Below are 57,671 nucleotides of genomic sequence, written 5' to 3'. Positions count from 1 at the left end.
TCGTCCAGGCCGGTGGCGCGCAGCGCGGCGGTCGCCTCCTCGTCGCCCTGGCGCAGCAGGCCGCGTACCCGGGCGCCGATGGCCCGGCCCAGCTCGACCGGACGGCCCGGTTGGTCGCCCTTCCAGAACGGCATCTTCGCTGCCTGGCCGGGTGCGGGGGAGACCAGCACCCGGTCCGGCGTGATCTCCTCGATCCGCCAGGACGACGAACCCAGCAGGAAGACGTCGCCCACCCGGGACTCGTAGACCATCTCCTCGTCCAGCTCGCCGACCCGGGCGGCGCGTTCGGCGCCGGCCAGGAAGACGCCGAACAGCCCCCGGTCGGGGATGGTGCCGCCGCTGGTCACCGCGAGCCGTTGGGCGCCCGGCCGGCCGGTCAGCAGGTCGGTGGCGCGGTCCCAGACCAGGCGGGGACGCAGCTCGGCGAAGGCGGTCGACGGGTACCGGCCGGAGAGCATGTCGAGCACGGCGTGCAGCGCGGAGTCGGGCAGCTCGGCGAAGGGCGCCGCCCGGCGGACCACCGTCGCCAGGTCGGCCACCGGCCACTCGTCCAGCGCGACCATCGCCACGATCTGCTGGGCGAGCACGTCGAGCGGGTTGCGGGGATGGTGCAGCTCCTCGATCGCGGCGTCGCCCATCCGCTCGGCGACCACGGCACAGGAGAGCAGGTCACCCCGGTGCTTGGGCAGCACCACGCCACGGGACACCGCGCCGACCTGGTGCCCGGCCCGGCCGACGCGTTGCAGGCCGGCGGCCACGCTGGGCGGCGCCTCGATCTGCACCACCAAGTCGACCGCGCCCATGTCGATGCCGAGTTCGAGGCTGGAGGTGGCGACCACGGCCGGAAGCTGACCGGCCTTGAGCGACTCCTCGATGTGCCGTCGCTCCTCGCGGGAGACGCTGCCGTGGTGCGCGCGGGCGATCACCGGTGGGACACCGGCCACCGCCCCGGCCTGGGCCATCATCTCCGCCGGTGTCCGCACCGGACGCCCGGTCGGCGGGATCGCCCCGTCCGTGGTCTCCTCGCTGCTCTCCTCGACGGCGAGCTCGTTGAGGCGGGCGCAGAGCCGCTCGGCGCTGCGCCGGGAGTTGGTGAAGACGATGGTCGAGCGGTGAGCTCGGATCAGCGAGTAGACGCGTTCCTCGACGGCGGGCCAGATCGACGCCGACCGGGGGCGGCCGAGGTCGTCCTCCGGCTGCTCCTGCTCGTCGAGGCGGGTCATGTCCTCCACCGGGACCTGGACGCTCACCTCGATCGTCTTGGCGCTGGCCGGGGCCACCACGTCGACCGGGCGGGCACCGCCGAGGAAACGGGCGCACTCGTCGACCGGTCGGACCGTGGCGGAGAGCCCGATCCGCTGCGCCGGGGTGGGCAGCAGCTCGTCGAGACGCTCCAGGGAGAGCGCGAGGTGGGCACCGCGTTTGGTGCCGGCGACCGCGTGCACCTCGTCGACGATCACCGTCTCGACGCCCCGCAGTGCGTCCCGCGCGGCGGAGGTGAGCAGCAGGAACAGCGACTCCGGGGTGGTGATCAGGATGTCCGGGGGAGTCCGGGCGAAGGCCCGCCGCTCGTCGGCCGGGGTGTCGCCGGTCCGCATGCCGACGGTGATCTCCGGCGGAGGGAGCGCGAGCCGGGTGGCGGCCTGCCGGATGCCGGCCAGGGGGGCGCGCAGGTTCCGTTCGACGTCGACCGCGAGCGCCTTGAGCGGGCTGACGTAGAGCACCCGGCACCGGTGTCGGGGGTCGTCCGGGGCCGGCTCGCGGGCCAGCCGGTCGAGCGACCAGAGGAAGGCGGCGAGGGTCTTGCCGGACCCGGTCGGTGCCACCACCAGGGCGTGCCGCCCGGCCGCGACCGCCGTCCAGGCACCGGACTGCGCCGCCGTGGGCGCGGCGAAGGCCGCCCCGAACCACTCCCGGGTCGCCGGACCGAAGCGGGAGAGCACCCCTGTCGACCTGCCGCTGGAATCCGCCACGACCCCATCCTGCCTCCGGGGACCGACATCCTCGGGGTACGCCGGCGGAGAGTATGTCTGTTTAAGGCGTTGCAGGCGTCATGACCGTAGAATCCGTTAAGTCTTACTTAACTGCTTGCTTGCGTCCTGCAACATAAAGTAACTTCACTCGCGGTGTAGTGCACGGCGAGGAGGTCGGATGGACGTCGAGGAGCGGAGTCCAGCGTCCGGCACCGACGTCCTGATTCGCAAGGTCGACAGTCATGTCGCCACTCTGCGCACCGGCCTGCACGGCCCCGATCTGGAGCTCGCCGAGCGTCTCGCCGTCTGCCTGCGAGAGCTGATCGCCTCGACGGCCCAGGCCAGCGCCGCCGACCGGGCGCGGGTGCGGGTCGCCGTGCACTATTTCGTGCTCCGCCGGGAGAGTCGAGGGCGGCTACTCTCCGTGCGCTCGCTCGCCGCCGCACAGCGACTGGTCAACAAGGCGGCACGGCAACTCGGTCGGCCGGACCTGACGGTCGAGACCCGCGCCGGGCAAGGCGGGTGACCCGGCCCGCCTGCGGTGCCGGCGCAGTCCCGCCTCGCCCGACCGTCGTCGAATCTCCCGGTCGACCTCTTGGTCGACCCGGCTGACCACTCTTCGTGACCTTCGCGTGCCGCCTCCAGGTGCCTCTGATCGTCCTTTGCTCTGCTTCAACCCACGCAATGCGTTCTGAGCTGCACTGCTCTGGCTGCGAGTGCCGATGTCGACCCCGATGATCGCCACGAAGAGTGACTGTTGCGTGGGTTGAAGCAGAGCAAAGGGGGCCAAGGGGGGTTGGGCGAAGCCCCGGCGCCCGAGGATGTCCTGCCGGGTCGATCTCCCTGGTCGCACCGGACAAAGGTGAATATGGGCTTTTTTCGGCAAAACTGTCTATCGCGCCCCGGAGATGTCGTCTGATCGCAGGTAGGCGCCGTGCACGCGGAACGGGCGCCGCTGCCACCTCGACCGGGAGCGCGCGTGCTCGTACTGCTGATCCTGCACTTCGTGGCGGCGCTGGCGGCACCGCTGCTGGTCCGTCGGTGGGGTGCGGACGCCTGCTACCCGCTCGCGCTGGCACCGGCCGCCGCGTTCGGCTGGGCGGTGTACCGCACCCCCGACGTGGTCGACGGCGGTGCGGTGGTCGAGACGTACCCGTGGATCCCGAAGCTCGGTCTCGACCTGGCCTTCCGCACGACCACCCTGTCCTGGGTGATGACGCTGCTGATCGGCGGCGTCGGCGCGTTGGTGCTGGTCTACAGCGCGCGGTACTTCCCGCCGCCGGCCGTCGGTACGGCCCAGTTCGCCGGGGTGATGGTCGGCTTCGCCGGGGCCATGCTCGGCCTGGTCTTCGCCGACGACCTGCTGCTGCTCTACGTCTGCTGGGAACTCACCACGGTCTTCTCGTACCTGCTGATCGGGCACAGCGCCGAGCGGCGTTCCGCCCGCTGGGCCGCCGCCCAGGCGTTGAGTGTGACCACGTTCGGCGGCTTGGCCATGCTGGTCGGGTTCATCATGCTCGGGCACCACGCCGGCACCTACCGCCTGTCGGAACTGTCGCAACACCCGCTGCCCGACGGGGCGTACCTGGTCGTCGCGGTGGTGCTGATCCTGCTCGGGGCGCTGTCCAAGTCGGCCCTGCTGCCGTTCACCTCGTGGCTGCCGGTGGCGATGGCGGCGCCGACGCCGGTCAGCGCGTACCTGCACGCGGCGGCGATGGTGAAGGCCGGCGTCTACCTGCTCGGCCTGCTCGCCCCACTGCTCGCGCAGGTGGGTCCGTGGCGTCCGGTGGTGCTGGTCGCCGGGCTGGCCACGATGGTGATGGGCGGCTGGGCCGCGCTGCGGCAGAACGACCTGAAACTGCTGCTGGCGTACGGCACGCTCAGCCAACTCGGCCTGGTGGCGGTGGCGGTCGGGCTGGGCACCCCGGACGCCGCGTTGGCCGGCGTGGCGATGCTGGTGGCACACGCCCTGTTCAAGGCGGCGCTGTTCCTCGTCGTCGGCATCATCGACCACGGCGCGCACACCCGTGACCTGCGCAAGCTGTCCGGCCTGGGCCGGCGTACCCCGTTCCTGGCGGTGGTGGCCGGACTCGCTGCCGCCTCCATGGCCGGGGTGCCGCCGCTGTTCGGCTTCGTCGCCAAGGAGGCGATCTTCGCCTCCTTCACCGACCGGCCGGTGGCGCTGGCCGTCCTGGTGGTCGGCACCGTCCTCACGGTCGCCTACAGCATCCGGTTCCTCTGGGGCGCGTTCGGCACCCGTCCCGGGCTGGCCCCGACCGAGGTGGACCGGATCCCGGCGGCGATGCTGTGGCCACCGGCCGTGCTCGCCGGGGCGGGGCTCGTCGCCGGGCCGGCGGCCGGCGCGCTCGACCACCTGATCCGCCCGTACGCGCGACTGCTCGGACCGGTCCACGCGCACCTGACGCTCTGGCCCGGCGTCAACCTTGCGCTCGGCCTCTCCGCGCTGACGCTCACCGGGGGCGCGGTGCTGTTCCTGCTGCGCGGTCCACTGTCCCCGGTGCTGGCGCGGCTGCGGTCCCCGGCCACCGGTCAGCAGGGCTACGAGTGGCTCATCCACCGCTTCGACCGGACCGCCGTGGACGTCACCAGCGTCACCCAGCGGGGTTCGCTGCCGCAGTACCTCGGTCTCATCCTGATCGTGCTGTCCGCCGTGCCGGGCGGAGTGCTGCTGGTGATCCGGCCGTGGGAACAGTCCCTGAAGCTGTGGGGCTCGCCCGCGCAACCGGTGGTGCTGCTGGTGATCGCGATGGCGGCGCTGCTCGCCGTCGGGGCCCGCCGCCGGCTCACCGCGATGCTGCTGGTCGGGGTGACCGGCTACGGCACCGCGATGTTCTTCGTGCTGCACGGCGCGCCCGACCTGGCGCTCACCCAGTTCCTGGTGGAGACCGTGACCATCGCGGTCTTCGTCCTGGTGCTGCGTCGCCTGCCGGAGCGCTTCTCGGTGCGCCCGTTGCGTCGCAGCCGCTGGATCCGCCGGTCCATCGGGCTCCTGGTCGGCCTCACCGTGGCCGGGCTCGCGCTGACCGCCACGGCGGCCCGGCACACCCGCACCATCTCCGAGGACTTCCCCCGGCTCGCCGTCGAGCAGGGGTACGGCCGCAACGTGGTCAACGTGACGCTCGTCGACATCCGGGCCTGGGACACGTTGGGCGAGCTGGCCGTGCTGGTGGCCGCGGCGACCGGGGTGGCCAGCCTGGTCTTCCAGCAGTCTCGCACCGGCCCCCGGCCCCGCCGCCTCGACGCCGACCGGGGGGAGAGCCTGGCCGGGCGGCCGGTGTGGCTGCGCGGCGGCGCCACGCTGATCGAACGCAACCGCTCGATCGTGCTGGAGGTGGTCACCCGGCTGATCTTCCACACCGCCGTACTCTTCTCCTTCTATCTGCTGTTCTCCGGCCACAACGCGCCCGGCGGCGGCTTCGCCGGTGGCCTGGTGGCCAGCCTGGCGCTGACCATGCGCTACCTCGCGGGCGGCCGGTACGAGTTGGCCGAGGCCGCGCCGGTCTCCGCCGGCACCGTGCTCGGCGCCGGGCTGGGCCTGGCGGTCGGCGGCGCGGTGACCTCCCTGCTGGCCGGCGGTGCCGTGCTGCAGAGCGCGCGGATCGACCTCTGGCTGCCGGTGATCGGCGACTTCTATCTGATCACCTCGCTCTTCTTCGACGTCGGCGTCTATCTGGTGGTGATCGGGTTGGCGCTGGACGTGCTGCGCAGTCTCGGCGCCGAGGTGGACCGGCACATCGAGGCGGCCGGTGGGCCCGAGGGCGGGCTCGCCGTCGAGCGTCGGGGCGGCACCCGATGAGCGCCGGGGCGAACCTGGTCTCGTTCGTGGCGATCGGAGTGCTGGTCGGCTGCGGGGTGACGCTGCTGCTGGAGCGCAGTCTGAGCCGGATCCTGCTCGGCATCATCCTGATCGGCAACGGCGTCAACCTGCTGATCATCTTCGGTGGCCGGTCCGGGCGGGCTCCGGTCGCCGGGGTCACCGAGCCGGATCGGATGAGCGACGCGCTGCCCCAGGCCATGGTGCTCACCGCCATCGTCATCACCTTCGGGTTCACCGCCTTCCTGCTCGCCATCAGCTACCGGAGCTGGTATCTGACCGGTGACGACGAGGTGCCCGACGACCTGGAGGACCAGCAGATCGTGCGCCGGGCGGCGCGTCGGGAGGTCTCCACCGCGGACCTCGGCGGGGAGCCGCCGGAGGCCGACCCCGAGCAGGTCGACGCGCCCGCGCCGTGGCAGCGCCGCCGCGAGGGGGGCCCGGGATGAGCCGGTACGCGTCGAACCGCCCGCGTCGGGGGCACCGATGACCGCCCTCGTGCCGTTGCCGGTGCTGCTGCCGTTGCTGGGCGCGGCACTGACCCTGCTGCTGGCGAAGTGGCCGGTCCCGCAGCGCATCGTCAGCGTGTTCTGCCTGGCCGCCACGCTGGTGGTGGCGGTACTGCTACTGCTGCACGCCTACCGGCACGGACCGCTGGTGGTGCAGATCGGCGCCTGGCCGGCACCGGTGGGCATCGTGCTGGTCGCCGACCAGTTGGCCGCCCTGATGCTGGTGGTCTCCTCGGCGGTGACCCTGTGCGTGCTGCTCTACTCGATCGGCCAGGGCCAGGCGGAGACCGGCGAGTCCGCGCCGCTGGCCATCTTCCACCCGACCTATCTGGTGCTGACCGCCGGCGTGACGAACGCCTTCCTCGCCGGGGACCTGTTCAACCTCTTCGTCGGGTTCGAGATGCTGCTCGCCGCCAGCTTCGTCCTGATCACGCTCAACGGCACCCGGCTGCGCATCCGCACCGGCTCGACGTACGTGGTGGTCAACGTCCTGGCCTCGATGATCTTCCTGATCTCGGTCGGCCTGGTGTACGCGGCCACCGGCACGCTCAACCTGGCCCACCTGGCGGCCCGCTTCGACGGGCTGCCCGAGGGGGTACGGCTCAGCCTGCAACTGATGCTGCTGCTGGCCTTCGGCATCAAGGCGGCGGTCTTTCCGCTGTCGGCCTGGCTGCCGGACAGCTACCCGACCGCCCCGGCCCCGGTCACCGCCGTCTTCGCGGGCCTGCTCACCAAGGTCGGCGTGTACGCGATCATCCGGACCCAGACCCTGCTCTTCCCCGGCGAGCAGGCCGACCGGGTGCTGATGGTGGTGGCCGGGCTGACGATGCTGGTCGGCATCCTCGGCGCGGTGGCCCAGTCGGACCTGAAGCGACTGTTCTCGTTCACGCTGGTCAGCCACATCGGCTACATGATCTTCGGCGTGGGGCTCAGCACCGTCGCCGGGCTGGTCGGGGCCATCTTCTACGTGGTCCACCACATCACCATCCAGACCACGCTGTTCCTGGTCGCCGGCCTGATCGAACAACGCACCGGCAGCACCGACCTGCGTCGGCTCGGCGGACTGGCCCGGCTGACGCCCCTGCTCGCCGTGCTCTTCTTCGTCTCGGCGATGAACCTCGCCGGTATTCCGCCGTTCTCCGGGTTCCTCGGCAAGCTCGGGCTGCTCCAGGCCGGCGTGGCCGTCGGCGGCGCCCTGCCCTGGACGCTGGTGGCGGTGGGCACGCTGACCAGCCTGCTCACCCTGTACGTGGCCAGTCGGGTGTGGAACCTGGCCTTCTGGCGTACGCCCTGCCAGACCGTCGAGTCGACCGCCCCGCTGCCCGCGCTGACGGTCGGCGCCACCATCGCCCTGGTGGCCCTCGGAGTGTCCCTGACCGTGGTGGCGGGCCCGCTGTTCGACGTCACCACCGGTGCCGCCGTCGACCTGCGCGACCGGACCCCCTACATCCACGCCGTGCTCCCGGACGGCCCGCCGTGACCGGGACCGACTTCGACGGCGGCCCGTCCGACGGACCGGGTCGGGACGTACGCGGCCGGGCGGGCCGGTGGCGGGACCAGGCCATCGCGGTCGGCTGGCTGGTGCTGGTCTGGAACCTGCTCTGGGGCGAGTTCACCTGGGGCAACCTGCTGGGCGGGATTCTGGTCGGCGTGGCGGTGCTGGTGTTCTTCCCGCTCCCGCCGGTGACCTTCGCCGGGCGGCTCCGGCCCCGGGGTCTGCTGGTGTTCGGGGGCCGTTTCGTCGTCGAACTGGTCCGGGCCAGCCTGCACGTCGCCCGGATCGCGGTGCAGCCCGGGTACGTGCCCCGCTCGGCCATCGTGGCGGTCCGGCTACGGGTCCGCACCGACCTCAACCTGGCCCTCACCGCCGAGGCGCTCTCGCTGGTGCCGGGCACGTTGATCGTGGACGTGGAACGGGCCAGCGCGACGCTCTACGTGCACGTGCTGGACGTACGCCGACGCAGCGACCTCGCCGACGCGCGCGAGCAGGTACGCGCCGTGGAACAGCGGATCATCGAGGCGGTGGGGTCGACGGCAGAGGTCCGCCGCCTACGCGCCGACCCGGCCGACAAGGAGTCCCCGTGAACACCGTGCTCATCGTCGTACTCGCCGGTCTGCTGTCGGTGACCGCGCTGCTCGCCCTCGCCCGGCTCTATCGGGGACCGTCGCTGCTGGACCGGGTGATCGCCGCCGACATGCTGCTGGCCACCATGATCGGTGCGGTCGGCGCGGAGGCCGCGATCAACCGGCACGCCACCACGCTGCCGGTGCTGGTGGCGCTCGGCCTGCTCGGCTTCGTCGGTTCGGTGTCGATGGTCCGCTTCGCCGTCCGGGAGAAGCCGTGACGGCCGCCTGCTCGACCGGGTTGTCGGCCGTGAGCTGGCCGACCGGGTTGTCGGCCGCGGCCTGGTTCGACGGGGTGACGTCGGGTGCCGTCGCCGACTGGCTGGACGGGGTGACACCCGGTGCCGTCGCCGACTGGCTGGGCGCGACCAGCCTGATCGCTGGCGCGCTGCTGAGCCTGGCCGCCGCGATCGGGGTGGTGCGCTTCCCGGACGCGCCGACCCGGATGCACGCGGCCACCAAACCGCAGGTGCTCGGCGTCCTGCTCCTGCTGCTGGGGGTGGGACTGCGGCTGCGGACCGTCTCCGACCTGGGGATGATCGCGTTGGTCGGGGTCTTCCAGTTGGCCACCGCGCCGGTCGCCGCGCAGATGATCGGCCGGGCGGCGTACCGCAGCGGACGGCTGGACCGGCAGCTGCTGGAGGCCGACGATCTCGCCGACCGGTGAGCCGGATTTCGGACGTAGCGATCAATCCGGCACCTTGCGTCTTGCCCGCCGGGGCGGCGCCCAGCAACCTCTCGCAATGACGGGCATCGATCAAGTGGCCGTCCTCCGGCCACCCGTGCACCCACGGTCGGCCGGTGCTCGCCCCCGAACCGGGAGGATCCATGAGACCCCGCACCCTCCGTGCCGTCGGGCTCGCCGCGGTCGTCGCCACCGCGACGGTCGCCGCGTCGGCCCTCGCGGGCGCGCCCGTGGCCGTCGCCGCGCCGATCACCGCCGCCGTCGCCGCGCCCGACATCTCCCTGACGAACGTCAAGGGACACCTCAACCAGTTCCAGTCGATCGCGACCGCCAACGGTGGCAACCGGGCACACGGCCGACCCGGCTACCTCGCCTCGGTCAACTACGTCCGGGCTCAGCTCGACGCGGTCGGTTACACCACCGCCGTCCAGTCGTTCACCTACAACGGCGCCACCGGCTACAACCTGATCGCCGACTGGCCCGGCGGTGACCCGAACGCGGTCGTGATGACCGGGGCGCACCTGGACAGCACCACCGCAGGGCCCGGCATCAACGACAACGGCTCGGGCTCGGCGGCGATCCTCGAGGTGGCGCTCGCCGTCGCCCGGACCGGGTTCACGCCCGACCGGCACCTGCGGTTCGCCTGGTGGGGCGCGGAGGAGTTGGGGCTGCGTGGCTCGCAGTACTACGTCAACAACCTGCCCACCGCCGAGCGCAGCCGGATCAAGCAGTACCTGAACTTCGACATGGTCGGCTCACCCAACGCCGGCTACTTCGTCTACGACGGGGACAACTCCGACGGGGTGGGCTCCGGCCCCGGCCCGGCCGGCTCGGCCCAGATCGAGCAGACCATCCAGGCGTACTTCACCTCGATCGGCGTACCGACCCGGGGCACCGACTTCGACGGACGCAGCGACTACGGCCCGTTCATCAGCGTGGGCATCCCGGCCGGCGGCACCTTCACCGGCGCCGAGGGCACCAAGTCCAGCGCCCAGGCGTCACTCTGGGGCGGCACCGCCGGGCAGGCGTTCGACCCCTGCTACCACCGGGCCTGCGACACGCTCACCAACATCAACGACACCGCGCTGGACCGTAACGCCGACGCCATCGCGTACACCGTCTGGACGCTGGCCCAGGTGGCGACCCCACCGCCCGGCACCACGGTCTACAGCGACACCTTCGAGACCGCCACCGGCTGGACCGTCAACCCGGCCGGTACGGACACCGCCACCGCCGGCCGGTGGGAGCGCGCGGACCCCGCCGCCACCAGTAGCTCCGGTGTCGCCACCCAGCTCGGCACCACCGTCAGCGGCAGCTTCGACCTGGTCACCGGCCCGCTCGCGGGCAGCAGCGCCGGAGACCACGACCTCGACGGCGGCGTCAGCACCGTCCAGTCCCCGACGATCACGCTGCCGTCCACCGGCACGCTGACGCTCTCGTTCTCCTGGTACCTGGCCCACCTGAACAACTCCAGCAGCGCCGACTACCTACGGGTACGCGTCATCGGCACCAGCACGGTCACCGCGCTCAGCGCGACCGGCGCGGCCACCAACCGGGCGGCGTCCTGGCAGACCGGCAGCGCGGACATCTCGGCCCTGCGCGGACAGACCGTCCGAATCGTGATCGACGCCGCCGACGCCAGCACCGCCAGCCTGGTCGAGGCCGCCGTCGACGACGTCCGCATCGTGCAGAGCTAACCGCCCGGGTGTAAGGAAGGGCCCCCTGTTAACGCCTCCGGTATAGCAGGGGTCCCCTCCTAACATCCGAACAGCGGAAGCTCGATCCGGCGGACGCCCCGGACGCCCTGGCCCGCCACATCGCCACCCCGGCGCACCGCGCCCACCGCCGCCTGACCGATCGGAAAGAGCGTGGCAGCACAGCTGTTCGACACGCCGTGCGCACAGCAGCTGCACTGCCACGCACGCCGAGCACCGCACGCCGCACGCCACACGCCACACACCGAGCACCGGGCGCTGAGCTCCGCGCGCTGCGTCGGGTGGGGCGGCCCGACGGCGGCGTGCCACACGGTCGGGACAGTGCCTCCACAGCCCGCGAGCGGGGCGTCCCCGCCGGTAGAATGACGGGATGATCGACTCTTCTGCCCAGGAGGGCAGCAGTAGCCAGCCGGGTAAGCCCCGGCATCCACACGACCCGACGACCCCGGGAGCCCTGAGCCTCCCGTGTTGATCACCGTCGGTCTCGTACTGATCATCGTTCTGACCATCGCGACGGGCTACTTCGTTGCGCAGGAGTTCGGCTACGTCGCGGTCGACCGGGGCAAGCTCAAGCAGAGCGCCGACGAGGGCGACCAGGCGTCGGCCCGTGCCCTGGAGGTCACCGGACGGCTGTCGTTCATGCTCTCCGGCGCGCAGCTCGGCATCACCGTCACCACACTGCTGGTCGGCTACCTGGCCGAGCCGTACCTCGGCGCGGGCCTGGCCGAGCTGCTCGGCGTCTCCGGCGTCTCGACTGCGGTCAGTCTGCCGCTGTCGGTGGCGCTGGCCCTGGTCATCGCGACCGTGGTGCAGATGGTGGTCGGCGAGTTGGCCCCCAAGAACCTGGCTATCGCCCGGCCCGAGCCGGTGGCCCGGGCCCTGTCCCGTTCCACCCTGGTCTACCTGGCCGTCGCCGGGCCGGTCATCAAGCTGTTCGACCGGGCCGCGGTACGCCTGCTGCGCCGGGTCGGCATCGAACCGATCGAGGAGCTGCCCAGCGGCGCCACGCCGGAGGACCTGGAGCAGATCATCGCCGAGTCCCGGCAGGGCGGTCACCTCGACGCCGAGATGTCCGAGCTGCTGGACCGGGGGCTCGACTTCCGGCAACTGACCGCCGGTGAGGCCATGGTGCCCCGGGTCGACGTGCACACCGTCCTGGCCCACGAGCCGATCAGCCGGGTGGTCGAGCTGCTCGACACCGGCCGGTCCCGTTTCCCGGTACGCGGCACCGAGGGCGTCGACGACCTGGTCGGCGTGATCGGCATCGCCGACGTGCTCGGGGTGCCGCCGGCGCAACGCGCCACCACTCCGGTCAGTACGGTCGCCGGTCCGCCGCTGCTCGTACCCGAGACGTTGCCGCTGCCCATCGTGCTGGACCGGCTCCGGTCCGGGCACCGGCAGCTCGCCTGCGTGGTCGACGAGTACGGCGGCTTCGCGGGCGTCATCACGTTGGAGGACATCGCCGAGGAGCTGGTCGGCCCGATCCGCGACGAGGACGATCCGCCGGAGCGGGCCCCGGCGCGGCAGGAGGACGGCTCGTGGGTGGTGCCGGCACGCTGGCGCATCGACGAGGTCGCCGACAGCACCGGCATCGCTCTGCCCGAGGGCCCCGAGTACGACACCCTCTCCGGGCTGGTGATGCGGGAGCTGGGCCGGGTACCCGAGGTCGGTGACCGGCTGGAGATCAGCCTGTTGGCCGACGGTGAGCACGGGCCGGGGCCGCGTGCCCTGGTCGAGGTGCTCGCGGTGGACCGGCACGTGGCCGACTCCGTCCGGCTCCAGCTCACCGGCGGCCCCGAGGAGGTGGGCGCGTGAGCACCGGATTCGCGCTGATCACCTCGGTGGTCCTGCTGGCACTCAACGGGTTCTTCGTCGCGGCCGAGTTCGCGCTGGTCGCGAGCAAGCGGTACCGACTGGAGCAGGCGGCGGCCGGCGGCGGCCGGGCGGCGAAGGCCGCCCTCGACGGCGTACGCGAACTGTCGCTCATGCTGGCCGGCGCGCAACTCGGCATCACCCTGTGCACGCTGGGCCTCGGTGCGTTGGCCGAGCCGGCGATCGAACGGCTGGTGGGGCCGCTGCTGCACGCCGTCGGCCTGCCCTACGGCGCCAGCCACGTGATCGCGCTGATCTTCGCGCTCAGCCTGGTCACCTTCCTGCACCTGGTGGTCGGCGAGATGGCGCCGAAGTCCTGGGCGATCACCCACCCGGAGCGGTCCGCGCTGCTGCTGGCCCTACCGTTCCGGGCCTTCGCCCGGGTGGCCCGGCCGGTGCTGTCGGTGCTCAACGCGGTGGCCAACGCGATGCTGCGGCTGTTCAAGGTCAACCCGCAGGACCAGTTGGCCCAGGTGCACGGCCCGGACGAGTTGCGGATGCTGCTGGAGCAGTCGCACGAGCACGGGCTGCTCGGCGCCGCGCAGCACGAGCTGCTGACCAGCATGCTCCAGTTGCAGGCGACCACGGTGGCGCAGGTGATGGAGCCCTTCGACCGGATGGTGACGGTCCGTCGGGAGGACCCGGTGGACCGGATCGAGCAGGTCAGCCGGGACAGCGGCCGGTCCCGGATGGCGGTCCTGGACGCCGCCGGTGACGTCTGCGGCCTGGTGCACGTACGGGAGGCGGTGCGTGCCACCGCCGTCCGGCCGGACGCCCGGGCGGCGGACCTGATGAACGAGGCGATCACCCTGCCCGGCACGGCCACCGTGAACGAGGCGGTGGCCGTGATGCGGGCCCGCCGCTCGCAGCTCGCGCTGGTGCGCAACGGCGGGGGTCCGGCCCGGCCGGTCGGCTTCGTCGCCCTGGAGGACCTGCTGGAGGAGGTCATCGGGGAGTTCGACGACGAGACCGATCCGATCCCACGTGCGGTGCGCCGCCTGAGGTAGGAGCGACACGGATGCGGCTGACGGGGGTGTCACCGGAGTCGGGCGGTACGGGCCTGACGGTGCAGACCGCGCTGGCCAATCCGAGCACCCGCCCCGGCCTACGCCTGCCGGGGCGGGTGAACCTGATCGCCGGTGCGGTCGACGTGCCGGTCCTGCACGTCCGGCTCGGCCTGGTCAGCTCGGTCGAGCCGGACGACCCGGAGGCCCCTCGACGGCTGGTGCAGTTCCACCAGGCACAGGTGGCAGACGCGCTGGTGCTGCGGGCGGGCCGGGCGCGGTCGATCCCGTTCGAGTTCCCGCTGCCGTGGGAGACGCCGGTGACCACGTACGGCGGGGTGCCGCTGCTCAGCCTGCGGATGGGGTTGCGTACCGAGGTGGCGCTCGACCCGGCGCTGGACCAGGGCGCGATGGTGCCGGTCTTCGTCCACCCGCTGCCCACCCAGCAGCACGTCCTGGCCGCGCTGGACACGCTGGGATTCAGCGTGCGCCAGTCGGGGCTGGTCGACGGGCGGCTGCCCGGGGTGGAGCAGACCCTGCCGTTGCACCAGCGGTGGGGTTTCTGGGTCGGGCCGCTCTACGCCGGGCCGATCACCGAGTTGGAGGTGATCTTCGTGGCCAACTCCGCCGGCCTCGAGGTGATCCTCTGGTGCGACCGTCGGCTGGCGCTGGCCGGGATCACCCACACCAGCATCAGCCGGTTCCGCATCTGGCACGCCGACGCCGATCAGCGCGACTGGATCTCCGTCGTGGACGGTTGGCTGCGTCAGACGATCAACCGGCACGCGGCAGCGGCCGCACAGGCCGACTGGTCGGCCACCATCACCGAGTCCGCCCACGTCAGTCGCCCGCCCGACCGGCCGATCGCCCCCGGTTTCGGCCTGGGCGGCACGGCCGGCGGCGCGGGTGTCGGTGGAGGCGGCGGCGACGGCACCTGACGCTCGCACACGCTCCTGGGTTGCGGCGCCCTGCGCCCGACGGTGTTAGGAGGGGTCCCCTGCTATACCTCAGGCGTTAGCAGGGGACCCCTCCTTTCACAAAAACCCGCACCCCGCACAAGCCGCACCCTGCATCCGCGTCACTCAGCCCTGCGCGAGCTTGAAGCCGAAGCCGAGGAACAGCGCGCCCACAGCGGTGGTCGCCCCGGCCGACAGGCGGCGACGCCTGCGGAACTGGGTGGCCAGGAACGTGCCCGCGAAGATCAGCGCGGTCAGGTACAGCAGGCTGGTCACCTGCGCGATCAGACCGAGCAGCAGGAAGGACAGCGCCGGCCAGGCATACGTGGGGTCGACGAACTGGATGAAGAACGAGACGAAGAAGAGGATCGCCTTCGGGTTGAGCAGGCTGATCATCATGGCCTTGCGGAACGGGCTGCGCATCTCCGCCGGCTTCGCGGCGTCGATCAACCGCGGCGTGTCCGGGTCGTTGCGGTCCCGCCAGCGCCGCCAGGCGCCGCGCAGCATGGTCACCCCGACATAGGCCAGGTACGCGGCACCCGCGTACTTGATCACGAGGAAGACCGGCGGGTACGCCTTGAGCAGCGACGCCACCCCGGCGGCGGAGAGGACCATGAGCACCGCGTCGCCGACCAGCACCCCGCCCGCGGCCCGGTACCCGACGCCCACCCCGCGTCGGGCAGCGGTGGAGAGGACGAAGAGCGAGTTCGGTCCGGGCAGCAGGATGATGGCGACGGTGCCCAGCACGTACGTCCAGATGTCGGTGATCCCCAGCACGCTCGACATCATCCGGCCGCGCCGGCGCCCGAGAGAAGCCTTTCCCGAAGCCTGACCTGTGCGTTCGGCCACTCGTCGGCGGTCATCGAGTACTGCACGGTGTCCCGCCACGAGCCGTCCGGCCGCTGCCGGTGCTTGCGCAGCACGCCTTCCCGGGCGGCGCCGAGCCGCTCGATGGCCCGCTGCGAGCGCTCGTTGCGGATATCGGTGTGCCAGACCACCCGGATCGCGCCGAGGTCGTCGAAGGCGCGGCCGAGCAGCAGCAGTTTCGCCTCGGTGTTGATCCCGGTACGCCACCAGGGCCGCCCGAGGTACGTGTAGCCGATGGCCAGCGACCGCCGGTCGTCGTCGATCTCGTAGTACGAGGTGGAGCCGACGACGGCCCCGGTCACCGCACACCGTTGCGCCCAGGCGACCCGCTCGCCACGGTGCTGGGCGGCCAGCGCCGTCGCGATCTCGTCGCGCAGCGCCTCCGGGTCGGCCGGCTGGGGAACGCCCAGGTGCCGCCAGACCTCCGGGTCGACGGTGGCCGCGTACAGCTCGTCGGTGTGCGACACGTCCAGCGGTTCCAGCCGGACGTGCGCGCCGCGCAGCTCGGCCGGTTCGTGCCAGGGCGTGCCAGCCGGCCGCAGGTACGCCGGCACCGGCGCGGTGACTCCGGCGTCGGGTTGCGGCGGCCCGGCGGTCAGCCGCAGCGGCACCACCCCGGCCCAGTAGGGCAGCGCCAGGTCGTCGGGTTCGTCGCGGACGCCGCCGGTGCGGGTGCGGACGGAGACCTCGCGTAGCGGCAGGGCCAGCAGGGCGGTCTCGGCCAGCTCCCGCCGGCTCGGCGGGCGGCTCTGCGCGGCGCGGCCGGTGCCGATCTTCTCCATCAGGGCGGTGAAGACCTCGGCCCGCAGGTCGGTGTCGGTGACCAGGTGGGCGGTGCCGTGCGCGATCACCGAGCGGTAGTTGGCGCTGTGGTGGAACTGCGACCGGGCGTAGACCAGGCCGTCCAGCAGGGTGACCGCCACGCACACCGGCAGGCCGTCGCCACGGGCGGCGAGCAGCGGACGGCTGCCGGTGGAGCCGTGCAGATAGAGGGTGTCGCCGACGCGGACGTGCAGGGTGGGCAGGACGCGGGGCTCACCGTCCACGGTGAAGGCGAGCGCGCAGTGGTACGCCTCGTCGAGCACCGCGTGCGCGGCGTCGCGGTCGTAGCTCATCCGCTCCCGGGAGCGACTGGCGGTGGTGCGGGGGGTCGGCGAGTACATGCTCCCACCTTTGTTCTAGTACAATCTCTTGTTTGTGTCAGCACGATATCAGGTGACCGGTGCGACGGCCGCCGAGATCTCGGCCAGCATCGAATCGGGCATCCGCCATGCCGCCCTCGTCCCCGGCGATCCGCTACCGCCGGTCCGCACGCTCGCCGCAGACCTGGCGGTCAGCCCGGCCACCGTCTCCCGCGCCTACGCCGACCTGCGCCGACGCGGCCTGGTCGCCACCGCCGGCCGACACGGCACCCGGGTACGCCCCCGCCCGCCGGTGGCCGCCCGCCGCGCCGCGCTGCGTCCACCTCCCGCCCCCGGGCTACGCGACCTGTCCGCCGGGCAGCCCGACACCCGACTGCTGCCCCCGCTCGGTCCGCACCTGGCCCGGCTGGCCGAATCCGCCGGCACGCCGGTCGGCTACCCCGACGTCGGCGTGCTGCCGGAGGTCGCCGAGGCGGCCCGGGCGCGACTCGTCGCCGACGGGGTCCCCCCGGCCGAGGTGACCCTCACCGGCGGCGCGCTGGACGGCATCGAGCGCCTGCTCGGCGCGCACCTGCGCCCCGGAGACGCGGTGGCCGTGGAGGACCCGGGCTGGGCCAGCCTGCTGGATCTGATCGCCGCGCTCGGGATGCGGCCGATCGGCGTACCGGTCGACGACGACGGGCCGATGGTCGCCGGGGTGGCCGCCGCGCTCGCCGCCGGAGCGCGGGCGCTGGTGGTGACCAGCCGGGCGCAGAACCCCACCGGCGCGGCCGTCTCCGCCGACCGGGCCGCCGCGCTGCGCGCCCTGCTCGCCGAGTACGCCGACCTGCTGCTGATTGAGGACGACCACGCCGCCGAACTGGCCCGGGTGCCGCTGCACCCGCTGGCCGGCGCGACCGGCAGTTGGGCCTTCCTCCGCTCGGTGAGCAAACCGTTCGGTCCCGACCTGCGGCTGGCCGTGCTGGCCGGGGACGAGACCACGGTGGCCCGGGTGGCCGGGCGGGCCCGGGTCGGTGCCGGCTGGGTCTCCACCGTGCTGCAACGGCTGGTGCTTGCGCTCTGGCAGGACCCGGCGGTGGCCGCCTCCGTCGCGCGGGCCGCCGACAGCTACGAACGGCGGCGCGACGGGCTGATCGCCGCCCTCGCCGCCCGGGGCCTGCCCGCCCACGGACGTAGCGGCATCAACGTGTGGCTGCCGGTGGCCGACGAGACCCTCGCCGCGACCCTGCTGCGGGACGCCGGCTGGCTGGCCGCCCCGGGCGCGCTCTACCGCATCGCCGGCCCGCCCGCGCTGCGGATCACTGTCAGCCCGCTGGACGAGGAGGACCTGCCGGCACTGGCCGACGCGCTGGCCCGCGCCGCCCGCCCCGCCCCACCCGCCGGTTTCAGCGCCTGACCGATCTGCCCGGGACCTGCCCGTACGGTCGAACCGCCGGCCTCGTTCGCGTGGCCCGCGCCACACCGGGTAGAACAGTCGACATGTCCGACACCGACACCGCGCCCGGCGCTCAACGGTTCATCCCGCCGCAGGCCGACACGCTCGACGACCTGCGCGCCGCCGCGGCCGGCTGCCGGGGCTGCGAGCTGTACCGGGACGCCTCGCAGACCGTCTTCGGTCGGGGCGACGCCCACGCCCGGGTGGTCTTCGTCGGCGAGCAGCCCGGCGACCTGGAGGATCAGAAGGGCCTGCCGTTCGTCGGTCCGGCGGGCCGACTGCTCCGCAAGGCGGTCGACGACGCGGGTCTGGACCCTCGACAGATCTATCTCACGAACGCGGTCAAACACTTCCGCTTCGAGCTGCGCGGCAAGCGGCGCATCCACCAGACGCCGGACCGGGTGCACATCACCGCCTGTCGGCCCTGGCTGGTCGCCGAGTTCGCCCGGCTGCACCCGGAGATCGTGGTGGTGCTCGGGGCGACCGCCGCGAAGGCGCTGCTCGGCCCGACGTTCCGGGTCACCCGCCAACGTGGCGAACTGCTGCCCTGGCCGGCCGCCGCCCAGCACCCCGAGGACTTCCAGCGGGTCCCGGTGGACAGCGTCGGGCACACCGCCGACGCTCCCGCCGCCCGGCTGCTGGCCACCATCCACCCGTCGGCGGTGCTGCGCGCCGACAACCAGGACGTCGCCTACGACGGCCTCGTCGCCGACCTCACCGTGGCCGCTCGCGCACTCACCCGTTGACCGTCCGGCGGTGCCACACTTGCCGCCATGCGTCAGCATCTCTACGAACGCGACCACGACGAGTTCCGTGAGCTGTGCCGGGCCTTCCTGGCCCGGGAGGCGGTGCCGCACCACGACCGGTGGGAGGCGGACGGGATCGTCGACCGGGAGGTCTGGCGCAAGGCCGGAGCGGCCGGGCTGCTGGGCACCGACGTGGACGAGGCGTACGGCGGTGGCGGCCAACGCGACTTCCGGTACAACGCGGTCCTGGTCGAGGAGATCGTCGCCGCCGGGTGTTCCGGGCTCGGCTTCGGCCTGCACAACGACGTGGTGGCGCCGTACCTCAGCGAGTTGACCAGCGACGAGCAGCGGCAGCGCTGGCTGCCCCGGTTCTGCTCCGGCGACCTGGTCACCGCCATCGCGATGAGCGAGCCGGGCGCCGGCTCCGACCTGGCCGGCGTCCGCACCACGGCGGTACGCGACGGCGACTCGTACGTGCTCGACGGGCAGAAGACGTTCATCACCAACGGCGAACTGGCCGACCTGGTGATCGTGGTGGCCCGAACGGCCGACGAGGGCGCGCACGGGCTGAGCCTGCTCGCTGTGGAGGCCGGTACCCCCGGCTTCTCCCGAGGCCGCCGGCTGGCCAAGGTCGGTCTCAAGGCCAACGACACCGCCGAGCTGTTCTTCGACGCCTGTCGGGTGCCGGTGGCGAACCTGATCGGCAGCGAGAACCAGGGCTTCTACCACCTGATGGCCAACCTGCCCCGGGAACGGCTGAGCATCGCGGTCGCCGCCGTCGCCGCCGCCGAACGGCTGCTCGCGATCACGCTCGACCACGCCCGCACCCGGGAGGCGTTCGGCCGTCCGATCGGGCGGTTCCAGCACAACCGGTTCGTCCTGGCGGAGATGGACACCGAGGTCACCATCGCGCGGACCTTCGTCAACCACTGCGTCGCCGAGTTCGGTGCCGGCCGACTGACGGTGGCCGACGCGGCGAAGGCCAAGTGGTGGACCACCGAGTTGCAGAACCGGGTCGCCGACCGGTGCGTGCAACTGCACGGCGGCTACGGCTTCATGCTGGAGTACCCGGTGGCCCGGGCCTGGCTGGACAGCCGGGTGCAGACCATCTACGGCGGCACCACCGAGATCATGAAGGAGATCATCGGGCGTGAGCTGGGGCTGTGACGACGCCCGGGCGATCGCCGTCGTAGGGTGCGTCAGGATCGGCACCCCTCACCGAGGAGCGGTTCGTTGGCCACCGACCTGAGCACACCGGCGACGGCACCCGTCGACGTCGCGTCGCTCCAGCGGCGCACCCTGCGCCTGCTCTGCAGCACCCAGGTGCTCGGCGGGATCGGGGTGACCATCGGCTTCGCCGTCGGGGCGCTGCTCGTCGCCGAGATCGCCGGCACCGCCGCGGCCGGTCTGGCGCAGAGCGCCGCCGTGGTCGGCGGTGCGCTGCTGGCCGTACCGATCACCCGGATCATCACCGGGCACGGCCGTCGGCCGGGCCTGGCCGTCGCGTACGGCGTCGGCGCGCTGGGCGGGACGCTGATCGTGGTGGCCGCGGCGACCCGGTGGATCCCGCTGCTCTTCCTCGGCATGCTGCTGTTCGGCGGTGGGTCCGCGGCCAACCTCCAGGCCCGTTACGCCGCCGTCGACCTGGCCGCGCCGGCTCGCCGCGCCCGGCACCTGTCCCTGGTCGTCTGGGCCACTACCGTCGGCGCGGTGGCCGCCCCGAACTTCGCCGCGCTGGCCGACCGCGTCACCGGTGGCTGGGGGCTGCCCGCGCTGTCCGGCCCGTTCGCGTTCAGCGCCGTCGCGTTCGTGCTCGCCGCCGGCGTACTCCTGGTGCGGTTGCGGCCCGACCCGCTGCTGACCGCGCGCCGTCTCGCGGCGGCCGTCCCCGACGGTCCCGGCGAGGTCGGTCCCGAGGCGGCCGGTGCGCGGTCCACCCCCGCGCCGCCGCCCGGTGACCCGGTGACGGCCGAGCCCGTGCCCGTGCCGGCGCCGTCGGCCCGGCGCGGCGCGGGGATGCGCGCCGCCTGGTCGGTGGTACGCGCCCGCCCGGCCGCCCGACTCGGCGTGACCGCCGTGGCGGTCGGCCACCTGGTGATGGTGGCCGTGATGGCGATGACCCCGGTGCACCTGCGCGAGTTCCACCCGGTGGACGAGGTGCTGCCGGTGGTGGGGCTGGTGCTGAGCCTGCACATCGCCGGCATGTACGCGCTCGCGCCGGTGGTCGGCTGGCTCGCCGACCGGCTCGGCCGCCGCGCGGTGATCCTCGGCGGGGTCGGCACGCTGCTGGCCGCCTGCGCGGTCGCCGGCACCGCCGGGCATCACACCGCCCGGCTGGTCGTCGGGCTGGTGCTGCTCGGGCTCGGCTGGTCGGCGACCATGGTGGCCGGTTCCACGCTGCTGTCGGAGTCCGTGCCGGACGCGGTACGCCCCAGCACCCAGGGCCTGTCCGACCTGCTCATGGGGCTGGCCGGTGCGCTGGCCGGCGCGGTCAGCGGGTTTGTCGTGCAGGTGTCGGGATATCCCGTGCTGACCCTGCTGGCGGCGGTCGCGGTGGCCCCCCTGCTGGCGCTAGCGTTGCGTCCGGTGCCGGTGGGCGCACCGGACGAGGAGGACTGATCGACGTGCGGCTGACCGACTTCTGGACGCGGCTGGAGGAGGCGTTCGGCCCCGGGTACGCGGCCAGCATCGCCCGTGACCAGGTGCTGGCGCAGCTCGATGGGCGGACCATCGAGCAGGCGCTCGCGGCCGGAGCCCAGACGCACGTGGTGTGGCGTGCGGTGGTCGCCGCCTATCCCGACCGGGTGCCCGCCCGGCTACGCTGAGCAGCCGATTCGTTACTTCCGCGTGTCCCTTGCCGACTCGTACACCTGTTCGGCTATTGTCCACAGCGGGGTGCTCGTCCACAGATCACGGCCCGTCGGCTGGTTTTCTGTCGGACCCAGCGCCTAGCGTGTCCCGCGTGACGCGAAGCTCAGGAAAGACGCCGGCGAAGGCAGGGGTGGCAACGATGGCGGCAGGGCCGGACCGGGAGAAGGCACTCGACCTTGCTCTCGCTCAGATCGATAAACAGTTCGGCAAGGGCTCGGTGATGCGGCTGGGGGAGCGGCCGGTCATCCAGACCGCGGTGATCCCCACCAGCTCCATCGCCCTCGACGTCGCGCTCGGTGTCGGCGGCCTGCCCCGAGGCCGAGTCGTCGAGATCTACGGCCCGGAGAGCAGCGGTAAGACCACGGTCGCCCTGCACGCGGTGGCCAACGCCCAGCGGGCCGGCGGCATCGCCGCGTTCATCGACGCCGAGCACGCGCTCGACCCGGAGTACGCCAAGGCCCTCGGCGTCGACACCGACGCCCTGCTGGTCTCCCAGCCGGACACCGGCGAGCAGGCGCTGGAGATCGCGGACATGCTGGTCCGCTCCGGCGCCATCGACATCATCGTGATCGACTCGGTCGCCGCGCTGGTGCCGCGCGCCGAGATCGAGGGCGAGATGGGCGACAGCCACGTGGGTCTGCAGGCCCGGTTGATGAGCCAGGCGCTACGGAAGATCACCGGTGTGCTCAACAACACCGGCACCACCGCGATCTTCATCAACCAGCTCCGCGAGAAGATCGGCGTCATGTTCGGGTGCATGTCGTACTCGACCCGGGTCACCCTGGCCGACGGCACTCAGGAGAAGATCGGCAAGATCGTCAACCAGCGGATGGACGTCGAGGTCCTCTCCTACGACCCGGAGACCGACCGGGTCGAGCCGAAGCGGATCGTCAACTGGTTCAACAACGGTCCGGCCGAGCAGTTCCTCCAGTTCACCGTCGCCAAGTCCGGCGGCAACGGCCGGGCGCAGTTCGCCGCCACCGCCAACCACCTGATCCGGACCCCCGGTGGCTGGCGCGAGGCGGGCGAGGTGATCGCCGGTGACCGGGTGATGCTGGCCGAGGCGCGGCGCCTCAGTGAGCAGCAGTGGCAGGTGGTGCTCGGTTCGCTGATGGGCGACGGTGCCCTCTCACCGAACCGCCGGGACCGCTCCGGTGTCCGTTTCCGCCTCGGTCACGGTGCGCAGCAGGTCGACTACCTCGACTGGAAGGTCTCGCTGCTCGGCAACATCGGGCACTCCCGGCACACCGACTCCCGAGGCGCGGCTTTCGTCGACTTCACTCCGCTGCCGGAGCTGGACGAGCTGCGTCGGGCCGTCTACCTGGGTGACGGCAAGAAGTACCTGAGCTGGGACTACCTCAAGGCGCTGACCCCGCTCGCCCTCGCGGTGTGGTACATGGACGACGGCTGCTTCACGGTCCGGTCCAAGGGCGTGCAGGAGCGCACGGCCGGCGGTTCCGGCCGGATCGAGATCTGTGTCGAGGCGATGGCGGAGGGCAGCCGCGATCGGCTGGTCGAGCACCTGCGTGACGCGTACGGCATGGACGTGAAGCTGGTCTCCCGTGGGGCGCGGCAGACGGCGTCGATCATCTTCACCACCGAGTCGTCGGCGAGGTTCCAGGAGTTGGTCGCTCCGTACGTGCCGGTGGCGATGGAGTCGAAGCTGCTGCCGCGGTTCCGTGGCCGGTACGCCGTCGAGCCGCAGTTCGTTCCGGCAGAGCTCACGCCGGTCCCCGCGCGGGTCATCGACGTGCGGGTCAAGCCGAAGACCCGCTCCATGAACCGGTTCGACATCGAGGTGGAGGGCAACCACAACTACTTCGTCGACGGGGTCATGGTGCACAACAGTCCCGAGACGACGACGGGTGGTCGGGCGCTGAAGTTCTACGCCTCGGTCCGGCTCGACGTGCGCCGCATCGAGAGCCTCAAGGACGGCACCGACGTGGTCGGTAACCGCACCCGGGTCAAGGTCGTGAAGAACAAGGTGGCCGCGCCGTTCAAGCAGGCCGAGTTCGACATCATGTACGGCAAGGGCATCTCCCGCGAGGGGTCGCTGATCGACGTCGGCGTCGAGCAGGCGATCATCCGCAAGTCCGGCGCCTGGTACACGTACGACGGTGACCAGCTCGGCCAGGGCAAGGAGAAGGCCCGCGAGTTCCTCCGGGAGAACCCGGACGTGGCTGCCGAGATCGAGAAGAAGATCCTGGAGAAGCTCGGCGTCGGAGCCGGCGCGGGCGATGCCGCCGGTGGCCCGGAGCTGCCGCCGGTCGACTTCTGATCTGACTCATGGCAGGACGACGCGCGCGTACGGGGCGAGGCTGGGATGCCAGTCCGCCTCGTACGGCCGACGGCACTCCACGTCCACGCCGGGGTCGCCGCGCCGCCGGTGACGAGTCCGGCCCGACCTCCGGTCCGCTCGACGAAGAGACGGGCTCCGGCACGCCGTCGGGCGACGCAACGGCGGGTGGCCGAGGAACGACCCCACCCCGCGACGAGTCCGAGGTGGCTCGGGAGATCTGCCTGCGGCAGCTCGCGGTGCGTCCGCGCACTCGCGCCGAGCTGGCCACCGCGCTCGCCCGACGGGGCATCTCCGAGGAGACCGCCGTCGGAGTCCTCGACCGGTACGACGAGGTCGGCATCATCGACGACGCCGCGTTCGCCCGGGCCTGGGTGAGCAGCCGGCACGCCGGCCGTGGGTTGGCCCGCCGGGCGCTCGCCAACGAGCTGCGCCGACGCGGCGTGGACGGCGACACCGCCAGCGAGGCGCTGGACGAGTTGGACGAGACCACCGAGGCGGAGACCGCGCGGGCCCTGGTCGAGCGGAAGCTGCGCACGGCCCGAGGCGAGCCGGACGCGGTGTTCCGACGGCTGGTCGGCATGTTGGCCCGCAAGGGCTATCCACCGGGCGTGGCGATCCGCGCGGTGAAGGACGCTCTGGCGGCGCAGAGCGCCGAGGCGGCCGAGTTCGCCGAGCGGCTCGACGCGGACGCCCTGATCGACGCCGAGGGGGACACGGCGGGCGGTCCGGGCGACTGACCGCAGGTTCGGCCGATCATCGGCGGCGTTTGTCCGCTGAAGTCCGACTCTTCGGTGGCTCAGGGTGACTGTGCAACTTCTCTCCGTCCGGGTGGTTTGATCATGACTTCTTGACCGGAGGGCGTTGGAGTCCTAGCCTCGCCATAAAGGCTCACATTGCCCGACCGGCGCAGGCTAAGCGCACAACATAGATCTCGTAACAGAACAGCATCACTTTGGCCGGTTTCACCGGCTGCATACGTCGACCGCGGACAGGCCGGTCCGGGGCGACGCGACAACTGCACCCGGCCCGCCGACGGTCCCAGCGACCGTCGGCGGAGGAAGCCATCCCACGGCCATGCGCTCCGGTCGGGCGTCCAGAGCCGTAGGAGCGTGCCCACCGGCATGCTGCTGCGGCGCGACGTTCAGGGGAGGCGCGCCATGTCGAGGCGGTACGGGTCCATCGGGTGGCCGGCATGAGCGGGGGAACGGGCGCACCCGCCGAGGCGGGTGCGGGGGCCATCGACGACGGTGAGCAGAGTTCAGGGTCGTCAGGGGAGCAGCCGACGCGCCGCATCGCGGCGAGCGGTGACGCAGCCTGGAGGGCTGCCGGATGAGGGGCCTGGACGTGGTGCTCCTGGTCGCCGTCCTGCTGCTGACCGTGGTGGTGCTCGGCGCGGCCTTCCTCGGGCTGCGGGTGCTGCGCGGCATGCAGTCACGTCCGGCGCCGGAGGATCCCGCGTACATCGCGGAGAAGGACCGTCGGGAGCAGTCGCTGGCGGCGTTGCGGACCGCCGCCGACGAGGTGAACAGCACCATCGACGTGGCCAAGTCGGCGGCGTCGGCGGCGCGCGCCGAGGCGGCGGGGGCCAAGGCGGAGGCGAAGTCGGCCCGGGCGGAGGCCCGCCGGGTGCTCGACGACGCCCGGGCCGAGGCGGACGCCGTGTTGGAGCGGGCGCACAAGCAGGCCGAGGCGGACGCCGAGCAGTTGCGCACGGCGGCCCGGCGCAGCGGTGAGCGGGAGGTGGCGGTGCTCGCCGCGACCACCCGGGAGCAGGCCGCCGAGGTCGAGCGGCGGGCCACCCGGATGGACGAGCGGGAGCGGCTGCACACCGAGGAGGTGGAACGGCTCGCCGAGCGGGAGCGTCAGCTCACCGCCGCGAATGCGGCGTTGGCGACCCGGGAGGCGGCGCTGGCGGTCCGGGAGACGGAGCTGACCGAGGCGGAGAACCAGCGGCGCCGGGAGTTGGAGCGGGTGGCCGGCCTGACCGCCGACGCGGCCCGCACCGAGTTGGTCGAGGCGATCGAGACCCAGGCCAAGCGGGAGGCCGCGCTGCTGGTGCGGGACATCGAGTCCGACGCCCGGTCGACGGCCGAGCAGCGGGCCCGGCACATCGTGGTCGACGCGATCCAACGGGTGGCCAGCGAACAGACCGCGGAGAGCGTGGTCAGCGTGCTGCACCTGCCGGGCGACGAGATGAAGGGTCGGATCATCGGTCGGGAGGGCCGTAACATCCGGGCCTTCGAGTCGGTCACCGGCGTCAACCTGATCATCGACGACACCCCCGAGGCGGTGCTGCTGTCCTGCTTCGACCCGGTACGCCGGGAGGTGGGCCGGCTGACGCTGGAGAAGCTGGTGCTCGACGGCCGGATCCACCCGCACCGGATCGAGGAGGTGCACGACCTGGCCCGCCAGGAGGTGGACCAGCTCTGCCGGCGGGCCGCCGAGGACGCCCTGGTCGAGGTCGGGATCACCGAGATCCACGACGAGCTGGTCACGCTGCTGGGACGGCTGCGCTACCGCACCTCGTACGGGCAGAACGTGCTCAAGCACCTGGTGGAGACCGCGCACATCGCCGGGGTGATGGCCGCCGAGCTGCGTCTGGACGTGCCGCTGATCAAGCGGTCGGCCTTCCTGCACGACATCGGCAAGGCGCTCACCCACGAGGTGGAGGGCAGCCACGCCATCATCGGCGCCGACGTGGCCCGCAAGTACGGCGAGAGCGAGGACGTGGTGCACGCCATCGAGGCGCACCACAACGAGGTGCCGCCGCAGACCGTCGAGGCGGTGCTCACCCAGGCCTCCGACGCCTGTTCCGGGGGACGGCCGGGGGCCCGGAGGGAGAGCCTGGAGGCGTACGTGAAGCGGCTGGAGCGGATCGAGGAGATCGCGGCCGGCAAGCACGGCGTGGAGAAGGTCTTCGCGATGCAGGCGGGCCGCGAGATCCGGGTGATGGTCAAGCCCGACGACGTGGACGACATCGGCGCGGCGGTGCTGGCCCGTGACGTGGCCAAGCAGGTCGAGGAGGAGTTGACCTACCCGGGGCAGATCCGGGTGACGGTGGTACGCGAGTCCCGGGTCACCGAGATCGCCCGCTGACGCCGATGGCCGGTCGGTGGCTTCTCGCCTCCGACCGGCCATCCGGTTGGGGTGGTGCTTGCTGACCGGGGTCAGGTGGCCGTGCCGGCGACCGATACGTCCTGGCCGAGGCCCGGCTCGGCTCGGGCCGGGGTCGCTTCATCCTTCGGCGTGTTCTTGATCGCCCGACGGCCCTGGGCGAGACGCCGCTGGGCGTACTCGGCGAGCTTCGACAGCAGGTAGTTGACGGCGATGTAGATGACGCCGACGACGAAGTACACCTGGATCGGGTTGTCCAGCACCTGGATGATGAAGCTGCTCTTCCGGAGCACCTCCTCGTAGCTGATGATGAAGCCCAGCGAGGTGTCCTTGAAGACCACGACGAGCTGGCTGATCAGCGCCGGGAGCATGATCCGGAACGCCTGCGGCAGCAGGATCATCCGGGTCGCCTGGAACGAGGTCAGACCGATCGCGTCGGCCGCCTCGCGCTGGCCGCCGGGCAGTCCCTCCATGCCGGAGCGGAGGATCTCACCGATGACCACACCGTTGTAGATGGTCAGGCCGATCACCAGGTACCACAGGATGCTGCCCAGGTCCACGCCGAGCACCGGCAGGCCGCTGGCGCAGAAGAAGATCGTGATGACGACCGGCAGTCCCCGGAACACCTCGACGAAGAACTTGGTCACGCCGTTGAGCACCCAGCTCAGCCCGCGTACGGCCAGGGCCACCGGCGGCGCCAGGGTGGTGAAGCGGCGGCGCATCAGCGCCTTGAGCTGCACCCGCAGGATGGCGAGCAGGGTGCCGAAGACCAGCGAGCTGACGATGGCGAGCGCGGCGGCGATCAGGGTCGCCCGGAAGCCCTGGCCGAGCTGGGTCCACACCTGACCGAAGACCTCGTTGCTCGGGTCGATCAGCGGTCCCCACTTCTCCATCGCGAACTGCTCGCGCTCGTCGAGCGGCCGGTAGACGAGGAAGTAGGCACCGGCGACGGCCGCGACGGCGGCGAGCACGCTGGAGATGATGGTGACCCGGCGGGCGCGGGGACCCGGAGCGTCGTAGAGGACGGACATCGTCTGGTTGCTCATCGGGCCACCGCCTGCCGGCGCTCGATCCGGTCCAGCATCAGGCCGAGGGGGACCGTGAGGATCAGGTAGCCCAGGCTGATGCCGATGAAGACGGGGATGATCGGCAGGCCGCCCACGCTCGTGAGCGCCTGGCCGCTGGCGGAGAGGTCTCCGGCGACGCCGAAGAAGCCGGCCAGCGCCGAATTCTTGATCATGGCGATCAGCACGCTGCCGAGCGGCACGATCGCTCCTTTCCATGCCTGGGGCAGGACGACGAAGCGCAGGTTCTGCGTGAAGGTCAGTCCGATGGCCCGAGCCGCCTCGGCCTGGCCGCTCGACACACCGTTGACACCGCTGCGGACCGCCTCGGCCACGAAGGCGGCCGTGTAGACGCTCAGCGCGATGAACGCGAACCGGAAGTACGGGAGGTCGGTGCCCATGCGCTGGAAGATCGAGTCCAGCCCCGGGATCCGGAGGAAGTCGGCGTTGGACCCGAGTGCCGGGAGACCGAACGCGGCGAAGAACATGACGATCGTGAGTGGACAGTTGCGCAGCACCGTGACATACGTTCCGCCGAGCCACCGCAGTGGAGGCACCGGCGAGATCCGCATGACGGCCACGAGGACGCCGAGGATCAACGCCCCCGTGGCCGAAAGGATGCAGAGCTGAAGAGTGACAAAGAATCCACTGCGAAAGACGTCGAAGTTGTCGACGAGGACGTTCACGAAATCACCCTTCAGCTAAGGGATCAGTAGCGGTTGACGGTCGGGATCTTCGGGTCGGCCGAGTCGACCTTGCCCGCGGTGTTCTTCCAGGCCTCCAGGTAACGGCCGTCGGTGAAGGACGCCTCGAGGGTGTCGTTCAGGAAGGTGCGGAAGTCGTTGTCGCCCTTCTTGAGGCCGATGCCGTACGGCTCCTCGGTGAAGGTCTCACCGGCGAGCTTGAACTGGCCCTCGTTCTGCGACATGTAGCCGGTCAGGATCACGTTGTCCGTGGTGATCGCGTCCACCTGGCCGCCCTTGAGGGCGTCGAGGCACTTGGTGTACACGTCGAAGACGACGAGCTGCTCGGCGACGTTGCTCAGGTACGGCTCGATGTTCTTGGCCGGGGTCGAACCCTGCACCGAGCAGACCTTCTTGGTGGTGGTCTTGAACGAGTCGGGGCCGGTGATCTCGCTCTCGTCGGCCCGGACCAGGATCGTCTGGCCGGCGATGTAGTACGGCCCGGCGAAGTCGATCCGCTCCTTGCGGGTGTCGTTGATCGTGTAGGTCGCGATCACCAGGTCGACCGCCGACTCCTCGATCCGCTGCTCGCGGACCGCGGACGGGGTCTCGACCCACTCGATCTTGCTCTCCGGGATGCCCAGCTCGGCGGCGATGACCTTGCCGATCTCGACGTCGAAGCCCTGCGGGTCGCCGTCGAGGCCCTTGAGGCCGAACAGCGGCTGGTCGAACTTGGTGCCGATCTTGATGGACTGGGCCTTGTTGAGGCGCTCCATCGTGCTGCCGGCGGCGAAGTCCTTGGTCTCGCCGGTGGCGGCCTCGTCGGCGTCGTCCCCGCCACAGGCGGTCATGCCGAGGGCGAGGGTGGCTGCCGCGGCAAACGCCGCTATGCGCTTAATACGCATTTTTCATCTCCTTCTTCGACAAAGCTCCGCCGCCGGGGGGACGACGTGCTCTTATTCGGTCGGACTAGTGAGTGAGGATCTTGGAGAGGAAGTCCTTGGCCCGGTCGGTCTTCGGGCTGGCGAAGAACTCGTTCGGGGTGGACTCCTCGACGAGCTTGCCGTCGGCCATGAAGATGACCCGGTTGGCGGCGTGCCGCGCGAAGCCCATCTCGTGGGTGACCACGACCATGGTCATGCCGTCCCGGGCCAGCGAGGTCATCACGTCCAGCACCTCGCCGACCATCTCCGGGTCGAGTGCGCTGGTGGGCTCGTCGAAGAGCATCGCCTTGGGCTGCATGGCCAGCGCGCGGGCGATCGCGACGCGCTGCTGCTGACCGCCGGAGAGCTGGGCCGGGTACTTGTCGGCCTGGTTCGCGATGCCCACCCGGTCGAGCAGGGCCAGACCCCGCTCGCGGGCCACCGCCGGCTTCTCCTTGCGCACCTTGACCGGGCCGAGGGTGACGTTCTCGAGGATCGTCTTGTGCGCGAAGAGATTGAAGGACTGGAACACCATCCCGACCTCGCTGCGCAGCTTCGCCAGGGCCTTGCCCTCGGCCGGCAGCGTCTGGCCGTCGAACGTGATGGTGCCGGAGTTGATCGGTTCAAGTCGGTTGATCGTGCGACACAGGGTCGACTTGCCGGAGCCGGACGGGCCGATCACCACGACCACCTCGCCGCGGTTCACCGACACCGAGACGTCGTCCAGTACATGCAACGGCCCGAACCACTTGTTGACCGAGTCCAGCACGATGAGCGGTTCGCCCGTCGTCACGTCGTCCACCGTCCCCCTCATTGCTTTGAGGGCCGGATGACCCTCGGTTAGCGGCCACTGTAGGCGGGGCGACATGTCGGTAGACAACTCAGTTGGTCACGGAGCGGTAACACCGACCCGGATCCTGACCTGAAGTCCGAAATTGCCGGTCAGCGGTGGTGCTCACGCCCAGTGACGGAGATCATGGGCTGATGACTGAACGGGTGCGGCTGACGCGGTACGCCCGAGGCGGCGGATGCGCATGCAAGATCCCACCGGGCGAGCTGGAGGCGATGGTGGCCGGGCTCGGCCCCGCCGCAGGCGCGGCCGACCTGCTGGTCGGGCTCGATCACGGCGACGACGCCGCGGTGGTCCGGCTGGACGAGCGGACCGGCGTGGTGACCACCGCCGACTTCTTCACCCCGGTGGTGGACGACGCGTACGACTGGGGTCGGATCGCCGCCACCAACGCGCTCTCCGACGTGTACGCGATGGGCGGCACCCCGTTGGTGGCGCTCAACCTGCTCTGCTGGCCCCGTGACGTACTGCCGCTCGAATTGGCCCGTGAGGTGCTGCGCGGCGGCCGGGACGTGGCCCAGGAGGCCGGCTGTCACCTGGCCGGCGGCCACAGCGTCGACGACGACGGCCCCAAGTACGGGCTGGCCGTCACCGGTCTGGTCCGGCCGGAGGAGCTGATCACCCTCGACGGCGGGCGGGCCGGGCTGCCGCTCTCGCTGACCAAGCCGCTCGGCGTCGGCGTGCTCAACACCCGGCACAAGAACACCGGGGAGAGCTTCCCCGAAGCGGTCGCCGCGATGACCACACTCAATCGGGACGCGGCCCGGGCGGCGGTGGCGGCCGGGGTGCGCTGCGGCACCGACGTGACCGGATTCGGTCTGCTCGGCCACGCGTCGAAACTGGCCCGGGCCAGCGAACTCACCGTCGTGATCGACACCGCCCGGGTGCCCTTTCTGGCCGGTGCCGCCGAGGCGGTGCGCGACGGGTACGTCAGCGGCGGCTCCCGCCGCAACCTCGAATGGGTGACCCCGTGGACCGACTTCGGCGCGGTCGGTGAGGCCGAGCGACTGCTGTTGGCCGACGCGCAGACCTCGGGCGGTCTGCTGGTGGCCGGCGAGGTGCCGGGCGCCCCGGTGATCGGCGAGCTGAGGCCGCGCAGCGAGCATCGGATCGTCCTACGCTGACGGCGGGCCGAGGCCCGGAGCCCTGCTCTGATCCGCGGCGAGCACCAGGTGCGCTGCGCCGGCCCGGCGAGCCGCTGCGTGGGAGCGCGGACCATACCCGATAAACTGTCACCTTCCCGCTACCCACAGCGATCCGGCGACGGGAAATTTTGCCCAGAATGGTCACAGACCGGTAACTTGCCCCCGGCTTGGGGCAAATGCCCCCCACCATCGTCAGTAAGGCCCGATCCGGAGGCCGGTGGAACGAGCACAGCGAGGAGGCGGCATGACCGAGCTGTGGAACTGGAGAATCGACCAGGTACGACCGGCAGAGGTCTACCCGGCACTGGCCGAGGCGCTCGGTCGGGTGGTCATGCCCCTGGCCGTGGCCGATCCGGCCCGGTTGCCAACGTACGCGGTGATCTGCGACGTGTGGCAGGCACCGGGGGAGTTCGCCACGATCGTGGACTGTTACGGCGTACCCGACGGGTTGCCCGAGTTGCCCAGCGTCGCGGCGCTGGCCCGGCTGCTCGACCGCAACTGCCTGCTGCGCGACGACACGCTCGACGAGACCCGGCACCTGCTGGTCGCTCCCGACGGCAGCATCCGGCCGGTGCACTTCGACGTGCGGGAGACCGACGACGGAGAGGTGCTCAGCGAGCGTCGTCTCTGCACCGAGGCCGACGCGCGCTGCCGGGGCTGGTCCCGGTGCCGGGGCTCGCGGTGGACCCCGGACTCGGTGAACCCCGCCCTCGCCGCCGCCTGAGGTGTAAGGAAGGGCCCCCTGTTAACGCCTCGTGCATAGCACGGGCCCCCTCTTAACGGCACGAGCCGTCAGCGCGAGGGTTGCCGTTAACAAGGGACCCTTCCTCTACCGCAGGCGTTAACAAGGTGCCCTTCCTTGCACTGCCAGCCAGCGATGTGCGGCGTCAGTTGGGGCGGGCGCCACGGACCACGAGTTCGTCGAGCAGCGTGCGGGTGGCGGCGGCGACCGCGGCCACCGCGGCGTCGAACGCGGCGGCGTTGTGCGCCGCCGGCGCCCGGAATCCGGAGATCTTCCGGACGTACTGCAACGCCGCGGCCTCCACGTCCGCGTCGGTGACCTGCGGGGTGTACGGCTCACGCAGAGTCTTGATGCTCCGGCACACGGCTCCTCCTCGTTCCGACCGTTCCACGGGTCCGGCTACGCTTTGCACGTCATGACTACCGCAGCGGCGGGCGGCCCGCGCACCTACCAGGTGCGAACCTACGGCTGCCAGATGAACGTGCACGACTCCGAGCGCATTTCCGGCCTGCTCGAACAGGCGGGCTACGTCCGTGCGGGCGGGGCCGACGACAACCCGGACGTGGTGGTGTTCAACACCTGCGCGGTCCGCGAGAACGCCGACAACCGACTGTACGGCAACCTGGGGCACCTGCGGCCGGTCAAGGACCGGCACCCGGGAATGCAGATCGCGGTCGGCGGCTGCCTGGCCCAGAAGGACCGCGGCGACATCGTCCGCAAGGCGCCCTGGGTCGACGTGGTCTTCGGCACCCACAACATCGGCTCGCTGCCGGTGCTGCTGGAACGGGCCCGGCACAACACGGCCGCCGAGGTGGAGATCCTCGAAGCCCTCGACGTGTTCCCGTCGACGCTGCCGACCCGCCGCGAGTCGACGTACGCCGGGTGGGTGTCGATCTCGGTGGGGTGCAACAACACCTGCACCTTCTGCATCGTGCCGTCGCTGCGGGGCCGGGAGAAGGACCGCCGCCCCGGCGACATCCTCAGCGAGGTACGCGCGCTCGTCGACGAGGGCGTGCTGGAGGTGACGCTGCTCGGGCAGAACGTCAACTCCTACGGCGTGGAGTTCGGCGACCGGTACGCCTTCGGCAAGCTGCTGCGCGCCTGTGGGGAGATCGACGGGCTGGAGCGGGTCCGGTTCACCAGCCCGCACCCGAAGGACTTCACCGACGACGTGATCGCCGCGATGGCCGAGACGCCGAACGTCTGCCACTCGCTGCACATGCCGTTGCAGTCCGGCTCCGACGAGGTGCTGCGCGCGATGCGCCGGTCGTACCGGTCGGAGAAATACCTCGGGATCATCGAGAAGGTCCGCGCCGCCATGCCGGACGCGGCGATCACCACGGACATCATCGTCGGGTTCCCCGGCGAGACCGAGGCGGACTTCGCACGCACGCTGGACGTGGTCCGCGAGGCCCGGTTCTCCTCCGCCTTCACGTTCCAGTACTCCAAGCGCCCCGGCACGCCCGCCGCGACCATGGACGGCCAACTGCCCAAGCAGGTCGTGCAGGAGCGGTACGAGCGGTTGATCGCCTGCGTCGAGGAGATCACCTGGGCGGAGAACCGCAAGCTGGTCGGCGAGACCGTCGAGGTGCTGGTCGCCGTCGGGGAGGGCCGCAAGGACGAGCGCACCGGCCGGATGTCCGGCCGGGCCCGTGACGGCCGGCTGGTGCACTTCGCGACCGGTTCGGTCGAGCCGGGTGCGATCCGGCCGGGCGACATCGTGCACACCGCGATCACCTACGCCGCCCCGCACCACCTCAACGCCGACGGGGAGCCGCTGTCGCACCGACGTACCCGGGCTGGTGACGCGGCCGAGGCGGGTCGCTCGCCGCGTACCCCCGGGGTGTTGCTCGGGCTGCCGTCGGTGGGCGCGCCGGCCGCGGTGCCCGCGTCGACGGGCGGCTGCGCCGTCGCACCCTGAGAGCCGGTCGGGGCCCGGCCTGCCGCGCCCCGACCGACCCGCGCGGTCAGACCGAGATCCGTCCGGCGCCCGCGCCGCCCGTCACGATCGACTTGACGTTGCTCGGCGTGTCCAGGGTGTACGCGTACGGGATGCCGGCCACGCTGCCGCCACTCTGTCCGCTGCCCGAGTTGACGAAGTGGTTGTTGCGGGCCACCAGTGAGCCGGGGCCGGAATCGCCCTCACCACGGTGGAACGGGTCGGGGGTGTTCTCGAAGTAGTTGCCCTCGACCAGTACACCGGCGTTCATCGTGGACGCCACGCCGTAGCCGCGCACGTTGCTGTAGAAGTTGTTGTAGACGTGCACCGGGTTGCCGAAGCGGACCCGGGGGTTGCGCTGGTTGCTGCCGTCGAACCAGTTGTGGTGGTACGACACCCGCAGCTTGCCGACGTCCTGGCCGGCGTTGTCGTCGCTGTGCCCGAGCAGCATGGTCTTGTCGTGGCTGAACACCCGGTTCCACGACACCGTGATGAAGTCGGAGCCGCGCTTGATGTCGACCGCGCCGTCGTAACCACTGCTGAAGGTGTTGTGGTCGACCCAGATGTTGGTGGCCGACTGCTCGATGTTGATCGCGTCGTCGCCCCAGTTGCGGAACGTCAGGTTCCGGATGATGACGTTGCGGTCACCGTTGATGGTGAAGCCGCACCCGGCGATCGTCGCGCCCGCGTTGCCGAGAATGGTCTTGTTGGACCGGACCCGCAGCATCCCCGAGCAGTTGATGGTGCCGGAGACCCGGATCACCGCCGCGCTGCTGGAGCCGAGCGCGCTGGTCAGCGCCGAGGCGGTGGTCACCGTGGTGGTGCCGGCGCTGCCGCCGCCGCTGGTGCCGCCGTTCTGGGTGGCCCAGCCGACCAGTCCGGTCTGCGGGCCGGGGTTCGGCGGGGGCGTGGTGCCGCCACCGAGCCGGACCAACTGCCAGCGCTGGTTGGCGCCGTCGATGTCGGCGTACTGCGAGACGATCCCACCGTCGGCGGTGGACCACTGCCACACTTCGAGGGCCTTGTTGCTGTGCCGGCTGATGAACCGGACGTCGCCGTTGGCGGAGTCGACGAGCCGGAAGTGCTGCTTGGTGTCACTGCTGGCGGTGACCTGGGTGACCTGCGCGCCGTCGTTCGAGTTGGGGATGCTCACGACCTTGCCGGAGTGCCGGTTGCGGAGCTGGTAGTAGCCGCTGCCCACGTCGACGAACTGGAACTGCTGGTTGTTGCCGTCGGCGCGGGTGAACTGCCGGATCTCGCCACCGTCGGCGGTGGACCAGTTCCACAGGTCCATCGCCTTGCCGCTGTTGCGGTTCACGAACACGTAGTACGCACTGGTGTCGACGGTCGCCGCCGTGGCCGGGGCGGCCGTCACCGCGACGAGCGCCGTGGGCAGCGCGACCGCCGTGGCGGCCAGCGCCGCGAGTCGCCGGGTCAGGCGACGCGTGACGAATGCAAGCACGGAGATTTCTCCTCATCCTCGGGTACGCGGAACGGGCCGGACGACGCGTGGTGTTCGCGGATCGACTGTCACTGCCCGGACGCGTCCGCGATGCGGCCCGCCACGTTCGGGTGCCGGTGGTGCGTCCCGTGGCGTCGGCCTCGATGCGTCATCCGGTCGGCAGGGGGTACGCCCCGGCGCCGGTGACTGCCCTGCCCAGTGGCAGCGGTGCCGGGGCGGTCGCGGAGTGCGGCCTGCCGTCGGACGAAGTGGGTCGGAGTGGCTCGGCGTGTCTGGCCCCGGAGGGCAAACGCTTTCCCCAGGTAACCATAGAATCAGCTCGATGTAAATGTCGTACGTTCACATCGCCCTGACCAGGAGGTTCGGCGACGAAAAACCCCGGCTCCCACACCGGGAACCGGGGTTGTCCGAGCTGCGCTCAGCCGGCCTGTTCGGCCAACTGGAGGAACTGCCGCTTGGAGGCGAGCGCCTGCTCGGCCTCCTTGATCCGTCGGGCGTCGCCGGCCGCCTGGGCGCGGGCCAGCCGCTCCTCGGCCTCGGCCACCTGGGACCGCATCTGGGCCAGCAGCGGGTTGTCCTCGCGGGTGGTCCGGCGCCAGGCCGAGTCCATCACCTCGCGGACCTTCTCGTCGATGGCCCGCAGCCGGCGCTCCAGCCCGGCCGCCGCCTCCCGGGGGACCCGGCCGGCCTCGTGCCACTGTGCCTGGATGTCCCGCAGCTTGGCCTGCGCGCCCTTCGGGTCGCCCTCGACGTCGAGCGCCTCGGCCTCGGCGAGCAGCGCCTGCTTGCGCTCCAGGTTGGCGCGCTGTTCGTTGTCACGCGCCGAGAAGACCTCACTGCGCCGGGTGAAGAAGGCGTCCTGCGCGGCCCGGAACCTCTCCCACAGCCGCTGCTCGGCCTCCTTGGAGGCGCGCGGCGCGGCCTTCCACTGGTTCATCAGCTCCTTGAGCTGGTTGGCCGTGGACGCCCAGTCGGTGGAGTCGGAGATCTTCTCGGCCTCGGCGACCAGCTCCTCCTTGACCGTCTGCGCCTGCTTGCGCTGCGAGTCCAGGGAGGCGAAGTGGGCGCCCCGGCGGCGGGTGAAACCGTCCCGGGCGGCGGCGAACCGCTTCCACAGCTCGCCGTCGGTCTTCTTGTCGACCCCCCGGATGGTCTTCCACTCGTCGAGGATCTCCTTGAGCCGGTCGCCGGCGGTCTTCCAACCGGTCGACTCGGCGGCCAGCTTCTCCGCCTCCTCGACCAGCGTGGTCTTGCGCGCCAGGGCCTCGGTGCGGGCGGCCTCCTTGGCGGCCCGCGCCTCACCGGCCTTCTCCTCGGCCACCGTGGCGAGCTTGTCGAGCCGCGCGGCGAGGGCGTCGATGTCGCCGACTACGTGCGCCTCGGCCAGCGACCCGCGGATACGCCGGATGGTGCTCAGCGAATGGTTGGCGTCCGCCGCGCCGGAGTTGAGCCGCGCCTCGGTCAGATCCACCTCGGTCACCAGGTCGGCGAAGCGGCGCGCGAAGTGCGCCAACCCCTCCTCCGGTGCTCCCGCCTGCCAGGATCCGACCACCCGCTCGCCCTCGGCGGTCTTGACATAGACGGTGCCGTCCGCGTCCACCCGTCCGAAGGCAGTCCAGTCGCTCATGTGCCCATCCTCGATCTCCCGGTGCCCAGGGAGCAGCCTCCCGGGCCCGCCACGGCGCAGTCAAAGTTCTCCGGGCATTGTCACAGGTCCGCCCCGGTCCGCGTCGAGCGCCTATCGCCGACCGTGACCATACGGTGTCCTAGCTCTCTGTCGTCACCGTCCGAACCGGCGTGCCGCTTTTCGCCGAACGGCGTACGGCCGAGGGCCCGCCGGCCGGTGCGCGGCGGTCCCGGCCGGCCCGCCCGATACGGTTGCCTGGTGCCACTGGTCGCCGCCGCCGTCTGCCCCCACCCACCGCTGCTGATCCCCGAGGTGGCCGGTGCCGCCGCGCCCGAACTGGACGATCTGCGCGCCGCCTGCGACGCCGCCGTCGCCCGGCTGCTCGACTCGGGCGCGCGCGACGTGCTGGTGGTCGGTGCCGGCGATCACACCGCCGACCTCGACCCCCCGTTCCGGGGCAGCCTCGCGCCCTGGGGCCTGCCGCTGGAGGTACGCCTCGGCGACCTCCCCGGTGACCGGCCCGGCACCGACCCCCTACCGCTCGGCCTGCTCGTCGGTGCCTGGCTGCTGAACCGTCACCCGTCACCCGCGACCGGTGACGCGCTGAACCGCCACCCGTCACCCGTGACCGGCGACGCGACGTGGCGCATGTCGACCGTGGCGGCCGACGCGCCGGTCGAGACGTGCGCCGACCTGGGTGCCCGCCTCGTGTCCGGCCGACCGTGGGCGCTGCTGGTGATGGGCGACGGGTCGGCCTGCCGGGGTGAGAAGGCGCCCGGTTATGCCGACCCGCGCGCCGAGGCGTACGACGAGACGGTCGCCCAGGCCCTCGCCGACGCGGACGCCGACGCGCTGCTCGGCCTGGACCCCGCCCTGTCCTCGCAGCTCAAGGCTGCCGGTCGGGCGCCCTGGCAGGTGCTCGCCGGTGCGGCGCGGGCGAGCGGCGGCGACTGGCGCGGCGCGCTTCGCCACCACAGCGCCCCCTACGGCGTGGCCTACCTCGTGGCCAACTGGGAGCGGGCATGAGTGCCCCGGGCCCGGTCGTCGCGGTGGTCGGGCCGACCGCGGCGGGCAAGTCGGCACTGAGCATCGCGCTGGCGCACGCGCTCGGCGGCGAGGTGGTCAACGCCGACTCGATGCAGCTCTACCGGGGTCTGGACATCGGCACCGCCAAGCTCACCGTCGCCGAACGCGAGGGCGTGCCGCACCACCTGCTGGACCTCTGGGAGGTGACCGAGCCGGCCAGCGTCGCGGAGTACCAGCGGCTGGCCCGCGCGGCGATCGACGACATCTCGGCCCGGGGCCGGGTGCCGCTGCTAGTCGGCGGCTCCGGGCTGTACGTGCGGGCGGTGCTGGAGCGGTTCGAGTTCCCCGGCACCGACCCGGCGCTGCGGGAACGCCTGGAGGGTGAGCTGGCCGCCGTCGGCCCGGCACCGCTGTACGCGCGGCTGCGCGCGGCCGACCCGGCGGCGGCGGCCGGCATCCTGCCCGGCAACGGCCGGCGGATCGTCCGGGCGCTGGAGGTGATCGAGCTGACCGGCCGACCCTTCACCGCCGCCCTGCCGGAACCGACGCCTTACTATCCGGCCGTCCAGCTCGGCGTCGACCTGGACACCGCCCTGCTGGACGAGCGCATCGCCCTGCGGGTGGACCGGATGTGGGCCGACGGCCTGGTCGCCGAGACCCGCGAACTGGTCGGTCACGGCCTGGCGCAGGGACGTACGGCCAGCCGGGCGCTCGGTTACCAACAGGTGCTGCGCTTCCTCGCCGGTGAGTTGACCGAGGCCGAGGCACGCGACGAGACGATCCGGGCCACCCGTCGCTTCGTCCGCCGCCAGCGGTCCTGGTTCCGCCGCGACCCCCGCGTACGCTGGCTCGACTCGGCCGATCCGGGACTGATCGAGGCCGCCCTCGGGACGGTCCGCGCCGCTGCGCCATGATGGAAGGCGTGGAGTTCACCAAGGGACACGGCACCGCCAACGACTTCGTGATCCTGCCCGACCCGGACGGCGCGCTCGACCTGACGCCCGAGCTGGTGGCGACGATCTGCGACCGGCGACGCGGCCTCGGCGGGGACGGCGTGCTGCGCGTGGTCCGCGCCGCCAAGCACCCCGACGGCGTCGCCCTGGCCGGCGAGGCCGAGTGGTTCATGGACTACTGGAACTCCGACGGGTCCTTCGCCGAGATGTGCGGCAACGGCACCCGGGTCTTCGTCCGGTACCTCCTGGAGACCGGGCTGGCCGCGCCGAGCGGCGGCGACCTGCCGGTGGCCACCCGCGCCGGCATCGTGCGGGCCCGGGTCGACGGCGACACCGTCGCCGTCCAGATGCGGCGTCCCCGGCTGTACGCGGCCTCGACGGCCGCCCTGGGCGGGCTGACCCTGCCCGGCACGGCGGTGGACGTCGGCAATCCGCACCTGGTCTGCCCGCTGCCCGCCGGCCTGGATCTCGCCGGCCTGGACCTGACCCGGGCGCCCCACGTCGACGAGGACCTCTTCCCGCACGGGGTGAACGTCGAGTTCACCGCCGCCGGTGACGCCGTCGACGGCGGTGACCCGTACGTGCTGATGCGCGTCTACGAGCGCGGCTCGGCCGAGACCCTCTCCTGCGGCACCGGTGCGTGCGCGGTCGCCGCCGTCGCCCTGCACGAGGCCGGCCGGGAGACCGGCACGGTCGCGGTCGACGTGCCCGGCGGCCGCCTCACGGTGACCGTCGACGAGGACTCCTGCTGGCTCTCCGGCCCCGCCGTCCTCGTGGCCACCGGCACCCTCACCCTCGCCTGACCACTCCCGGCACTCCGCCCACGCCGCTCACGCCTCACCCACTCACCGCGTCGATCATGGAGTTGTGGTTGACGTTGTGCCCTACTTGGTGGGCTTTGTCTGCGCCACAACTCCATGATCGGCGAACCAGGCGGCCTCCGCGGCGGCGTGCGATGCCGGGCGGCCGTGTCAGCGACGGGCCTCAGGGGGTGGCGGAGGCGCTGGCGGCGATCTCGGGGAGGTCGGCCGGGCCCGGGTCGGCGGCGGGCGGCGGGGTGACCGCGGGGTTCTGGGCGGCGGCGCGGACGGCGGCGGCCACCGCCGGGGCCACCCGGGAGTCGAAGACGCTGGGCACGATGACCGTGGGGTTGATCTTCTCCTCGCCGACCACGTCGGCGATGGCCCGAGCGGCGGCCAGCGCCATCTCCTCGGTGAACTCCTCGGCGTGCGCGTCGAGCATGCCGCGGAACACGCCCGGGAAGGCGAGCACGTTGTTGATCTGGTTCGGCTGGTCGGAGCGGCCGGTGGCGACCACGGCGGCGTGCTTGCGCGCCTCCCGGGGGTCGACCTCCGGGTCCGGGTTGGCCAGCGCGAAGACGATCGAGTCCTTGGCCATGGTGGCGACGTCGTCGCCGGTGAGCAGGTTCGGCGCGCTCACCCCGATGAAGACGTCCGCGCCGTTCAGCGCACCGGCCAGGTCGCCCGAGTAGCCGTCCCGGTTGGTGTTCTCGGCCAGCCACTGCCAGGCCGAGTTGAGACCGGTCTGGCCGCGGTGCAGGGCGCCCTGCCGGTCGCACGCGATGATGTCGCCGACGCCCTGGCGCAGCAGCAGCTTCATGATCGCGGTGCCCGCCGCGCCGGCTCCGGAGACCACCACCCGCACGTCGGCGAGCTGCTTGCCCACGACGCGCAGTGCGTTGGTCAACGCGGCGAGGACGCAGATCGCGGTGCCGTGCTGGTCGTCGTGGAAGACCGGGATGTCCAGCGCCTCGCGCAGCCGCGCCTCGATCTCGAAGCAGCGCGGCGCGGCGATGTCCTCCAGGTTGATCCCGCCGTACGCGGGCGCGATCGCCTTCACGATGGCGACGATCTCGTCGGTGTCCTGGGTGTCCAGCACCACCGGCCAGGCGTCCACCCCGCCGAACCGCTTGAACAGCGCCGCCTTGCCCTCCATCACCGGCAGGGAGGCGGCCGGGCCGAGGTTGCCCAGCCCGAGCACGGCCGAGCCGTCGCTGACCACGGCGACCGTGTTGCGCTTGATGGTCAGTCGTCGGGCGTCGGCCGGGTTCTCCGCGATCGCCTGGCAGACCCGCGCCACCCCCGGGGTGTACGCCCGGGACAGCTCGTCCCGGGTCCGCAGTGCCACCTTCGAGCTGACCTCGATCTTGCCGCCCAGGTGCAGCAGGAACGTCCGGTCGGAGACCTTGCGCACGTCCACGCCGTCCAGCGCGGTGAGCGCGTCCACGACCTGGTCGGCGTGCCCGGCGTCGGCGGTGTCGCAGGTGAGGTCGACGATCACGTGGGTGGGGTCGGAGTCGACCACGTCCAGCGCGGTGACGATGGCCCCGGCCTCGCCCACGGAGGTGGTCAACCGGCCGATCGAGGACGCATCGGCGGGTACGGCGATCCGGATCGTGATCGAGAATCCGGCACTGGGCAGTCGGGTGGTGGGCACGCGGATCCCCTCCGTCGGCGCTGAACGGCTCGCCCATTTCTACTCGCCCTGGTTGGGAGGCTGGCAGCCGCCCCCGCCTTTGCCCGTTCCCGCGGTGGGCATATAGCAGGTGCACCGCGCGTTGACACATGTCAGGATTGCTCGGTACATGCACAGAACGGACAGGAGAGACGCTTGCGCGACCAGGAGACCCACGTTCCATTTCCCGACGACGAGCTCGACGCCACCACCGGTGATTACGAGCTCTCCGAACGGCAGGCACTGCGACGGGTCCCCGGCCTCTCCACCGAGCTGACCGACGTCACCGAGGTCGAATACCGCCAGCTCCGGCTGGAGCGGGTGGTCCTGGTCGGCGTCTGGACCGAGGGCAGCCAGACCGACGCGGAGAACTCCCTGACCGAGCTGGCCGCGCTGGCCGAGACCGCTGGTTCGCAGGTGCTCGAAGGGCTGATCCAGCGGCGTACCCGGCCGGACCCGGCCACCTACATCGGGCGGGGCAAGGTCGACGACCTGGGCTCGGTGGTGCTCTCCGCCGGTGCCGACACGGTCATCTGCGACGGTGAGTTGTCCCCGTCCCAGCTCCGCAACCTGGAGCAGCGCACCAAGGTCAAGGTGGTCGACCGGACGGCGCTGATCCTCGACATCTTCGCCCAGCACGCCAAGAGCAAGGAGGGTCGGGCCCAGGTCGAGCTGGCCCAGCTCGAATACCTCCTGCCCCGCCTGCGCGGTTGGGGCGAGACGCTGTCCCGGCAGACCGGTGGTTCCGGCCGGGGCGGCGGTGCCGGTGGCGGCGTGGGTGTGCGTGGTCCCGGTGAGACCAAGCTGGAGACCGACCGGCGGCGCATCCGCCACCGCATCGCCCGGCTGCGCCGCGAGATCAAGGCCATGCGGACGGTACGCGAGACCAAGCGCGCCCGCCGTTCCCGTAACGCGGTGCCGGCGGTGGCCATCGCCGGCTACACCAACGCCGGCAAGTCGAGCCTGCTCAACCGGCTCACCGGTGCCGGCGTACTGGTCGAGGACGCGCTCTTCGCCACGCTCGACCCGACCACCCGCCGCGCCACCACCGCCGACGGGCGGGTCTACACGCTGTCGGACACGGTCGGATTCGTCCGGCACCTGCCGCACCAGATCGTCGAGGCGTTCCGCTCGACCCTGGAGGAGGTCGCCGAGGCCGACCTGGTGGTGCACGTGGTCGACGGTGCCCACCCCGATCCGCAGGAGCAGGTCCGGGCGGTCCGCGAGGTGCTCGGCGAGGTCGGTGCCGACCGGCTGCCCGAGCTGTTGGTGGTCAACAAGACCGACGCCGCCGACGAGGAGACCCTGCTGCACCTCAAGCGGCTCTGGCCGGAGGCGATCTTCGTCTCCGCGCACCGCGGTCGTGGGATCGACGAGCTACGGACGGCGATCGAGCAGCGGCTGCCACGCCCGGCGGTGGAGTTGCGGGTGGTGCTGCCGTACGAGCGGGGTGACCTGGTGGCCCGTCTGCACCGACAGGGCGAGGTACTCAGCACCGCGCACCTGGCCGAGGGCACCATGCTGCACGTACGCGTCAACGAGGCGCTCGCCGCCGAACTGTCCACGTACGTCGACGCGACGCAGGCGGTTCGTGCCGCGCGGTGACCGCCCAGCCGCGTCACCCGAAGGAAACGTGGGGCGTGCGACACTTCCTTTCATGCACCGCACTGTTTCCTCGGTCACGGTTGCGCTCGGCCTGTTCGGGGCCACCGTGGCGGTCACCGGCGTCACTCTCGCCGCGCCCGGGTCGTCGCCACCCGCGTACGCCGCATCGCCGGTGACCGATGTCGGCCCGCCGACCGTATCGACCGACGTGGGGCCGGTGCTCGCCGCTGGCGCCGTCGCTCCGGCGGCGGTGCCGATGGCCGCCGCGCCGCTCGCGGCGGCGCCCAAGAAGCAGTGTTCGGTCACCGACTCGCGGCTGCGGGAGATGTCCGGCCTGGTGGTCACCCGCAACGGGTACATCGTGATCAACGACAGCACCGACCAGGACAGCCGCAAGCGGGTCTTCTACCTCAACAAGGACTGCGACGTCACCCGCGAGGTCCGTTACTCGGGTGCGGGGCCGTTCGACACCGAGGACCTCGCCGTCTCGCCGGACGGCAACACGTTGTGGATCGCCGACACCGGTGACAACATCACCAGCCGGGAGCGCCGGAAGCGGGTCGCGGTCTGGAGCATGCCGATCAACGGCAGCAAGTCGCCGGTCCTGCATCGGCTGGCGTACCCGGACGGCAAGCCCCGCGACGCCGAGGCGCTGCTGATCGGCGACGACAACCTGCCGTTGATCATCACGAAGGTCACCTCCGGCAAGGCGGAGATCTTCACCGCCGACGGTGCGCTCAAGACCGGCGACACCGAGCCGGTGCCGATGAAGAAGCTCGGCGACATCGAGCTGCCCAAGACCGACACCGAGAACCCGCTGAGCACCTTCGGGCGGGTGGCGATCACCGGTGCGGCCCGGTCCCCGGACGGCACCCGGGTGGCGCTGCGTACGTACGCCGACGCCTTCGAGTACGACGTGCAGAACGGCGACATCGTCACCGCGCTGACCACCACCACGCCCCGGGTGACTCCGCTGGCCGACCCGTTCGGTGAGGCGATCGCGTACTCGACCGACGGCAAGACCTTCCTGACCGTCTCCGACGCAGGGCATCTCGACGACAACGAGCCGGTCGACATCCTCAGCTACACACCGTCCACCGAGGGCCCGAAGAACCTTGCCGACGACCCGGACGCGGTGAAGAACGCGGCCGGCCGGTCGTGGTTCGACGGGCTGACCCTGGACGACATCACCTACCTGATCGCCACCGTCGGTGTGCTCGGCGCGTTGCTGGTGGGTGCCGGCATATTCGGCATCCTGCGGGCCCGCAAGCGTCCGGTGCCGGCGGGCAAGAGCCGCGACGGCGACGATGACGACGACGACCCGAGCCGCAAGGACGACGGCTTCGGCCCGAAGGACCGGGGGCGGGGCGCGGTGTACGGCGGCGCCCAGTCCGGTCCCGTCTACGGCGGGCCGGCGAAGGGCGACCGGCCCGAGGGCGCCCGGTCGGGTGCGGTCTACGGCGGTGGCCGTCCGGCCGGTGCCAACGGCTCCCGCCCGGCTCAGGGCGGTGGCGTCTACGGCGGCGGAGGTGGCGGTGGCCGCTCCGGCGACCAGGGTGGCCGGTCGGGTGGTGAGGGCGGCCCGGTCTACGGCGGCGGCCGTCCCGGCGGCGGTGGCCGCCCGGCTCAGGGCGGCGGTGGCCGCCCCCCTCAGGGTGGCGGTGGCCGCTCCGGTGGTGGGGTCTACGGCGGTGGCGGCGGCGGTGGCCGGGCCGGCGGACCGCCCGGTGGCGGTGGCCGCAGCGGCGGCGCCCCGGGTGGCGGCGCCCCGGGCGGTGGCCGTGGCGGCGGGATGCCCGGTGGCGGCGGCCGGGGAGGTGGCGCGCCCGGTGGCGGTGGTGGCCGCGCGGGCGGGATGCCCGGTGGCGGGCGGGGTGGACAGCCCGGTGGAGGCCGTGCCGAACCGCCACGGCGGGGTGGACCCGGCAGTGAGCCGGACCATCGCGGCCGACGTTCCGGCCGCTACCGCGAGGACGGCGACGAGCCGTACGGCCAGATGCCGGGCGGCAACTACGGCTACCGAGGCGACCGGTACTGACGGCGGCCGGTGCTGACCTCGGGTCAGCACCGGCCGCGTAGTCGTTCAGATCCGGCGCAGCACCGCGACTACCCGGCCCATGATGGTGGCGTCGTCACCCGGGATGGGGTCGAAGGCCGGGTTCTGCGGCATCAGCCAGACGTGGCCGTCGCGCCGCCGGTAGGTCTTCACGGTCGCCTCGCCGTCCAGCATGGCGGCGACGATCTCGCCGGAGTCGGCGGTCGGCTGCTGCCGGACCACCACCCAGTCGCCGTCGCAGATCGCCGCGTCGAGCATCGAGTCGCCCTTGACCTGGAGCATGAAGACCTCGCCCTCGCCGACCAGCTCGCGAGGCAGCGGGAAGACCTCCTCCATCGACTGCTCGGCGAGAATCGGCCCACCGGCGGCGATCCGGCCGAGCATCGGCACGTACGCCGGGGTGGGGCGTTGCGAGCGGGTCAGCTCGTCGTCGACGCTGGGGGAGCGGACGTCGACCGCGCGGGGGCGGTTCGGGTCGCGCCGCAGGAAGCCTTTCTTCTCCAGCTCCTTGAGCTGGTAGGCGACGCTGGACGGGGAGACCAGCCCGACGGCCTCGCCGATCTCGCGCACGCTCGGCGGGTAGCCGTGCCGCTCCACCCAGGTACGGATGAAGTCGAGGATGCGTCGCTGACGGGCGGTCAGGTCGACGGTCGCCGGGTCGGGAAAGCCGCTGACCACCGGGGTCACCGGGCGTACGGCGGGCTGCCCGGAGCGGGCGCGGGTGACGCTGCGGCGACGGGCGGCCGGCGGACCCGCCTCGATGCTCTGCTGCGGGCTCTGCGGCCGGTTGGCCCGGTCCTCGGTCACGTCCGTCCTCCCTGGTCGGCGCTGGGGTGCCTCGGCGGCTCGTGGTGCGCACGGTGATCTGTCGGCCGGTGCGGCGACCATGGTCACCTCCGGCTGTTCATGACCGTATCGGTGGGATCGGTCATTTTCAAACATCTGTACGACCTATCTCCGCGTGTCGGGCCGGAAAAGCGCGACAGTCGTACGTCCGTTCTGATAAATGGTACGCGGAGTCGAACGCGTGTTCGACCCGGTACGGATGGTCGGTGATCCTGTCCGGCCGGACGGTAACTCCCACCGCCGGTCCGCGTTGGGTTCTCGGGTCGGTTGGAGAGGGGGGAGTGGGTGGGTTGTCAGGTGACGCGCCGGACACGCCGGTCAACTTGACCTCGGATCGCCAGCGGCATAGGTTCGACCCCTAGATGTAGTAGTCACATGGGCGTAAGTCGCCTACAGGTTGGGTTCGACTACCCACCGCACTTTCCGCACCGCCGAGCCGGCGGCCGTCCTGCGGGGCGGCTCCGCCGTCCCTGCGTGTGCCCGGAGGCGGATGGGGGCGTACCCGAAGTCGATCAAGGAGGTCGGGCGATGCGGTGTCCGTACTGCCGGCACGCCGACTCCCGGGTGGTCGACTCGCGGGAGGCGGACGACGGTCAGTTGATCCGTCGGCGGCGCTCCTGCCCGGAGTGCGGCAAACGGTTCACCACCGTCGAGGAGGCGGTGCTGGCGGTGGTCAAGCGCAGCGGGGTGACCGAGCCGTTCAGCCGGACGAAGATCATCGGCGGAGTGCGCAAGGCGTGTCAGGGGCGGCCGGTCGACGAGGACTCGATCGCGATCCTGGCGCAGCGGGTCGAGGAGACCATTCGCGCCAAGGGGGCCGCCGAGATCCCGAGCCACGATGTCGGGCTGGCCATCCTGGGTCCCCTGCGGGACCTGGACGAGGTCGCCTACCTGCGGTTCGCCAGCGTCTACCGGTCGTTCGACTCGCTCGCCGACTTCGAGCAGGAGATCGAGACGCTGCGGGCCGCCGCGCGCGCCCGGGAGGGCGCCGGGGCCGAGACGGCCCACGCGCAGTGAACGTCTGAGCAGCAGCAGTAGTGACAGTCGGATCGCGCGGGGTGCCCGCGTGAGCGAGGGGGCGGATGAGATGCCGGGGGACGGTGTGACAACAAGCAGGTCACGGAACAAGACGAACGCGGGCCTCAAGGTGGACCGGGTCTGGACCACCGAGGGCGTGCACCCGTACGACGAGGTCGCCTGGGAGCGCCGCGACGTCGTGATGACCAACTGGCGGGACGGCTCGATCAACTTCGAGCAGCGCGGGGTGGAGTACCCGGAGAGCTGGAGCGTCAACGCGGCCAACATCGTGACCACCAAGTACTTCCGGGGTGCGGTGGGCACCCCGGAGCGGGAGTGGTCGCTCAAGCAGTTGATCGACCGGGTGGTCACCACCTACCGCACCGCGGGTGAGGAGTACGGCTACTTCGCCTCCCCGGCCGACGCCGAGGTCTTCGCCCACGAGCTGACCTGGATGCTGCTGCACCAGGTGTTCAGCTTCAACTCGCCGGTCTGGTTCAACGTCGGTACGCCGTCGCCGCAGCAGGTCAGCGCCTGCTTCATCCTCGCCGTCGACGACTCGATGGACTCCATCCTGGACTGGTACAAGGAGGAGGGGCTGATCTTCAAGGGCGGCTCCGGCTCCGGGGTGAACCTCTCCCGGATCCGCTCCTCCCGGGAGCTGCTCTCCTCCGGCGGCACCGCCTCCGGTCCGGTCAGCTTCATGCGCGGCGCGGACGCGAGCGCCGGCACCATCAAGTCCGGTGGCGCCACCCGGCGGGCGGCCAAGATGGTCATCCTCGACGTCGACCACCCGGACATCGAGGAGTTCGTGGTCACCAAGGCGCGCGAGGAGGACAAGATCCGCGCGCTGCGCGACGCCGGGTTCGACATGGACCTGGGCGGCGCCGACATCGTCAGCGTGCAGTACCAGAACGCCAACAACTCGGTCCGGGTCTCCGACGAGTTCATGGCGGCGGTCGAGCAGGGCGGCGGCTTCGACCTGCGCGGCCGGCTCGACGGCGCGGTGATCGAGACCATCGACGCGCAGAAGCTGTTCCGCACCATCTCCCAGGCCGCCTGGGAGTGCGCCGACCCCGGCCTGCAGTACGACGACACCATCAACGACTGGCACACCTGCCCGGAGACCGGCCGGATCACCGCGTCGAACCCGTGCTCGGAGTACCTGCACCTGGACAACTCCTCGTGCAACCTGGCCTCGTTGAACCTGATGAAGTTCCTCCGCGCCGACGGTGGCTTCGAGGTGGAGAAGTTCGTCCGCAGCGTCGAGATGGTCATCACCGCGATGGACATCTCGATCTGCTTCGCCGACTTCCCGACCGAGAAGATCGGGGAGACCACCCGGGCCTACCGGCAGCTCGGCATCGGGTACGCCAACCTCGGTGCCCTGCTGATGGCCTCCGGCCTGCCGTACGACTCGGACCAGGGTCGTTCGCTGTCCGCCGCGATCACCTCGCTGATGACCGGCACGGCGTACCGTCGCTCGGCCGAGCTGGCCGGCATCGTCGGCGCGTACGACGGGTACGCCCGCAACGCCGAGCCGCACAAGCGGGTCATGCGCAAGCACGCCGCCGCCAACGACCAGATCAAGCCGGCCGGCACGGTGGCCACCGCGGTGGTGCGCGAGGCCACCAAGCAGTGGACCCAGGGCAACAAGATCGGCGACAAGAATGGCTGGCGGAACTCGCAGGCCAGCGTGCTCGCCCCGACCGGCACCATCGGCCTGATGATGGACTGCGACACCACCGGTGTCGAGCCGGACCTGGCGCTGGTCAAGTTCAAGAAGCTGGTCGGCGGCGGCTCGATGCAGATCGTCAACCAGACCGTGCCGCGCGCCCTGCGCAGCCTCGGATACCCCGAGGAGCAGGTGGAGGCGATCGTCGAGCACATCTCCGACCAGGGGCACGTGGTGGACGCCCCCGGCCTCAAGCCGGAGCACTACCCGGTCTTCGACTGCGCCATGGGCGAGCGGTCCATCGCCCCGATGGGCCACGTGCGGATGATGGCGGCGGTCCAGCCGTTCATCTCCGGCGCCATCTCCAAGACGGTCAACATGCCGGAGCAGGCGACCGTCGCCGACGTCGAGAAGATCTACTTCGAGGGCTGGAAGCTCGGCCTCAAGGCGCTGGCGATCTACCGGGACAACTGCAAGGTCGGTCAGCCGCTGTCGGTGGCGAAGAAGAAGACCGCCGCGCCGGAGGCGACCGTCACCGCGGTCGAGCCGGTGGTGGAGAAGGTCGTCGAGTACCGCCCGGTGCGCAAGCGGCTGCCGAAGAAGCGTCCGTCGGAGACCATCTCCTTCTCGGTCGGTGGCGCCGAGGGCTACCTCACCGCCTCGTCCTACCCGGACGACGGCCTCGGCGAGGTCTTCCTCAAGATGTCGAAGCAGGGCTCCACCCTGGCCGGGGTGATGGACGCCTTCTCGGTGGCCATCTCCATCGGCCTGCAGTACGGCGTCCCGTTGGAGACGTACGTCAGCAAGTTCACCAACATGCGCTTCGAGCCGGCCGGCATGACCGACGACCCGGACGTGCGGATGGCCGCCTCGGTGATGGACTACATCTTCCGTCGCCTGGCACTGGACTTCCTGCCCTACGAGCGCCGCGCCGAGATCGGCATCTTCACCGCCAAGGAGCGGGCCGCCCAGCTCGCCGCCGAGGCGGAGGCGGAGGCCAACGGCACGGACCTCACCGCGATGGCCGCCTCCGCACCGGTGGAGACCCCCACCGAGCCGAGGGTCGGCCCGGTCGCCCAGCCGGCCCAGGAACTCGCCGACGCCGCCGCGATCAAGCCGGCACCGTCGGTCGGTTCCAGCACCGAGCTGCTGGAGGCCGTGATCGGCAAGGCCGCCGACGCACCGCTCTGCTTCACCTGCGGTACGAAGATGCGCCCCGCCGGTAGCTGCTACGTCTGCGAGGGCTGCGGCTCCACCAGCGGCTGCAGCTGACGACGAGCACCGAGGAGCCCCGGACGCACACGGCGTCCGGGGCTCCTCGCGTCCCCCGCCCGCTCGACCCGCCCCGCCGCACCTCGGCCCACCCCCGACCACCCCACCCCCACCCCCACCCCCACCCCGTCGATCATGGAGTCGTGGCGGTGACGAAGCAGGGCAATCAGGTGCTTTCCGAGTGCCACAAGTCCATGATCGCCGAGCTCACGGCGGGTCGGGCAGCGGCCTGAGACGCGGCGGGTGGGCCGAGGTGCGGCGGGCGGGGCCGGGTGGAGGGCGGTGGCTGCCTAGACTGCGCGGGATGAGTGGAGAGCGAAAGCCCCTGGCGGCGCGGTCTCTGGGCGAGCCGCACCCGTCCCGGCTGTCGCCCGGGCACCCCGGCCGTGCGCGAATCATCGCCGCGCACGACGCGGCCCTGGCCGCCGGGGACGCCGGCTACCTCGACCCGGACACCGGGCTGTTCGTACTCAGTGCCGGCTTCCTGGCCCGCCGGGGAACCTGCTGCGGCCGGGGTTGCCGGCACTGCCCGTACGTGAAGTGAACGGTCAGGCGGCGGCGACGAAGACCCGGGAGGCGACCTCGCGGGGCAACCGGACGCTCTCGCCGGAACGGTCGATCGACACGCCGTCGCGTTCCTGCGCCACGGTGACCGTGGCCCCCGGGTCGACCCCGGCGGCGTGCAGTTGGCGGAGCACCTCGGCGTCGGTCTGCACGCTCTCGCAGATCCGCCGGACGATCACCTTGCCGCTCAGGCCGGGGAAGGCGAGGTTGCGCTCGCTCTCGGCGGTCTCCGGCTCGGTCTGCGTGGGCGGACCCAGTTCGTCCAGGCCCGGGATGGGGTTGCCGTACGGCGACCGGGTCGGCCGGTTGAGCAGGTCGTAGACCCGCTTCTCGACCGCGTCGCTCATCACGTGCTCCCAGCGGCAGGCCTCCTCGTGGGCCTCCTCGTAGGGCATCCCGATCACGTTGACCAGCAGCAACTCGGCGAGCCGGTGCTTGCGCATCACCGAGACGGCGGTGGCGCGGCCGAGGTCGGTGAGGGTGAGGTGCCGGTCGCCCTCCACGGTCAGCAGGCCGTCGCGTTCCATCCGGGCGACGGTCTGGCTCACGGTGGGGCCGCTCTGGCGCAACCGTTCAGCGATCCGGGCGCGTAGCGGCGGCACTCCCTCCTCTTCGAGTTCGAGGATGGTGCGCAGGTACATTTCGGTCGTATCGACCAAGTCGTGAGACTTCATGGTGTCAGCGGCCCTCCGGCATCGATGGTACCCTGCCGCACCCCGATCGATGGTCACCGAACCGCCGCCGTCGTCACTGATGGTGTTGACTGGGTGCATGTCCGGTACAGACGATCTTCTGGTCGAGGCGCGGTCGCTCGCCGCCGAACTCGACGGGCCCGAGCCGCCCACCCTGCTCGACGTGCGGTGGCGTCTGGCCGGCCCACCCGGCCGGGACGACTACGCGGCCGGGCACGTCCCGGGCGCGGTCTTCGTCGACCTGGACACCGCGCTCTGCGGCCCGCCCGGTCCGGCCGGCCGGCACCCCCTGCCCGACCCCGAAGCCCTGCAGGCGGCGCTGCGGGCCGCCGGGGTCCGCGACGGTCACCCGGTGGTGGTGTACGACGGCGGTGACGGCATGGCCGCCGCCCGTGCCTGGTGGACGCTGCGCTGGGCCGGACACCGACCGGTACGCCTGCTGTCCGGTGGCTACCCGGCCTGGCTGGCCGCCGGCCTGCCCACCAGCGACGAGGTGTCGACGCCCGAGCCCGGCGACGTGACCGTCCGTCCGGGAGCGCTGCCGGTGCTCGACGCCTCGGCCGCCGCACGGCTGGCCGCCGGTGACGGGGTGCTGCTCGACGTACGGGCCGCGCCGCGCTACCGGGGCGAGCAGGAGCCGATCGACCCGGTCGCCGGGCACGTCCCCGGCGCGGTGAACGTGCCCGCCCCCGAGTACGTCACCGAGGGCCGCTTCCCCGCCGTCGAGGTGCTGCGGGACCGCTTCGCGGCGGCCGGGGTGACCACCGGGGCGCCGGTCGGCGCGTACTGCGGCTCCGGGGTGACCGCCGCGCAGGCCGTGCTCGCGTTGCACCTGGCCGGTCGTCCGGACGCCGCCCTCTACGTCGGATCGTGGAGCGAGTGGGTGGCCGACCCGGACCGGCCGGTGGCCACCGGCCCGGGCAAGGACGCCTGACCAGGCCCACTGTGCGGTCGCGTGCGACCATGGGCAGATGTCCGACGACACGGTGGTGATGTGGGACGAGTCGCTGCTCGCCTACGACCTCGGCGACCACCCGCTCGATCCGGTCCGGGTGGAGTTGACTCTCGCGCTCGCCTGGGAACTCGGCGTGCTGCACCGGCCCGGCGTCCGCATGGTCAAGCCCTACCCGGCCGACGACGAGTTGCTCAGCCGGGTGCACGACCCGCGCTACCTCGGCGCGGTCCGGATGGCACCGCGGGAACCCTTCTTCACCGGCTTCGGTCTGGGCACCTCGGACAACCCGGTCTTCCAGGAAATGCACGAGTCGAGCGCGTTGATCGCCGGAGCGACGGTGGCCGCCGCCGAGGCGGTGTGGCGCGGCCAGGCCCGACGCGCGGTCAACGTGGCCGGCGGCCTGCACCACGCCATGGCCGACCGGGCAGCCGGCTTCTGCGTCTACAACGACCCGGCGGTGGCCATCGCCCGGCTGCTCGACCTGGGCGCGGAGCGCATCGCGTACGTCGACGTCGACGTGCACCACGGCGACGGGGTGCAACAGATCTTCTGGGACGACCCTCGGGTGTTGACGGTCAGCCTGCACGAGACCCCGCTCGCGCTCTTTCCCGGCACCGGGTTCCCCGACGAGACCGGTGGCCCGAACGCCGCCGGCACGGCGGTCAACGTCCCGTTGCCGCCCGGGGTGGAGGACGCCGGCTGGCAACGCGCCTTCCACGCGATCGTGCCGTCGGTGCTGCGCGCGTTCCGCCCGCAGGTGCTGTTCACCCAGTGCGGCGCGGACGCCCACCGCGTCGACCCCCTCGCCGACCTGCACCTGTCGGTGGACGGGCAGCGCGCCACCTATCTGGCGTTGCGGGCGCTCGCCGACGAGCTGTGCGACGGCCGGTGGGTGGCCACCGGCGGCGGCGGGTACGCGCTCGTCGAGGTGGTGCCCCGGGCCTGGACGCACCTGCTCGCGGTGGCCACCGGCGCGCCGCTGGACCCGGCCACGCTGACTCCGCCGGGCTGGCGTGACCTGGCCCGGGCCCGGCGACCCGGCACCGACATCCCGTTGCGGATGACCGACGACGTCGACCCGAGCTACGAGCCGTGGCAGCCCACCGGCGAGCCGAATCCGGTGGACCGGGCCATCGCGGCCACCCGGAAGGCCGTGTTCCCGCTGCTCGGCCTCGACCCGCACGATCCACGCGACTGAGTCGGCCGGGGGAGGGCCGCCCGAGGTGACCACAACCGAACCAGCCGTGGACGTGCTGCTGAGCGACGGCAGCACCGTCCAGTTGCGACCGATCCGTCCCTCTGACGCACCGGGGATCGTGGCGATGCACTCCCGCTTCTCCGAGCGCACCCGATACCTGCGGTACTTCTCGCCGTACCCACGGATCCCCGAACGGGACCTGCAGCGCTTCGTCAACGTCGACCACCGGGACCGGGAGGCGTTCGTCGTGCTGGCCGGCGACCGGATCGTCGCCGTCGGCCGGTACGAGCGGCTCGGTCCGGCCTCACCCGACGCCGAGGTCGCGTTCGTGGTGGAGGACGCCTACCAGGGGCGCGGCATCGGCTCGGTGCTGCTGGAGCACCTCGCCGACGCCGCCCGGCGCAGCGGGATCGTCAACTTCGTGGCCGAGGTGCTGCCGGCCAACGGCGCGATGCTGCGGGTCTTCGCCGACTTCGGCTACCAGATCCAGCGTCAGTTCGCCGACGGCGTGGTGCACCTGACCTTCCCGATCGCGCCCACCGAGGCGACCCTGGAGGTGCAGCGCGGGCGGGAGCACCGCACCGAGGCCCGGTCCATCGCCCGGCTGCTCGCCCCGCGTGGCGTGGTCGTCTACGGCGCCAGCGCCACCGGGCAGGGCGTCGGCGCGGCGGTGCTCGGGCACCTGCGCGACGGCGGGTACACCGGATCGGTGGTGCCGGTGCACCCGACCGCCGCCCGGGTCGCCGGGCTGCCCGCGTACCCGTCGGCGGTCGACGCCGATCTGCCGGTCGACCTGGCGGTGGTGGCGGTGCCGCCGGAGTCGGCGCCCGAGGTGGTCGCGGACGCCGCAGCGGCCGGCGTACACGGGCTGGTGGTCATCTCGGCGGGCTTCGCCGAGGCCGGGATGGCCGGCGCCGCCGCGCAGCGCACGCTGGTGCGCGCGGCCCACGCGGCGGGCATGCGGGTGATCGGCCCCAACTGCCTGGGGGTGGCCAACACCGACCCGGCCGTACGCCTCAACGCCACCCTCGCGCCACGGCTGCCGGAACCGGGCCGGGTCGGCATCTTCAGCCAGTCGGGCGTGTTCGGGGTGGCGTTGCTGGCCGAGGCGGACCGGCGTGGGCTGGGTGTGTCCAGCTTCGTCTCGGCCGGCAACCGGGCCGACGTCTCCGGCAACGACCTGTTGCAGTACTGGCAGGACGACCCGGACACCGACGTGATCATGTTGTACCTGGAGACCTTCGGCAACCCGCGCAAGTTCGCCCGACTGGCCCGGCGGATCGGCCGCGACAAACCGGTGGTGGCGCTGGCCTCCCCGGCGCGCCCGCCCGGTCTGGGCGACTCCGCCGGCCCGGACGAGACGGCGGTGAGCGCCCTGTTCGCCCAGTCCGGGGTGATCCGGGTGGACACCGTCGCCGAACTGCTCGACGTCGGGGCGCTCCTGGCCAACCAACCGCTGCCGGCCGGGAACCGGGTCGGCGTGGTCGGCAACTCCTCGGCGCTGACCGGGCTGGCGGCCACCGCCTGCGCGGCACAGGGCCTACGGGTCGCACCGGGTTACCCGGTCGACGTCGGCCCCCGGGCCGGTGCCGCCGAGTTCGGTGCGGCGCTCGCCGACGCTGCCGCCGACGACTCGGTCGACGCGCTGGTGGTCCTCTTCGCGCCGCCGTTGCCGGGGCAGCTCACCGACACCGAGACGGACTTCGCCGCCGCGCTCGCCGCGCCCACGGCCGACAAGCCGACGGTGGCCACGTTCCTGGTAGGTCGGGCCCCGGCGGGGACACCGGCCTACCCGAGCGTGGAGGAGGCGGTACGCGCGCTGGCCCGAGTCACCGCGTACGCCGACTGGCGGCGTCGTCCGGCCGGCGTACTGCCCGAGCTGCCCGACGTCGATCCGGTGGCGGCGCAGGTGGCGCTGCGGGCGGACGGTGGCGACCCGGAGGCGCTGCTCGCCGCGTACGGCATCGACGTGGTCGAGTCGGCGCGGGTCGACTCGGTCGACGCGGCGGTCGACGCGGCGACGCGGTTCGGTTTCCCGGTGGCGCTCAAGGCCGCCGCCGGTGGTCTGCGGCACCGCCTCGACCTCGGTGCCGTCCGTCTGGACCTGCCCGACGCCGACACGGTCCGCCGCGCCTACGCCGAGCTGGCCGCCGCGTTCGGCGCGGACGTGCTGGTGCAGCCGATGGTGCTGCCCGGCGTGGCCTGCGTGGTGGAGTTGGTCGAGGACCCGGCGTTCGGGCCGGTGGTGGGCTTCGGCCTCGGCGGGGTCGCCACCGACCTGCTCGGCGACCGGGCCTGGCGGGCGGTGCCGTTGACCGACCGGGACGCGACCGAGCTGGTCGACGCCCCACGGGCAGCCCCTCTGCTGCGTGGCCACCGGGGTGCCGCCCCGGTGGACCGGGCGGCCCTGGCCGACCTGCTCCTGCGCATCGGGCGGCTCGCCGACGAGCAACCCCGGGTACGCGCACTGACGCTCAACCCGGTGCTGGCCCGCCCGGACGGGCTGTCCGTGCTGCACGCCTCGGTCCGCACCGGCTCGGCCGCCCCCCGCCCCGACACCGGCCCCCGCCGTTTGTGAAAGGAGGGGTCCCCTACTAACGCCTCGTGTATAGCAGGGGACCCCTCCTTACATCCCGGTCGCGCCTTACATCCCGGTCGCGCCTTACATCCCGGTCGCGCGGGCGGAGATCTGCTGGACCGCCCAGGAGTTACCGTCCGGGTCGTCGAAGAAGACGAAGCCGACGTTGTCCAACGGGTGCGGCGTCGGGCTCGGGTTCTGCCCGAGCACCTGGATCTCGCTCACCTCGACGCCGCGCTCGCTCAGCTCGGCGCGGGCCTTCTCCAGGTCCGGCACGACGAGCTGGAGACCCTTGAGCGAGCCGGGCGGCATGTACGGCAGCGGCCCGGTGCCGATCACGATCGAGCAGCCCGAGCCGGGCGGCGTGAGTTGCACGATGCGGGCGTCGTCGCCCATCACCGTGTCGTGGTCGACGGTGAAGCCGACCCGATCGGCGTAGAACGCCTTGGCCCGGTCCACGTCGGAGACCGGCACGACGACCGCTTCCAGCGTCCAGTTCACGATCAGTCCTCCTGATGTCCGCGTCGACGGCTCGACGCCGTGCACCCACTCTGGACGATCCGCAGCCCGTTCGGCCTCCGTGACACGAGCCGCGCACGAAAACCGCCCCGGCACACACGACATCGGCCCCGGCGCACCGCCGGGGCCGATCGCACACCAGTCACGTCAGGAGGCGTACGCCTCCAGCCGCTGCGCCCGCTCCGGGGCCCGCAGCTTGAGCAGCGTCACCTTCTCGATCTGCCGGATCCGCTCGCGGGACAGTCCGAACTCGCGGCCGACCTCGTCCAGGGTACGCTGCCGGCCGTCGTCGAGGCCGAACCGCAGCCGGATCACCGCCTGCTCGCGCTGGGAGAGCGTGGCCAACACGATGCTCACCTCGTTGCGCAGCTCGCCCTGGGCGGCGGTGTCGCCCGGCCCGCCGGTCGGGTCGGCGGCGGCGACGAAGTCACCCAGTGCGCTCTCCCCGTCCTCGCCGACGGCCTGGTCCAGGCTGACCGGCTCCCGGTCGTACGAGATCAGCTCGATCACCTGGAACTCGGGTACGTCCAGCGCGCGGGCGACCTCGGCCACCGTGGGCTCCCGACCCAGCGAGACGGACAGCTCGCGGCGGGCCCGGACCATCCGGTTGACCTGCTCGACCATGTGCACCGGGATGCGGATGGTGCGGGCCTGGTCG

At 71.9% G+C, this 57,671-nt stretch carries 48 protein-coding genes and 2 pseudogenes (2 of these 50 cut by a window edge); 35 read left to right on the top strand and 15 right to left on the bottom strand.

The window, feature by feature from the left end:
- On the bottom strand, window positions 1-1,973 hold the start of the coding sequence (locus ACIBO1_RS13410) for an ATP-dependent helicase (protein ID WP_396745203.1). It extends 2,611 nt beyond the left edge of the window; 1,973 of the gene's 4,584 nt are visible here — the first part of the coding sequence; its start codon is at window positions 1,971-1,973; its stop codon lies off the left edge, out of view.
- A gap of 178 nt (window positions 1,974-2,151) precedes the next feature.
- Here ACIBO1_RS13410 and ACIBO1_RS13405 point away from each other — a divergent pair, with 178 nt between their 5' ends.
- The 11 genes from ACIBO1_RS13405 (at window position 2,152) to ACIBO1_RS13355 (ending at window position 14,655) form a co-directional block, all read left to right on the top strand.
- On the top strand, window positions 2,152-2,499 hold the full coding sequence (locus ACIBO1_RS13405) for a hypothetical protein (RefSeq protein WP_396745200.1): 348 nt from the start codon (window positions 2,152-2,154) through the stop codon (window positions 2,497-2,499).
- A 453-nt stretch (window positions 2,500-2,952) separates the two neighbouring features.
- A complete protein-coding gene (locus tag ACIBO1_RS13400; protein ID WP_396745197.1) occupies window positions 2,953-5,790 on the top strand; it encodes a Na+/H+ antiporter subunit A in 2,838 nt (945 codons plus the stop codon).
- Complete coding sequence (locus ACIBO1_RS13395; RefSeq protein WP_396745194.1) at window positions 5,787-6,257, top strand: Na(+)/H(+) antiporter subunit C; 471 nt, start codon at window positions 5,787-5,789, stop codon at window positions 6,255-6,257. Before ACIBO1_RS13400 ends, ACIBO1_RS13395 begins: the two co-directional genes overlap by 4 nt.
- A gap of 37 nt (window positions 6,258-6,294) precedes the next feature.
- Complete coding sequence (locus tag ACIBO1_RS13390) at window positions 6,295-7,797, top strand: Na+/H+ antiporter subunit D (protein ID WP_350693827.1); 1,503 nt, start codon at window positions 6,295-6,297, stop codon at window positions 7,795-7,797.
- The gene (locus tag ACIBO1_RS13385) at window positions 7,794-8,402 is read left to right on the top strand and encodes a Na+/H+ antiporter subunit E (protein WP_396745190.1); all 609 of its coding nucleotides are present in this window, start codon (window positions 7,794-7,796) and stop codon (window positions 8,400-8,402) included. Before ACIBO1_RS13390 ends, ACIBO1_RS13385 begins: the two co-directional genes overlap by 4 nt.
- On the top strand, window positions 8,399-8,662 hold the full coding sequence (locus ACIBO1_RS13380) for a monovalent cation/H+ antiporter complex subunit F (RefSeq protein ID WP_131053511.1): 264 nt from the start codon (window positions 8,399-8,401) through the stop codon (window positions 8,660-8,662). Before ACIBO1_RS13385 ends, ACIBO1_RS13380 begins: the two co-directional genes overlap by 4 nt.
- A 110-nt stretch (window positions 8,663-8,772) precedes the next feature.
- Complete coding sequence (gene mnhG / locus ACIBO1_RS13375; protein WP_350694091.1) at window positions 8,773-9,108, top strand: monovalent cation/H(+) antiporter subunit G; 336 nt, start codon at window positions 8,773-8,775, stop codon at window positions 9,106-9,108.
- A 161-nt stretch (window positions 9,109-9,269) separates the two neighbouring features.
- Window positions 9,270-10,823, top strand: coding sequence for a M28 family metallopeptidase (locus ACIBO1_RS13370; RefSeq protein WP_396745187.1), 1,554 nt, complete (start codon window positions 9,270-9,272; stop codon window positions 10,821-10,823).
- A gap of 483 nt (window positions 10,824-11,306) precedes the next feature.
- Window positions 11,307-12,656: a hemolysin family protein gene (locus ACIBO1_RS13365; RefSeq protein WP_396745184.1), complete on the top strand. Its 1,350-nt coding sequence runs from the start codon at window positions 11,307-11,309 to the stop codon at window positions 12,654-12,656.
- A complete protein-coding gene (locus tag ACIBO1_RS13360; RefSeq protein ID WP_396745181.1) occupies window positions 12,653-13,720 on the top strand; it encodes a hemolysin family protein in 1,068 nt (355 codons plus the stop codon). The genes ACIBO1_RS13365 and ACIBO1_RS13360 overlap by 4 nt, the downstream gene beginning before the upstream one ends.
- An 11-nt stretch (window positions 13,721-13,731) precedes the next feature.
- Complete coding sequence (locus tag ACIBO1_RS13355) at window positions 13,732-14,655, top strand: sporulation protein (RefSeq protein WP_396745178.1); 924 nt, start codon at window positions 13,732-13,734, stop codon at window positions 14,653-14,655.
- Window positions 14,656-14,799: 144 nt separating this feature from the next.
- On the opposite strand, the gene leuE is transcribed toward ACIBO1_RS13355, so the two are convergent.
- A complete protein-coding gene (gene leuE / locus ACIBO1_RS13350) occupies window positions 14,800-15,462 on the bottom strand; it encodes a leucine efflux protein LeuE (protein ID WP_396745175.1) in 663 nt (220 codons plus the stop codon).
- Window positions 15,459-16,703, bottom strand: coding sequence for a bifunctional pyridoxamine 5'-phosphate oxidase family protein/GNAT family N-acetyltransferase (locus ACIBO1_RS13345; RefSeq protein ID WP_396745172.1), 1,245 nt, complete (start codon window positions 16,701-16,703; stop codon window positions 15,459-15,461). Before ACIBO1_RS13345 ends, leuE begins: the two co-directional genes overlap by 4 nt.
- Before the next feature lie 34 nt (window positions 16,704-16,737).
- On the opposite strand from ACIBO1_RS13345, the gene ACIBO1_RS13340 reads away from it, so the two are divergent.
- The 10 genes and pseudogenes from ACIBO1_RS13340 to rny all read left to right on the top strand — a co-directional run bounded on the left by ACIBO1_RS13340 (window position 16,738) and on the right by rny (window position 27,129).
- Window positions 16,738-18,078 (top strand): aminotransferase class I/II-fold pyridoxal phosphate-dependent enzyme, encoded by a 1,341-nt coding sequence (locus ACIBO1_RS13340; protein ID WP_396745169.1) that lies wholly within the window; start codon window positions 16,738-16,740, stop codon window positions 18,076-18,078.
- 83 nt (window positions 18,079-18,161) lie between these two features.
- On the top strand, window positions 18,162-18,863 hold the full coding sequence (locus tag ACIBO1_RS13335) for a UdgX family uracil-DNA binding protein (protein ID WP_396745166.1): 702 nt from the start codon (window positions 18,162-18,164) through the stop codon (window positions 18,861-18,863).
- 27 nt (window positions 18,864-18,890) lie between these two features.
- Window positions 18,891-20,030 (top strand): acyl-CoA dehydrogenase family protein, encoded by a 1,140-nt coding sequence (locus tag ACIBO1_RS13330; protein ID WP_396745163.1) that lies wholly within the window; start codon window positions 18,891-18,893, stop codon window positions 20,028-20,030.
- 66 nt (window positions 20,031-20,096) lie between these two features.
- Window positions 20,097-21,482 (top strand): MFS transporter, encoded by a 1,386-nt coding sequence (locus ACIBO1_RS13325; RefSeq protein WP_396745160.1) that lies wholly within the window; start codon window positions 20,097-20,099, stop codon window positions 21,480-21,482.
- A gap of 5 nt (window positions 21,483-21,487) precedes the next feature.
- A complete protein-coding gene (locus ACIBO1_RS13320) occupies window positions 21,488-21,688 on the top strand; it encodes a DUF3046 domain-containing protein (RefSeq protein ID WP_131053787.1) in 201 nt (66 codons plus the stop codon).
- 185 nt (window positions 21,689-21,873) lie between these two features.
- Window positions 21,874-22,725, top strand: a pseudogene (gene recA, locus ACIBO1_RS13315) (recombinase RecA); the annotation flags it as partial.
- Between the two features lie 60 nt (window positions 22,726-22,785).
- Window positions 22,786-23,340, top strand: a pseudogene (locus ACIBO1_RS13310) (LAGLIDADG endonuclease); the annotation flags it as partial.
- Window positions 23,341-23,511: 171 nt separating this feature from the next.
- On the top strand, window positions 23,512-24,012 hold the full coding sequence (locus tag ACIBO1_RS13305) for a hypothetical protein (protein WP_350694093.1): 501 nt from the start codon (window positions 23,512-23,514) through the stop codon (window positions 24,010-24,012).
- Between the two features lie 8 nt (window positions 24,013-24,020).
- Complete coding sequence (locus tag ACIBO1_RS13300) at window positions 24,021-24,770, top strand: regulatory protein RecX (protein WP_396745156.1); 750 nt, start codon at window positions 24,021-24,023, stop codon at window positions 24,768-24,770.
- Between the two features lie 592 nt (window positions 24,771-25,362).
- Window positions 25,363-27,129, top strand: a complete 1,767-nt coding sequence (gene rny, locus ACIBO1_RS13295) for a ribonuclease Y (RefSeq protein ID WP_396745153.1) — start codon at window positions 25,363-25,365, stop codon at window positions 27,127-27,129.
- Window positions 27,130-27,200: 71 nt separating this feature from the next.
- Here the strand turns inward: rny and ACIBO1_RS13290 are convergent, their stop codons facing one another.
- The 4 genes from ACIBO1_RS13290 to ACIBO1_RS13275 form a co-directional block, all read right to left on the bottom strand.
- Window positions 27,201-28,193, bottom strand: coding sequence for an amino acid ABC transporter permease (locus tag ACIBO1_RS13290; RefSeq protein ID WP_396745150.1), 993 nt, complete (start codon window positions 28,191-28,193; stop codon window positions 27,201-27,203).
- Window positions 28,190-28,897 (bottom strand): amino acid ABC transporter permease, encoded by a 708-nt coding sequence (locus tag ACIBO1_RS13285; RefSeq protein ID WP_396745147.1) that lies wholly within the window; start codon window positions 28,895-28,897, stop codon window positions 28,190-28,192. The genes ACIBO1_RS13290 and ACIBO1_RS13285 overlap by 4 nt, the downstream gene beginning before the upstream one ends.
- Before the next feature lie 23 nt (window positions 28,898-28,920).
- The gene (locus ACIBO1_RS13280; RefSeq protein ID WP_396745144.1) at window positions 28,921-29,799 is read right to left on the bottom strand and encodes a glutamate ABC transporter substrate-binding protein; all 879 of its coding nucleotides are present in this window, start codon (window positions 29,797-29,799) and stop codon (window positions 28,921-28,923) included.
- Between the two features lie 64 nt (window positions 29,800-29,863).
- Entirely contained in the window at window positions 29,864-30,631 is a 768-nt protein-coding gene (locus ACIBO1_RS13275; protein ID WP_396745141.1) for an amino acid ABC transporter ATP-binding protein, read from the bottom strand.
- 170 nt (window positions 30,632-30,801) lie between these two features.
- On the opposite strand from ACIBO1_RS13275, the gene selD reads away from it, so the two are divergent.
- Both selD and ACIBO1_RS13265 read left to right on the top strand, forming a co-directional pair.
- On the top strand, window positions 30,802-31,791 hold the full coding sequence (gene selD, locus ACIBO1_RS13270) for a selenide, water dikinase SelD (RefSeq protein ID WP_396745138.1): 990 nt from the start codon (window positions 30,802-30,804) through the stop codon (window positions 31,789-31,791).
- Window positions 31,792-32,056: 265 nt separating this feature from the next.
- A complete protein-coding gene (locus ACIBO1_RS13265) occupies window positions 32,057-32,536 on the top strand; it encodes a hypothetical protein (protein WP_396745135.1) in 480 nt (159 codons plus the stop codon).
- A 163-nt stretch (window positions 32,537-32,699) separates the two neighbouring features.
- Here ACIBO1_RS13265 and ACIBO1_RS13260 read toward each other — a convergent pair whose 3' ends face one another.
- Window positions 32,700-32,918: a DUF2277 family protein gene (locus tag ACIBO1_RS13260; RefSeq protein ID WP_396745132.1), complete on the bottom strand. Its 219-nt coding sequence runs from the start codon at window positions 32,916-32,918 to the stop codon at window positions 32,700-32,702.
- Between the two features lie 51 nt (window positions 32,919-32,969).
- Between ACIBO1_RS13260 and miaB the strand changes: the two genes are divergently transcribed.
- A complete protein-coding gene (gene miaB / locus ACIBO1_RS13255; RefSeq protein WP_396745129.1) occupies window positions 32,970-34,475 on the top strand; it encodes a tRNA (N6-isopentenyl adenosine(37)-C2)-methylthiotransferase MiaB in 1,506 nt (501 codons plus the stop codon).
- Window positions 34,476-34,521: 46 nt separating this feature from the next.
- Here the strand turns inward: miaB and ACIBO1_RS13250 are convergent, their stop codons facing one another.
- Both ACIBO1_RS13250 and ACIBO1_RS13245 read right to left on the bottom strand, forming a co-directional pair.
- Window positions 34,522-35,955 (bottom strand): RICIN domain-containing protein, encoded by a 1,434-nt coding sequence (locus ACIBO1_RS13250; protein ID WP_396745126.1) that lies wholly within the window; start codon window positions 35,953-35,955, stop codon window positions 34,522-34,524.
- Between the two features lie 418 nt (window positions 35,956-36,373).
- Window positions 36,374-37,582 carry a DUF349 domain-containing protein gene (locus ACIBO1_RS13245; protein WP_396745124.1) on the bottom strand — a complete coding sequence of 403 codons (1,209 nt, stop codon included), beginning with the start codon at window positions 37,580-37,582 and terminating at the stop codon, window positions 36,374-36,376.
- A gap of 258 nt (window positions 37,583-37,840) precedes the next feature.
- On the opposite strand from ACIBO1_RS13245, the gene ACIBO1_RS13240 reads away from it, so the two are divergent.
- From ACIBO1_RS13240 to dapF, 3 genes are read left to right on the top strand one after another with little or no spacing between them, the layout of a single operon-like run.
- Window positions 37,841-38,608 (top strand): hypothetical protein, encoded by a 768-nt coding sequence (locus ACIBO1_RS13240; RefSeq protein ID WP_396745121.1) that lies wholly within the window; start codon window positions 37,841-37,843, stop codon window positions 38,606-38,608.
- Window positions 38,605-39,522 carry a tRNA (adenosine(37)-N6)-dimethylallyltransferase MiaA gene (gene miaA, locus ACIBO1_RS13235; protein ID WP_396745118.1) on the top strand — a complete coding sequence of 306 codons (918 nt, stop codon included), beginning with the start codon at window positions 38,605-38,607 and terminating at the stop codon, window positions 39,520-39,522. Before ACIBO1_RS13240 ends, miaA begins: the two co-directional genes overlap by 4 nt.
- An 8-nt stretch (window positions 39,523-39,530) precedes the next feature.
- The gene (dapF, locus tag ACIBO1_RS13230; protein WP_396745114.1) at window positions 39,531-40,364 is read left to right on the top strand and encodes a diaminopimelate epimerase; all 834 of its coding nucleotides are present in this window, start codon (window positions 39,531-39,533) and stop codon (window positions 40,362-40,364) included.
- A gap of 181 nt (window positions 40,365-40,545) precedes the next feature.
- Here the strand turns inward: dapF and ACIBO1_RS13225 are convergent, their stop codons facing one another.
- Window positions 40,546-42,018 carry an NAD-dependent malic enzyme gene (locus ACIBO1_RS13225; RefSeq protein ID WP_396745111.1) on the bottom strand — a complete coding sequence of 491 codons (1,473 nt, stop codon included), beginning with the start codon at window positions 42,016-42,018 and terminating at the stop codon, window positions 40,546-40,548.
- Between the two features lie 174 nt (window positions 42,019-42,192).
- Between ACIBO1_RS13225 and hflX the strand changes: the two genes are divergently transcribed.
- On the top strand, window positions 42,193-43,641 hold the full coding sequence (gene hflX, locus ACIBO1_RS13220) for a GTPase HflX (protein WP_396745108.1): 1,449 nt from the start codon (window positions 42,193-42,195) through the stop codon (window positions 43,639-43,641).
- 52 nt (window positions 43,642-43,693) lie between these two features.
- Window positions 43,694-45,679 carry a hypothetical protein gene (locus ACIBO1_RS13215; RefSeq protein WP_396745105.1) on the top strand — a complete coding sequence of 662 codons (1,986 nt, stop codon included), beginning with the start codon at window positions 43,694-43,696 and terminating at the stop codon, window positions 45,677-45,679.
- A gap of 45 nt (window positions 45,680-45,724) precedes the next feature.
- Here the strand turns inward: ACIBO1_RS13215 and lexA are convergent, their stop codons facing one another.
- Entirely contained in the window at window positions 45,725-46,504 is a 780-nt protein-coding gene (gene lexA, locus ACIBO1_RS13210; RefSeq protein ID WP_396745102.1) for a transcriptional repressor LexA, read from the bottom strand.
- A gap of 567 nt (window positions 46,505-47,071) precedes the next feature.
- Between lexA and nrdR the strand changes: the two genes are divergently transcribed.
- The 3 genes from nrdR (at window position 47,072) to ACIBO1_RS13195 (ending at window position 51,051) form a co-directional block, all read left to right on the top strand.
- On the top strand, window positions 47,072-47,560 hold the full coding sequence (gene nrdR / locus ACIBO1_RS13205; RefSeq protein WP_350693877.1) for a transcriptional regulator NrdR: 489 nt from the start codon (window positions 47,072-47,074) through the stop codon (window positions 47,558-47,560).
- Window positions 47,561-47,630: 70 nt separating this feature from the next.
- The gene (locus tag ACIBO1_RS13200) at window positions 47,631-50,507 is read left to right on the top strand and encodes a vitamin B12-dependent ribonucleotide reductase (protein WP_396745442.1); all 2,877 of its coding nucleotides are present in this window, start codon (window positions 47,631-47,633) and stop codon (window positions 50,505-50,507) included.
- A gap of 304 nt (window positions 50,508-50,811) precedes the next feature.
- Window positions 50,812-51,051, top strand: a complete 240-nt coding sequence (locus tag ACIBO1_RS13195) for a DUF5522 domain-containing protein (RefSeq protein WP_396745099.1) — start codon at window positions 50,812-50,814, stop codon at window positions 51,049-51,051.
- A 4-nt stretch (window positions 51,052-51,055) separates the two neighbouring features.
- Here the strand turns inward: ACIBO1_RS13195 and ACIBO1_RS13190 are convergent, their stop codons facing one another.
- Window positions 51,056-51,745: a metal-dependent transcriptional regulator gene (locus ACIBO1_RS13190; protein ID WP_350693881.1), complete on the bottom strand. Its 690-nt coding sequence runs from the start codon at window positions 51,743-51,745 to the stop codon at window positions 51,056-51,058.
- Window positions 51,746-51,842: 97 nt separating this feature from the next.
- Between ACIBO1_RS13190 and ACIBO1_RS13185 the strand changes: the two genes are divergently transcribed.
- Genes ACIBO1_RS13185 through ACIBO1_RS13175 form a run of 3 tightly spaced genes read left to right on the top strand, consistent with a single transcriptional unit; the run spans window position 51,843 to window position 56,494 of the window.
- Entirely contained in the window at window positions 51,843-52,697 is an 855-nt protein-coding gene (locus ACIBO1_RS13185) for a sulfurtransferase (protein WP_396745095.1), read from the top strand.
- A 37-nt stretch (window positions 52,698-52,734) separates the two neighbouring features.
- Window positions 52,735-53,916, top strand: coding sequence for an acetoin utilization protein AcuC (locus ACIBO1_RS13180; protein WP_396745092.1), 1,182 nt, complete (start codon window positions 52,735-52,737; stop codon window positions 53,914-53,916).
- 25 nt (window positions 53,917-53,941) lie between these two features.
- On the top strand, window positions 53,942-56,494 hold the full coding sequence (locus ACIBO1_RS13175) for a GNAT family N-acetyltransferase (RefSeq protein WP_396745089.1): 2,553 nt from the start codon (window positions 53,942-53,944) through the stop codon (window positions 56,492-56,494).
- A gap of 84 nt (window positions 56,495-56,578) precedes the next feature.
- Here the strand turns inward: ACIBO1_RS13175 and ACIBO1_RS13170 are convergent, their stop codons facing one another.
- Complete coding sequence (locus tag ACIBO1_RS13170; protein ID WP_396745086.1) at window positions 56,579-56,995, bottom strand: VOC family protein; 417 nt, start codon at window positions 56,993-56,995, stop codon at window positions 56,579-56,581.
- Between the two features lie 165 nt (window positions 56,996-57,160).
- Window positions 57,161-57,671: the 3' portion of an RNA polymerase sigma factor SigB gene (gene sigB / locus ACIBO1_RS13165; protein ID WP_396745083.1), read on the bottom strand. It continues 500 nt past the right edge of the window; the window shows 511 of its 1,011 coding nt (coding positions 501-1,011); the start codon falls outside the window, past its right edge; its stop codon occupies window positions 57,161-57,163.

Origin of the sequence: Micromonospora sp. NPDC049903 (assembly GCF_044460945.1) — a bacterium.
Classification (GTDB): domain Bacteria; phylum Actinomycetota; class Actinomycetes; order Mycobacteriales; family Micromonosporaceae; genus Micromonospora.
This window is presented reverse-complemented; position numbering and strand designations above follow the sequence as displayed.

Bases quoted from the DNA above. Each gene is read 5' to 3' on its own strand.
- ACIBO1_RS13275 (WP_396745141.1), bottom strand. From the start codon at position 30,631: ATGAGGGGGACGGTGGACGACGTGACGACGGGCGAACCGCTCATCGTG.
- ACIBO1_RS13330 (WP_396745163.1), top strand. From the start codon at position 18,891: ATGCGTCAGCATCTCTACGAACGCGACCACGACGAGTTCCGTGAGCTG.
- miaA (WP_396745118.1), top strand. From the start codon at position 38,605: ATGAGTGCCCCGGGCCCGGTCGTCGCGGTGGTCGGGCCGACCGCGGCG.
- ACIBO1_RS13395 (WP_396745194.1), top strand. From the start codon at position 5,787: ATGAGCGCCGGGGCGAACCTGGTCTCGTTCGTGGCGATCGGAGTGCTG.
- ACIBO1_RS13405 (WP_396745200.1), top strand. From the start codon at position 2,152: ATGGACGTCGAGGAGCGGAGTCCAGCGTCCGGCACCGACGTCCTGATT.
- selD (WP_396745138.1), top strand. From the start codon at position 30,802: ATGACTGAACGGGTGCGGCTGACGCGGTACGCCCGAGGCGGCGGATGC.
- ACIBO1_RS13200 (WP_396745442.1), top strand. From the start codon at position 47,631: ATGCCGGGGGACGGTGTGACAACAAGCAGGTCACGGAACAAGACGAAC.
- ACIBO1_RS13215 (WP_396745105.1), top strand. From the start codon at position 43,694: ATGCACCGCACTGTTTCCTCGGTCACGGTTGCGCTCGGCCTGTTCGGG.
- nrdR (WP_350693877.1), top strand. From the start codon at position 47,072: ATGCGGTGTCCGTACTGCCGGCACGCCGACTCCCGGGTGGTCGACTCG.
- ACIBO1_RS13190 (WP_350693881.1), bottom strand. From the start codon at position 51,745: ATGAAGTCTCACGACTTGGTCGATACGACCGAAATGTACCTGCGCACC.
- miaB (WP_396745129.1), top strand. From the start codon at position 32,970: ATGACTACCGCAGCGGCGGGCGGCCCGCGCACCTACCAGGTGCGAACC.
- ACIBO1_RS13300 (WP_396745156.1), top strand. From the start codon at position 24,021: ATGGCAGGACGACGCGCGCGTACGGGGCGAGGCTGGGATGCCAGTCCG.
- ACIBO1_RS13305 (WP_350694093.1), top strand. From the start codon at position 23,512: ATGAACCGGTTCGACATCGAGGTGGAGGGCAACCACAACTACTTCGTC.
- ACIBO1_RS13185 (WP_396745095.1), top strand. From the start codon at position 51,843: ATGTCCGGTACAGACGATCTTCTGGTCGAGGCGCGGTCGCTCGCCGCC.
- ACIBO1_RS13290 (WP_396745150.1), bottom strand. From the start codon at position 28,193: ATGAGCAACCAGACGATGTCCGTCCTCTACGACGCTCCGGGTCCCCGC.
- ACIBO1_RS13345 (WP_396745172.1), bottom strand. From the start codon at position 16,703: ATGTACTCGCCGACCCCCCGCACCACCGCCAGTCGCTCCCGGGAGCGG.
- ACIBO1_RS13390 (WP_350693827.1), top strand. From the start codon at position 6,295: ATGACCGCCCTCGTGCCGTTGCCGGTGCTGCTGCCGTTGCTGGGCGCG.
- ACIBO1_RS13245 (WP_396745124.1), bottom strand. From the start codon at position 37,582: ATGAGCGACTGGACTGCCTTCGGACGGGTGGACGCGGACGGCACCGTC.
- ACIBO1_RS13370 (WP_396745187.1), top strand. From the start codon at position 9,270: ATGAGACCCCGCACCCTCCGTGCCGTCGGGCTCGCCGCGGTCGTCGCC.
- ACIBO1_RS13195 (WP_396745099.1), top strand. From the start codon at position 50,812: ATGAGTGGAGAGCGAAAGCCCCTGGCGGCGCGGTCTCTGGGCGAGCCG.
- ACIBO1_RS13265 (WP_396745135.1), top strand. From the start codon at position 32,057: ATGACCGAGCTGTGGAACTGGAGAATCGACCAGGTACGACCGGCAGAG.
- ACIBO1_RS13335 (WP_396745166.1), top strand. From the start codon at position 18,162: ATGTCCGACACCGACACCGCGCCCGGCGCTCAACGGTTCATCCCGCCG.
- rny (WP_396745153.1), top strand. From the start codon at position 25,363: ATGAGGGGCCTGGACGTGGTGCTCCTGGTCGCCGTCCTGCTGCTGACC.
- ACIBO1_RS13280 (WP_396745144.1), bottom strand. From the start codon at position 29,799: ATGCGTATTAAGCGCATAGCGGCGTTTGCCGCGGCAGCCACCCTCGCC.
- ACIBO1_RS13355 (WP_396745178.1), top strand. From the start codon at position 13,732: ATGCGGCTGACGGGGGTGTCACCGGAGTCGGGCGGTACGGGCCTGACG.
- leuE (WP_396745175.1), bottom strand. From the start codon at position 15,462: ATGATGTCGAGCGTGCTGGGGATCACCGACATCTGGACGTACGTGCTG.
- ACIBO1_RS13180 (WP_396745092.1), top strand. From the start codon at position 52,735: ATGTCCGACGACACGGTGGTGATGTGGGACGAGTCGCTGCTCGCCTAC.